The 54802-nt window shown below is 64.6% G+C and carries 59 protein-coding genes (2 of these 59 only partly in view); 25 read left to right on the forward strand and 34 right to left on the reverse strand.

Annotated features, from left to right (window positions below):
• Nucleotides 1-487 carry the end of a urocanate hydratase gene (hutU, locus tag XI04_RS00520; RefSeq protein WP_271610401.1) on the forward strand. 1184 nt of this gene lie to the left of the window's left edge, so 487 of the gene's 1671 nt are visible here — the last part of the coding sequence; the start codon falls outside the window, past its left edge; its stop codon occupies nucleotides 485-487.
• Nucleotides 488-654: 167 nt separating this feature from the next.
• On the opposite strand, the gene XI04_RS00525 is transcribed toward hutU, so the two are convergent.
• Entirely contained in the window at nucleotides 655-1275 is a 621-nt protein-coding gene (locus tag XI04_RS00525; RefSeq protein ID WP_161966382.1) for a TetR/AcrR family transcriptional regulator, read from the reverse strand.
• Between the two features lie 254 nt (nucleotides 1276-1529).
• Between XI04_RS00525 and XI04_RS00530 the strand changes: the two genes are divergently transcribed.
• From XI04_RS00530 to XI04_RS00565, 8 genes are read left to right on the forward strand one after another with little or no spacing between them, the layout of a single operon-like run.
• On the forward strand, nucleotides 1530-2390 hold the full coding sequence (locus XI04_RS00530; RefSeq protein WP_038949243.1) for an FAD binding domain-containing protein: 861 nt from the start codon (nucleotides 1530-1532) through the stop codon (nucleotides 2388-2390).
• Nucleotides 2387-2911 (forward strand): (2Fe-2S)-binding protein, encoded by a 525-nt coding sequence (locus tag XI04_RS00535; RefSeq protein WP_038949242.1) that lies wholly within the window; start codon nucleotides 2387-2389, stop codon nucleotides 2909-2911. Before XI04_RS00530 ends, XI04_RS00535 begins: the two co-directional genes overlap by 4 nt.
• Nucleotides 2908-5283: a xanthine dehydrogenase family protein molybdopterin-binding subunit gene (locus XI04_RS00540; RefSeq protein WP_038949241.1), complete on the forward strand. Its 2376-nt coding sequence runs from the start codon at nucleotides 2908-2910 to the stop codon at nucleotides 5281-5283. Before XI04_RS00535 ends, XI04_RS00540 begins: the two co-directional genes overlap by 4 nt.
• A gap of 23 nt (nucleotides 5284-5306) precedes the next feature.
• Entirely contained in the window at nucleotides 5307-6548 is a 1242-nt protein-coding gene (locus XI04_RS00545) for an ABC transporter substrate-binding protein (protein WP_038973422.1), read from the forward strand.
• Between the two features lie 11 nt (nucleotides 6549-6559).
• Nucleotides 6560-7435, forward strand: a complete 876-nt coding sequence (locus XI04_RS00550; RefSeq protein WP_028142726.1) for a branched-chain amino acid ABC transporter permease — start codon at nucleotides 6560-6562, stop codon at nucleotides 7433-7435.
• Nucleotides 7432-8430: a branched-chain amino acid ABC transporter permease gene (locus tag XI04_RS00555; protein ID WP_038949238.1), complete on the forward strand. Its 999-nt coding sequence runs from the start codon at nucleotides 7432-7434 to the stop codon at nucleotides 8428-8430. Before XI04_RS00550 ends, XI04_RS00555 begins: the two co-directional genes overlap by 4 nt.
• Nucleotides 8427-9182 carry an ABC transporter ATP-binding protein gene (locus XI04_RS00560; RefSeq protein ID WP_095427017.1) on the forward strand — a complete coding sequence of 252 codons (756 nt, stop codon included), beginning with the start codon at nucleotides 8427-8429 and terminating at the stop codon, nucleotides 9180-9182. The genes XI04_RS00555 and XI04_RS00560 overlap by 4 nt, the downstream gene beginning before the upstream one ends.
• A complete protein-coding gene (locus XI04_RS00565; RefSeq protein WP_212475563.1) occupies nucleotides 9175-9894 on the forward strand; it encodes an ABC transporter ATP-binding protein in 720 nt (239 codons plus the stop codon). Before XI04_RS00560 ends, XI04_RS00565 begins: the two co-directional genes overlap by 8 nt.
• A gap of 11 nt (nucleotides 9895-9905) precedes the next feature.
• Here the strand turns inward: XI04_RS00565 and XI04_RS00570 are convergent, their stop codons facing one another.
• The 3 genes from XI04_RS00570 to XI04_RS00580 form a co-directional block, all read right to left on the reverse strand.
• Nucleotides 9906-11909, reverse strand: coding sequence for a putative bifunctional diguanylate cyclase/phosphodiesterase (locus tag XI04_RS00570; RefSeq protein WP_271610402.1), 2004 nt, complete (start codon nucleotides 11907-11909; stop codon nucleotides 9906-9908).
• Between the two features lie 536 nt (nucleotides 11910-12445).
• The gene (locus XI04_RS00575) at nucleotides 12446-12718 is read right to left on the reverse strand and encodes a TonB-dependent receptor plug domain-containing protein (RefSeq protein ID WP_038949233.1); all 273 of its coding nucleotides are present in this window, start codon (nucleotides 12716-12718) and stop codon (nucleotides 12446-12448) included.
• Between the two features lie 64 nt (nucleotides 12719-12782).
• Nucleotides 12783-14027 carry a hypothetical protein gene (locus tag XI04_RS00580; protein ID WP_271610727.1) on the reverse strand — a complete coding sequence of 415 codons (1245 nt, stop codon included), beginning with the start codon at nucleotides 14025-14027 and terminating at the stop codon, nucleotides 12783-12785.
• A gap of 167 nt (nucleotides 14028-14194) precedes the next feature.
• On the opposite strand from XI04_RS00580, the gene XI04_RS00585 reads away from it, so the two are divergent.
• Nucleotides 14195-14659, forward strand: coding sequence for a hypothetical protein (locus tag XI04_RS00585; RefSeq protein ID WP_271610403.1), 465 nt, complete (start codon nucleotides 14195-14197; stop codon nucleotides 14657-14659).
• A 62-nt stretch (nucleotides 14660-14721) separates the two neighbouring features.
• On the opposite strand, the gene XI04_RS00590 is transcribed toward XI04_RS00585, so the two are convergent.
• A complete protein-coding gene (locus XI04_RS00590) occupies nucleotides 14722-15009 on the reverse strand; it encodes a hypothetical protein (protein WP_028142718.1) in 288 nt (95 codons plus the stop codon).
• Between the two features lie 162 nt (nucleotides 15010-15171).
• On the opposite strand from XI04_RS00590, the gene XI04_RS00595 reads away from it, so the two are divergent.
• Complete coding sequence (locus XI04_RS00595) at nucleotides 15172-15981, forward strand: extracellular solute-binding protein (protein ID WP_271610404.1); 810 nt, start codon at nucleotides 15172-15174, stop codon at nucleotides 15979-15981.
• On the opposite strand, the gene XI04_RS00600 is transcribed toward XI04_RS00595, so the two are convergent.
• The 3 genes from XI04_RS00600 to pstS form a co-directional block, all read right to left on the reverse strand.
• Nucleotides 15955-16653 (reverse strand): ABC transporter permease, encoded by a 699-nt coding sequence (locus XI04_RS00600; protein ID WP_028142716.1) that lies wholly within the window; start codon nucleotides 16651-16653, stop codon nucleotides 15955-15957. The genes XI04_RS00595 and XI04_RS00600 overlap by 27 nt on opposite strands.
• Nucleotides 16650-17021 (reverse strand): arsenate reductase (glutaredoxin), encoded by a 372-nt coding sequence (gene arsC, locus XI04_RS00605; protein ID WP_049801793.1) that lies wholly within the window; start codon nucleotides 17019-17021, stop codon nucleotides 16650-16652. The genes XI04_RS00600 and arsC overlap by 4 nt, the downstream gene beginning before the upstream one ends.
• A gap of 236 nt (nucleotides 17022-17257) precedes the next feature.
• Entirely contained in the window at nucleotides 17258-18313 is a 1056-nt protein-coding gene (pstS, locus tag XI04_RS00610) for a phosphate ABC transporter substrate-binding protein PstS (protein ID WP_038973414.1), read from the reverse strand.
• 358 nt (nucleotides 18314-18671) lie between these two features.
• On the opposite strand from pstS, the gene XI04_RS00615 reads away from it, so the two are divergent.
• The 4 genes from XI04_RS00615 (at nucleotide 18672) to XI04_RS00630 (ending at nucleotide 23026) form a co-directional block, all read left to right on the forward strand.
• The gene (locus XI04_RS00615) at nucleotides 18672-19523 is read left to right on the forward strand and encodes a 3-hydroxybutyryl-CoA dehydrogenase (RefSeq protein ID WP_095427042.1); all 852 of its coding nucleotides are present in this window, start codon (nucleotides 18672-18674) and stop codon (nucleotides 19521-19523) included.
• A gap of 276 nt (nucleotides 19524-19799) precedes the next feature.
• Nucleotides 19800-20264: a group III truncated hemoglobin gene (locus XI04_RS00620; RefSeq protein ID WP_038973413.1), complete on the forward strand. Its 465-nt coding sequence runs from the start codon at nucleotides 19800-19802 to the stop codon at nucleotides 20262-20264.
• A 263-nt stretch (nucleotides 20265-20527) separates the two neighbouring features.
• The gene (locus tag XI04_RS00625; RefSeq protein WP_028142713.1) at nucleotides 20528-21181 is read left to right on the forward strand and encodes a QcrA and Rieske domain-containing protein; all 654 of its coding nucleotides are present in this window, start codon (nucleotides 20528-20530) and stop codon (nucleotides 21179-21181) included.
• 117 nt (nucleotides 21182-21298) lie between these two features.
• Nucleotides 21299-23026, forward strand: a complete 1728-nt coding sequence (locus XI04_RS00630; RefSeq protein WP_028142712.1) for a methanol/ethanol family PQQ-dependent dehydrogenase — start codon at nucleotides 21299-21301, stop codon at nucleotides 23024-23026.
• 232 nt (nucleotides 23027-23258) lie between these two features.
• Here the strand turns inward: XI04_RS00630 and XI04_RS00635 are convergent, their stop codons facing one another.
• From XI04_RS00635 to xoxF5, 7 genes are all read right to left on the reverse strand, one after another.
• Entirely contained in the window at nucleotides 23259-23519 is a 261-nt protein-coding gene (locus XI04_RS00635; RefSeq protein WP_028142711.1) for a hypothetical protein, read from the reverse strand.
• A gap of 72 nt (nucleotides 23520-23591) precedes the next feature.
• On the reverse strand, nucleotides 23592-25904 hold the full coding sequence (locus XI04_RS00640) for a xanthine dehydrogenase family protein molybdopterin-binding subunit (RefSeq protein WP_271610405.1): 2313 nt from the start codon (nucleotides 25902-25904) through the stop codon (nucleotides 23592-23594).
• A gap of 1 nt (nucleotide 25905) precedes the next feature.
• Nucleotides 25906-26358: a (2Fe-2S)-binding protein gene (locus tag XI04_RS00645; RefSeq protein ID WP_212475573.1), complete on the reverse strand. Its 453-nt coding sequence runs from the start codon at nucleotides 26356-26358 to the stop codon at nucleotides 25906-25908.
• A 644-nt stretch (nucleotides 26359-27002) separates the two neighbouring features.
• Nucleotides 27003-27566, reverse strand: a complete 564-nt coding sequence (gfa, locus tag XI04_RS00650) for an S-(hydroxymethyl)glutathione synthase (RefSeq protein ID WP_212475575.1) — start codon at nucleotides 27564-27566, stop codon at nucleotides 27003-27005.
• Nucleotides 27567-27598: 32 nt separating this feature from the next.
• A complete protein-coding gene (locus XI04_RS00655; RefSeq protein ID WP_018320736.1) occupies nucleotides 27599-28708 on the reverse strand; it encodes an S-(hydroxymethyl)glutathione dehydrogenase/class III alcohol dehydrogenase in 1110 nt (369 codons plus the stop codon).
• Nucleotides 28709-28768: 60 nt separating this feature from the next.
• A complete protein-coding gene (locus XI04_RS00660) occupies nucleotides 28769-29257 on the reverse strand; it encodes a c-type cytochrome, methanol metabolism-related (protein ID WP_028142708.1) in 489 nt (162 codons plus the stop codon).
• A gap of 111 nt (nucleotides 29258-29368) precedes the next feature.
• Nucleotides 29369-31171, reverse strand: a complete 1803-nt coding sequence (gene xoxF5, locus XI04_RS00665; protein ID WP_028142707.1) for a lanthanide-dependent methanol dehydrogenase XoxF5 — start codon at nucleotides 31169-31171, stop codon at nucleotides 29369-29371.
• 511 nt (nucleotides 31172-31682) lie between these two features.
• Between xoxF5 and XI04_RS00670 the strand changes: the two genes are divergently transcribed.
• Nucleotides 31683-32651, forward strand: a complete 969-nt coding sequence (locus XI04_RS00670; RefSeq protein WP_018320733.1) for a helix-turn-helix domain-containing protein — start codon at nucleotides 31683-31685, stop codon at nucleotides 32649-32651.
• 88 nt (nucleotides 32652-32739) lie between these two features.
• Here XI04_RS00670 and XI04_RS00675 read toward each other — a convergent pair whose 3' ends face one another.
• The 5 genes from XI04_RS00675 to XI04_RS00695 all read right to left on the reverse strand — a co-directional run bounded on the left by XI04_RS00675 (nucleotide 32740) and on the right by XI04_RS00695 (nucleotide 37500).
• Entirely contained in the window at nucleotides 32740-33165 is a 426-nt protein-coding gene (locus tag XI04_RS00675; RefSeq protein WP_212475577.1) for a hypothetical protein, read from the reverse strand.
• Between the two features lie 120 nt (nucleotides 33166-33285).
• On the reverse strand, nucleotides 33286-34275 hold the full coding sequence (locus tag XI04_RS00680; protein ID WP_028142705.1) for a Bug family tripartite tricarboxylate transporter substrate binding protein: 990 nt from the start codon (nucleotides 34273-34275) through the stop codon (nucleotides 33286-33288).
• Between the two features lie 266 nt (nucleotides 34276-34541).
• Nucleotides 34542-35471: a substrate-binding periplasmic protein gene (locus XI04_RS00685; protein WP_212475579.1), complete on the reverse strand. Its 930-nt coding sequence runs from the start codon at nucleotides 35469-35471 to the stop codon at nucleotides 34542-34544.
• The gene (locus tag XI04_RS00690) at nucleotides 35468-35824 is read right to left on the reverse strand and encodes a c-type cytochrome (RefSeq protein WP_028142703.1); all 357 of its coding nucleotides are present in this window, start codon (nucleotides 35822-35824) and stop codon (nucleotides 35468-35470) included. The genes XI04_RS00685 and XI04_RS00690 overlap by 4 nt, the downstream gene beginning before the upstream one ends.
• Before the next feature lie 11 nt (nucleotides 35825-35835).
• On the reverse strand, nucleotides 35836-37500 hold the full coding sequence (locus tag XI04_RS00695; RefSeq protein ID WP_018320727.1) for a methanol/ethanol family PQQ-dependent dehydrogenase: 1665 nt from the start codon (nucleotides 37498-37500) through the stop codon (nucleotides 35836-35838).
• A 340-nt stretch (nucleotides 37501-37840) separates the two neighbouring features.
• Here XI04_RS00695 and XI04_RS00700 point away from each other — a divergent pair, with 340 nt between their 5' ends.
• The 5 genes from XI04_RS00700 to XI04_RS00720 all read left to right on the forward strand — a co-directional run bounded on the left by XI04_RS00700 (nucleotide 37841) and on the right by XI04_RS00720 (nucleotide 40493).
• The gene (locus tag XI04_RS00700; protein WP_028142702.1) at nucleotides 37841-38233 is read left to right on the forward strand and encodes an EF-hand domain-containing protein; all 393 of its coding nucleotides are present in this window, start codon (nucleotides 37841-37843) and stop codon (nucleotides 38231-38233) included.
• A 144-nt stretch (nucleotides 38234-38377) separates the two neighbouring features.
• Nucleotides 38378-38707, forward strand: coding sequence for a hypothetical protein (locus tag XI04_RS00705; RefSeq protein WP_244429147.1), 330 nt, complete (start codon nucleotides 38378-38380; stop codon nucleotides 38705-38707).
• A gap of 228 nt (nucleotides 38708-38935) precedes the next feature.
• On the forward strand, nucleotides 38936-39016 hold the full coding sequence (pqqA, locus tag XI04_RS00710; protein WP_012029362.1) for a pyrroloquinoline quinone precursor peptide PqqA: 81 nt from the start codon (nucleotides 38936-38938) through the stop codon (nucleotides 39014-39016).
• A gap of 271 nt (nucleotides 39017-39287) precedes the next feature.
• Nucleotides 39288-40130, forward strand: coding sequence for a hypothetical protein (locus tag XI04_RS00715; RefSeq protein ID WP_271610406.1), 843 nt, complete (start codon nucleotides 39288-39290; stop codon nucleotides 40128-40130).
• A gap of 153 nt (nucleotides 40131-40283) precedes the next feature.
• On the forward strand, nucleotides 40284-40493 hold the full coding sequence (locus XI04_RS00720; protein ID WP_018320724.1) for a hypothetical protein: 210 nt from the start codon (nucleotides 40284-40286) through the stop codon (nucleotides 40491-40493).
• A gap of 9 nt (nucleotides 40494-40502) precedes the next feature.
• On the opposite strand, the gene XI04_RS00725 is transcribed toward XI04_RS00720, so the two are convergent.
• Genes XI04_RS00725 through XI04_RS00745 form a run of 5 tightly spaced genes read right to left on the reverse strand, consistent with a single transcriptional unit; the run spans nucleotide 40503 to nucleotide 44169 of the window.
• The gene (locus XI04_RS00725; protein WP_028142699.1) at nucleotides 40503-40850 is read right to left on the reverse strand and encodes a hypothetical protein; all 348 of its coding nucleotides are present in this window, start codon (nucleotides 40848-40850) and stop codon (nucleotides 40503-40505) included.
• A 26-nt stretch (nucleotides 40851-40876) separates the two neighbouring features.
• The gene (locus XI04_RS00730) at nucleotides 40877-41680 is read right to left on the reverse strand and encodes a pentapeptide repeat-containing protein (RefSeq protein ID WP_028142698.1); all 804 of its coding nucleotides are present in this window, start codon (nucleotides 41678-41680) and stop codon (nucleotides 40877-40879) included.
• 48 nt (nucleotides 41681-41728) lie between these two features.
• Nucleotides 41729-42457 (reverse strand): ABC transporter ATP-binding protein, encoded by a 729-nt coding sequence (locus tag XI04_RS00735; protein WP_271610407.1) that lies wholly within the window; start codon nucleotides 42455-42457, stop codon nucleotides 41729-41731.
• Nucleotides 42447-43184, reverse strand: coding sequence for an ABC transporter permease (locus XI04_RS00740; protein WP_028142696.1), 738 nt, complete (start codon nucleotides 43182-43184; stop codon nucleotides 42447-42449). Before XI04_RS00740 ends, XI04_RS00735 begins: the two co-directional genes overlap by 11 nt.
• Before the next feature lies 1 nt (nucleotide 43185).
• Complete coding sequence (locus XI04_RS00745; RefSeq protein ID WP_038974486.1) at nucleotides 43186-44169, reverse strand: ABC transporter substrate-binding protein; 984 nt, start codon at nucleotides 44167-44169, stop codon at nucleotides 43186-43188.
• Between the two features lie 120 nt (nucleotides 44170-44289).
• On the opposite strand from XI04_RS00745, the gene XI04_RS00750 reads away from it, so the two are divergent.
• A complete protein-coding gene (locus tag XI04_RS00750; protein ID WP_271610408.1) occupies nucleotides 44290-44649 on the forward strand; it encodes a hypothetical protein in 360 nt (119 codons plus the stop codon).
• Nucleotides 44650-44832: 183 nt separating this feature from the next.
• Here XI04_RS00750 and XI04_RS00755 read toward each other — a convergent pair whose 3' ends face one another.
• A complete protein-coding gene (locus XI04_RS00755; protein WP_028142694.1) occupies nucleotides 44833-45651 on the reverse strand; it encodes a quinoprotein dehydrogenase-associated SoxYZ-like carrier in 819 nt (272 codons plus the stop codon).
• An 83-nt stretch (nucleotides 45652-45734) separates the two neighbouring features.
• The gene (locus tag XI04_RS00760; RefSeq protein WP_271610409.1) at nucleotides 45735-46661 is read right to left on the reverse strand and encodes a quinoprotein relay system zinc metallohydrolase 2; all 927 of its coding nucleotides are present in this window, start codon (nucleotides 46659-46661) and stop codon (nucleotides 45735-45737) included.
• A gap of 126 nt (nucleotides 46662-46787) precedes the next feature.
• Here XI04_RS00760 and XI04_RS00765 point away from each other — a divergent pair, with 126 nt between their 5' ends.
• Nucleotides 46788-47669, forward strand: coding sequence for a substrate-binding domain-containing protein (locus XI04_RS00765; protein WP_038973399.1), 882 nt, complete (start codon nucleotides 46788-46790; stop codon nucleotides 47667-47669).
• Nucleotides 47666-48223 (forward strand): PQQ-dependent catabolism-associated CXXCW motif protein, encoded by a 558-nt coding sequence (locus XI04_RS00770; protein ID WP_152102581.1) that lies wholly within the window; start codon nucleotides 47666-47668, stop codon nucleotides 48221-48223. Before XI04_RS00765 ends, XI04_RS00770 begins: the two co-directional genes overlap by 4 nt.
• A gap of 122 nt (nucleotides 48224-48345) precedes the next feature.
• On the opposite strand, the gene XI04_RS00775 is transcribed toward XI04_RS00770, so the two are convergent.
• The 6 genes from XI04_RS00775 to XI04_RS00800 form a co-directional block, all read right to left on the reverse strand.
• Nucleotides 48346-48645: a copper-binding protein gene (locus XI04_RS00775; protein WP_028142690.1), complete on the reverse strand. Its 300-nt coding sequence runs from the start codon at nucleotides 48643-48645 to the stop codon at nucleotides 48346-48348.
• A gap of 130 nt (nucleotides 48646-48775) precedes the next feature.
• Nucleotides 48776-49384, reverse strand: coding sequence for a hypothetical protein (locus XI04_RS00780; protein WP_028142689.1), 609 nt, complete (start codon nucleotides 49382-49384; stop codon nucleotides 48776-48778).
• Nucleotides 49381-50229 (reverse strand): ABC transporter permease, encoded by an 849-nt coding sequence (locus XI04_RS00785; RefSeq protein ID WP_028142688.1) that lies wholly within the window; start codon nucleotides 50227-50229, stop codon nucleotides 49381-49383. The genes XI04_RS00780 and XI04_RS00785 overlap by 4 nt, the downstream gene beginning before the upstream one ends.
• Nucleotides 50226-51032 (reverse strand): ABC transporter ATP-binding protein, encoded by an 807-nt coding sequence (locus XI04_RS00790; RefSeq protein WP_028142687.1) that lies wholly within the window; start codon nucleotides 51030-51032, stop codon nucleotides 50226-50228. The genes XI04_RS00785 and XI04_RS00790 overlap by 4 nt, the downstream gene beginning before the upstream one ends.
• On the reverse strand, nucleotides 51029-51997 hold the full coding sequence (locus XI04_RS00795) for a YVTN family beta-propeller repeat protein (protein WP_212475596.1): 969 nt from the start codon (nucleotides 51995-51997) through the stop codon (nucleotides 51029-51031). The genes XI04_RS00790 and XI04_RS00795 overlap by 4 nt, the downstream gene beginning before the upstream one ends.
• Nucleotides 51998-52005: 8 nt before the next feature.
• A complete protein-coding gene (locus XI04_RS00800) occupies nucleotides 52006-53187 on the reverse strand; it encodes an ABC transporter substrate-binding protein (RefSeq protein ID WP_271610410.1) in 1182 nt (393 codons plus the stop codon).
• Between the two features lie 60 nt (nucleotides 53188-53247).
• Here XI04_RS00800 and XI04_RS00805 point away from each other — a divergent pair, with 60 nt between their 5' ends.
• A complete protein-coding gene (locus XI04_RS00805; RefSeq protein WP_271610411.1) occupies nucleotides 53248-53820 on the forward strand; it encodes a DUF3280 domain-containing protein in 573 nt (190 codons plus the stop codon).
• Between the two features lie 173 nt (nucleotides 53821-53993).
• Here XI04_RS00805 and fghA read toward each other — a convergent pair whose 3' ends face one another.
• On the reverse strand, nucleotides 53994-54802 hold the 3' portion of the coding sequence (fghA, locus tag XI04_RS00810; RefSeq protein ID WP_028142683.1) for an S-formylglutathione hydrolase. 37 nt of this gene lie beyond the right edge of the window; 809 of the gene's 846 nt are visible here — the last part of the coding sequence; the start codon falls outside the window, past its right edge; it ends in the stop codon at nucleotides 53994-53996.

Here is a 54802-nt window from a genome sequence, read left to right on the forward strand (position 1 = left end):
GGCCAGGGAGCGCATCAAGTTCCAGGGTCTGCCGGCTCGGATCTGCTGGGTTGGCCTCGGTGACCGCCATCGCCTCGGCCTTGCCTTCAACGAGATGGTGGCGCGTGGCGAATTGAAGGCGCCGATCGTGATCGGCCGCGATCATCTCGACAGCGGCTCGGTGGCAAGCCCCAACCGCGAGACCGAAGCGATGAAGGACGGCTCGGACGCGGTGTCCGACTGGCCTCTGCTGAACGCGCTGCTCAATTGCGCCAGTGGCGCGACCTGGGTGTCGCTGCATCATGGCGGCGGCGTCGGCATCGGCTATTCCCAGCATGCCGGCATGGTGATCGTGGCCGACGGCACGCCGGAAGCGGCCAAGCGCATCGAGCGCGTGCTGTGGAACGATCCCGCCACCGGCGTCATGCGCCATGCCGACGCGGGTTACGAGACCGCGATCGACTGCGCCCGTGACAAGGGGCTCGATCTGCCGAGCCTTGCGAAGTAGCTAGCCGCGGGCTCGATCAACCTCTCCCGCTTGCGGGGGAGGTCGGCGCGGAGCGCCGGGTGGGGGCTCTCTCCAATCAGGGAGTCTCTCTGCGGAGGCACCCCCACCCCAGCCCTCCCCCGCAAGCGGGAGAGGGAGCGCACCTGCTTCGGGGCAGCGTCGCCGATTCAGCCGCTGACCAAGAGCCTCGGCATCGTCGTCTTCGCGCCGTCCATGAAGGTCTGGACGGCGTCACGGACGATGGCGTCGAGGTCAGGCGGGATCGGCGTCTCGTAGATGAATTTTCGGATGGCGAGATAGAAGATGCGGCCGTGCAGGCCCCAGAACAGCTCGGTCTCGCGCTCACCCAATGAGTGAGCTTTCGAGTCGGGCAGTTTGAGCTCGTGGCGCAGTTCGGCCGCCGCCGGTTCGATGATCTCGCGGCGGACGATGTCGAGATAGCGGCTGGTGATGCCGAATGACTTCATGCCGGAGAACACGAAGATCCGTACCCAATTGTATTCGAACACGCGTTCGACATAGTCGAGATAAAAGCGCGTGAGCCTTGCTTCGAGTGACAACGAACGGTCGCGGATCATCGGTCCCCAATCAGGCGACCAGCGGCTGAGATAGACCTCCTGGTAGACCCGCTCGATCAGCGCTTCCTTGCTCGGGAAGTGGCGGTAGATCGCCGAATGCGTGATGCCCATGCGCTTGGCGAGCTCGCGGGTCTGACCCTCGAAGCCGCGCTCGGCGAAGAAGCGGATGGCCTCGTCCACGATCGCGCGCTCGCGGTCGGCCGCGCGCATGTTGCGACGCTTTGGCGCGGACTTGCTGCCTGTCTCGGTCCGCTTGCGGACCGGTCGCCTCAAAGTTTTCTGCGCTTTTCGGGCCATCTCGTCGCTGAATCAACGTAACCCTGTCTTCATAACCCAACGTGCTTTTGTGACCAAATGGTCATTTCCTGTTGACCGATCTCGGGAGCCGTGTCAGGATTTTGAGACCAGATGGTTACAAATCTGGCATCCCGGCTGATGAGCCGATGGATATCGAGGAAACGGCAGTGAAGGCGCGGGCTTTCAGCTATTTTCGGGCTGCGACGATCGACCAGGCGCTGGATGCTCACGCACGCGCCGGGGACGATGCGCGTTTCATCGCCGGCGGCCAGAGCCTGGTGCCGGCGCTGTCGCTGCGGCTGCAGGCGCCGCGGCTACTGATCGACATTACGCATATCGACGAACTGTGCGGCGTCAGGCGTGAAGGTGACAGCTTGCGCATCGGTGCGCTGACGCGCCACTGCGAAATGCTGAGCGAGCCGCTGATCGCCGAGTTCGCGCCGCTGCTGCACGCTGCGGCACCGTTCGTCGCCCATCCCGCGATCCGCAACCGCGGCACGCTCGGCGGCAGCGTCGCACTGGCCGACCCCGCCTCCGAATTTCCGGCGATGACCTTGGCGCTGGATGCCGAGATCGAGATCGCCGGGCCCTCAGGCCGCCGGCGCGTCAAGGCCGACGACTTCTTCATCGACCTGTTCGAGACGGCGCTACAGCCCGGCGAGCTGATCACCGCGATCTACGTTCCGCTGTTCAGGGCGGATCAGCGCTTTGCGTTCGACGAGCTGGCGCGGCGGCGCGGGGATTACGCGCTGGTCGGTTGCGGCATCCTCGCGACCTGCACCGGGGAGCGCATTGACGACATCCGCATCTCCTTCTTCTCCGTCGGCAACACGCCGACACGGGCCAAAGGGGCGGAAACAATTTTGATCGGCGCGAGCCTGGATGCGGCATGCATCGCTTCCGCGCAAGGCGCGCTCGAAGGCGATCTCGCGCCGCCCGAGAGCGACGAGGTGCCGCCGGCGATGCGGCTGCATCTCGCCCGCGTATTGCTTGGCCGTCTGCTCGGACGTCTCGGTGAGGGAGCATGAGCGGCTTCGACGACAGCCTGCTGAACGAGGCGGACGAGACGGTGCGAGTCCGCCTCGTCGTCAACGGACGCAAGGTCGCCTGCGAGGTCGCGCCGCGCGAGACGCTGGTCGATTGCCTGCGCGACAGGCTCGAGCTGACGGGCACGCATGCCGGCTGCGAGATGGGCGCTTGCGGTGCCTGCCTGGTGCAGCTCGACGGCCGCGCCGTGCATTCCTGCCTGATGTTTGCGGTGCAGGCTGATGGCGGCAGGATCGACACGATCGAGGGGCTCAGCGAGAGCGGCCTGCTCGCCGATCTCCAGGCCGAATTTCATCGCCGCAATGCGCTGCAATGCGGCTTTTGCACGCCGGGCATGCTGATCAACGCCAACGAGCTGCTCTCGCAGACGGCGCAGCCGAGCCGCGACGAGATCCGCGACGCGCTGTCGGGCAATTACTGCCGCTGCACCGGCTATGAAGCGATCGTCGATGCCATCGACGCGGTGGCCAAAGCGCGCAGCGCACGCGGAGGCGCAGCATGAGCGCGCCGCTGACCTCGCTCGATCGGCCCAACTCCTATATCGGCCGTTCCGTGCCGCGGCCGAACGCCAAGCGGCTGTTGGCCGGGCGGGGACGTTATGTCAGCGACCTCCGTCTGCCGCGTATGCTCTTCGCCGCGTTCCTGCGTAGCCCGCATGCGCATGCGAAGATCGTCGCGATCAAGACCGAGCAGGCGCGTGCAATCGAAGGCGTGCATCTCGTCGCCACCGGCGCCGATCTCGCCAGGATCTGCACGCCCTGGACTGGCACGCTCGATCATTTCAAGGGCATGACCTCCGCACCGCAATTGCCGCTGCCGCTCGATCGCGTGGTCTGGGCCGGACAGGCGGTGGTCGCCGTCGTTGCCGAGAGCCGGACGATCGCCGAAGATGCGCTGGAGCTGATCGAGGTCGACTACGAGGACCTTCCCGTCGTCGTCGACATCGACGGCGCACGCGAGGCCGGCGGTCCGCTGGTCAATCCCGGCAGCGCCAACAACACCTGCTTCCGCAGCCAGCTCGACAACGGCGCTGTCGATGACGCCTTTGCGCATGCGGCCCATGTGGTGGAGGAGGAGTTCTCCTTCGGCCGCCATACCGCAGTGACGCTGGAGCCGCGTGCCATCGTTGCGGATTACGATCCGTCCGCGGGCACGCTCACCGTGCATCACGGCACGCAGACGCCGTACCAGTTCCAGGATCTCTACTCCCGCCACTACGGCATCCCGGAGGCGGGCGTCCGCGTCATCGCGACGGACATCGGCGGCTCCTTCGGGATGAAGCTGCATGTCTATCACGAGGACATGGCGGTGGTCGGTCTCTCGATCCTGCTCGGCCGTCCCGTGAAGTACGTTGCCGATCGCATGGAGTCCTTCGTCTCCGACATCCACGCGCGCGACCACCGCGTCCGCGCCCGCATGGCGCTCGATGCCAGGGGCGAGATCCTGGCGATGGACGTGCTGGATCTGACCGCGATCGGCGCGTTCTCGACCTATCCGCGCACCAGCGTGGTCGAGGGCAACCAGGTCATTCGCCTGATCGGCGCGCCCTATCGCTTCAAGAATTACCGCGCCACGCTGGAGGTGATCTTCCAGAACAAGGTGCAGACCAGCCAGTATCGCGCCGTCGGCCATCCCATCGCCTGCGCCGTCACCGAGCGGCTGGTCGACATGGCAGCAGGCAAGCTCGGCCTCGATCCCTTCGCCATCCGCGCGCGGAACGTGATCGCCGACGATGCCTATCCGCAGACCTCGCCGACCGGCTACCGCTTCGAGGCGCTGTCGCATCAGGCGTGCCTGAAGCGCCTGCACGAGATGATGGACTACGACGGCTTGCGTGCCGAGCAGGCGGATTTGCGCAAGCGCGGCGTCTATCGCGGCATCGGCATCGCCGCCTTCGTCGAGATCACCAATCCCAGCCCTGCGTTCTATGGCGTTGGCGGCGCGCGCATCTCCTCGCAGGACGGCGCCACTCTCAGCCTGACGCCGTCGGGCGAGGTCCGCTGCCTGATCTCGGTCACCGAGCAGGGGCAGGGCACCGAGGCGATCATCAGCCAGATCGTGGCCGACCAGCTCGGCCTTGCCCAGGAGCACGTCAAGGTCATCACCGGGGATACCGAGGTGACGCCGCATGGCGGGGCGACCTGGGCCTGCCGCGGCGCCGGCATCGGCGGCGAGACCGCGCTGCAGGCGACGCGCGCGCTCAAGCGCAACATCCTGGAGATCGCCGCGCTGATCCTCCAGGAGCAACCGTCGGCGCTCGACATCGTCGATGGCGAAATCGTCGACGCAGGCACGCGGAACCAACGGATGCCGATCTCCGAGATCGCACGCATTGCCTATTTCCGTTCCGATACGCTGCCGCCGGGCACGCAGGCGCAGCTCACGGTGAGCCATCATTTCGCGCCGCAGGGCTATCCCTTTGCCTTCACCAACGGCATCCAGGGCTGCTCGCTGGAGGTCGATGTCGAGACCGGTTTCATCAAGCTCCTGAAGCATTTTATCGTCGAGGATTGCGGACGCGTCATCAATCCGATGCTGGTCGACGAACAGCTCCGCGGCGGCATCGTGCAGGGGCTGGGTGCTGCGCTGTTCGAGGAATGCCGCTACAGCGACACCGGTCAGCTCATGAACGGCTCGCTCGCCGATTACCTCGTGCCGATGCCGATGGAGATGCCCGATATCGTCATCGCCCACGTCGAGACGCCGACCGCCGACACCGAGCTCGGCGCCAAGGGGGTCGGCGAGGCCGGCACGGCGGCGGCGTCGGCTTGCGTGCTCAATGCGGTCAACGACGCGCTCGCGCCGTTTGGTGCCACGATCAATTCGATCCCGATCACGCCTGCCAAAGTCCTGAAAGCCCTGAAGCGTTTCTAGAAAAAAGACAATTGGAGGAAATCATGCCCAAATCCGGTTCGACGTCGAAGATAACTCGCCGTACCGCACTCGCCGGCCTCTCGGCCGGCGCGGCGCTACTTGCCATGCCCCGGCTCGGCCGCGCCGCGGACGAGACGATCCGCATCGGCTTTCCGACGCCGCTGACCGGCCCGTTCGCGGCGGAAGCGCGCGATCAGGTCAAATGCGCCGAGCTCGCGGTGAAGCTCGTCAACGACAAGGGCGGCATCGGCGGCCGCAAGGTCGAGCTGCTGGTGCGCGACGACAAGCTCAACGCCGGTGAGGCCGCGACGCGTACGCTCGAGCTGATCGAGAAGGACAAGGTTCATGCCGTGGTCGGCGCGCTCTCCAGCGCCGTGCAGCTCGCGGTCAACGAGGTTACCCGCGCCCGCGGCGTGATCTACGTCTCGATCAGCCAGTCGGACACCATCAACGAAGCCAAGGATTTCAGCAAATACACCTTCCATGAAGCGCTGAACCCACACATGACGACAGCCGCGGTGGCGCGGCAGACGCTGAAGAAGGGTATGAAAGTCGCCCATCTCGTCGCCGATTATGCGTATGGCCATGAGATGCTGCGCGGCTTCAAGCGCGCGCAGGCGGCGATCGGTGCGGACAATGTCGGCGAGATCCTGCATCCGTTCGGTGCTGCCGACTATTCGACCTTCATGCCGCGCCTGATGTCGATGCGGCCGGACGTGCTCTGCATCTCCAATTTCGGCCGCGACCAGGCCAATGCGATCAAGCAGGCCGTGGATTTCGGCGTCAAGCAGCAGATGAAGATCGTCGTCCCCGTCATCCTGCACAACCAGCGGCTCGCGGTCGGCCCCGACGTGTTCGAGGGCGTCGTCGGCGGCGCCAACTATTATTGGGGCCTGGAGACGCAGAGCAAGTCGGCGGCCGCCTTCAATGCCGCGTTCAAGGCTGCCAATGGCGGCGCGATCCCGACCGACTACGGCGCCTATGGCTATTCCGGCGTCGGATCGTTGCTGGCTGCGATGCAGGCCGCCGGCGGCACCGACACCGATAAGGTGGTCGATGCGCTCGAGAAGCTGCAATATGATCTGACCAAGGGGCCGCAGCATTACCGCAAATGCGACCATCAGTCGGTTCAGTCGGTGCTGGTGCTGGAGTCCAAGAAGAAGTCCGCCATGGCGGGCGACAACGATCTGTTCGCCATTCTCGCCAACGACACCGGCTCGGACGACATGCTGCGCAGCTGCAGCGAGCTCGGCCACGCCACCTGAAGCCTGTGACGATGGACCTGTCGCTGATCATCATGCAGCTTCTCTCCGGGATCGCCCTTGGGGCGGTCCTGGTGATCACTGCGCTTGGACTGACGATCGTGTTCGGCATGCTCGGGGTGGTCAATTTCGCCCATGGCGCGCTGTTCATGATCGGGGCCTATGCCGGGCTGTATCTGGCCTCGCTCACCGGAAGCTTCTGGTGGGGGCTGCTGCTCGCGCCCATCCTGATCGGCGCTTTCGGCATGCTGATCGAGTTCGTGCTGATCCGCAGGCTGTATGGACGCTCGATCGACGATCCGCTGCTGCTCACCTTCGGCCTCAGCTACGTCCTGGTCGAGGGCGTGCGCATCGTGTTCGGCAGCGACGGCATTCCGTTTCCGACCCCGCCGCAGCTGATCGGCGTGCTCGATCTCGGCATCGGCTTCTTCCCCCGCTACCGCCTGTTCGTCATCGCGCTGGTGGCGGTGGTGCTGCTGGCGCTCTGGCTGACGCTGGAGAAGACCCGTGTCGGCCTGATCGTGCGCGCAGGTGCGCGCGATCCCACCATCATGCAGGTGCTCGGTGTCGACATCGGCCGGGTGTGGCTTGCGATCTTCGGGCTCGGCGTCGGTCTCGCCGCGCTGGGTGGCGTGCTCGCCGGGCCCATGCGCAGCGTCAATCCGGAGATGGGCTCGCTGGTACTGGCCGAAGCCTTTGTCGTCACGGTGATTGGCGGTCTCGGCTCGATCGTCGGCGCGGTCGTGGCCGGCCTCATGGTCGGCATTTCCATCAGCCTGGTGGCGCTGTTCGCGCCTGAAATGGCGACCATCGTCATGTTCGCGCTGATGGCGGTGGTGCTGCTGATCCGCCCGCAAGGCCTGTTCGGCGTGAGAGGGAGGACGGCGTGACGCACCCTTCGAGCGGCGAGGCTCTCGCCAAGCCTGCGCCGAGCGGGCTCGGCCGGCTTCTCGACCACCGCGTGCTGCTCTCCATCGCCGTGCTGGCGATATTGCCTTGGCTGCTGCCGTCCAAGGCGCTGGCCGTCAACGTCCTGATCTACGGTGTCGTGGTGATGGGCTACAATCTGCTGTTCGGCTACACCGGGCTGTTGTCGTTCGGGCAGGCCGCGTTCTTCGGGGCGGGTGCATACTTTACCGGCATTGCGATCGGCCGCTATGGCGTGCCGTGGTTTGCCGCGGTCGCGCTCGCCGTGGGTCTCAGCACCTGCCTGGCGGCCCTGATCGGCATTGTCTCGACGCGCACCCGCGGCATCTATTTCTCCATGGTGACGCTCGCTTTGGCGCAGCTCGTCTACTACGTCGCGCTCCAGGCGTCCTCCTTCACCGGCGGCGAGAACGGCCTGCGCGGCTTCACCGTCGACCGCATCAGCCTGTTCGGCCTCCAGGTCAATTTCCTCGACCCCATCAACAAATATTACGTGCTGATGGCCTTCGCGGCGCTGGCGATGTGGTTCCAGTCGCGCATCCTGAACTCGCCGTTCGGGGCCGTCATCGAGGCGATCCGCGAGAACGAGCAGCGCGCGCGGGCCTGCGGCTACGACGTAGAGCGCAGCAAGCTGGTCGTGTTCATGCTGTCGGGCGCGATCTCCTCGCTCGGCGGTTGCATGCTGGCGCTGCATCTGTCGATCGTGCCGCTCGACATCCTGCACTACCAGACCTCGGGCATGATCGTGATGATGGTGCTGCTCGGCGGCGCCCGCAGCTTTTTCGGACCCTTCGTCGGCGCGGCGAGCTTCCTGATCCTGGAGGATGTCATCTCGCTCTGGACGCCGCATTGGCAGATCTTCGTCGGCGCGATCTTCGTGCTGTTCGTGCTGTTCCTGCCCAAGGGCATCTGGGGCACGCTGCTGGATGCCCTTCGCATCGGAAAGGCGCGGCGATGAGCGGCGAACTGCTTCGCGCCGAGGGAATCGGCAAGCGCTTCGGCGGCTTTGTCGCGCTCGAGGATATTACCTTGTCCTTTGCGGCGGGGCAGCTCACCTCGATCATCGGGCCGAACGGTGCCGGCAAGAGCACGTTCTTCAACATCCTCTCAGGTGCACTGACGCCGACCTCCGGCAAGCTGCATTTCCGGGGGCGTGAGCTGAACGGCCTGCCGCAGCACCGCTTCGTGCACCAGGGCATTTCACGGTCCTACCAGATCACCAACATCTTTCCGGACCTGTCGGTGCACGAGAACGTCCGCGTCGCCGCCCAGGCGCTGACCGTGAGCTATGACATCTGGCGGAATCGCGCGCGGCTGACCGAATTGCATGCGCGTGCCGATGCGGCACTCGACGCGGTGGGGCTTCTCGGCAGGCGAAGCGAATTTGCAAAGTTCCTCTCGCACGGCCAGCAGCGCGCGCTGGAGATCGCGATCGCGCTGGTCTCCGAGCCCGAGTTGCTGCTGCTCGACGAGCCGACCGCCGGCATGGGTCCCGAAGAGACCAAGGACATGGTCGCGCTGCTGGAACGGCTCGCCGACAAGCGCACGGTACTGCTGGTGGAGCACAAGATGAAGATGGTGCTGGGCCTGTCCAAGCGCGTCGTGGTGCTGCACCACGGCCGCCTGCTCGCGGACGGCGCGCCGGACGAGATCAGGAGCAATCCGGAAGTCCGCCGGGTCTATCTCGGACAGAGTGAAGGTTATGGCTGAGACAGCGCTGCTCGAAATCGAAGATCTCCACGCCTGGTATGGCGCGAGCCACATCCTCCACGGCATCTCCCTGCACGTGAAGGAGGGCGAGGTGGTTGCCCTCGTCGGTCGCAACGGCGCCGGCAAGACCACGACCTTGCGAACCATGATGGGCCTCATGCCGAAGGCGACCGGCCGCGTGCGCTTTGCGGGCATGGAGCTCCTGCCGTTGCGCGCCCATCAGCGCTTCCACCTTGGCCTCGCTTACGTGCCCGAGGAGCGGCGCATCGTTCCCGGGCTGTCGGTGCGCGAGAACCTCCGGCTCGGTCTCGTCGCGGCCGGCAGCGGCATCGAGGAGCGGGCCGCGATCGACGAAATCGCCGCGACCTTTCCGCGCCTGAAGGAGCGCCTCGACCAGGAGGGCGTGACGCTCTCCGGTGGAGAGCAGCAGATGCTGGCGATCGCGCGCGCACTGATCGGCAAGCCCAAGATGATCCTGCTGGACGAGCCCTCGGAGGGCATCATGCCCGTCCTCGTCGAGGAGATGGGCGTGCTGTTCCGTCGCCTGCGCGACGAGGGCAAGACATTGCTGCTGGTCGAGCAGAACGTCGAATGGGCGCTGCGGCTGGCCGACCGCGCCGTGATCATCGACCAGGGCGAGGTCGTGCATGAGAGCAGCGCGGCGGCGCTGCTCGCGGACAAGGGCATCCAGGAACGCTACTGCGCGGTCTGACGTTTAGCCCGCTAGGCAACGGCCTTGGCGCCGTCGAGGCGCTGGCGTTCGTTCGCGAGATAGTCGCCGATCGCATCGGCTGACATGGGTCTTGCGAAATAATAGCCCTGGATGAAGTCGCAGCCGAGCCGGCGCAGGGTGTCGAGCTGGGCGCGGGTCTCGACGCCCTCGACGACGCAGGCGATCTCCATGTCGTCGCAGAGGCCCGTCAAAGACTTGATGATCTTGTGACTGACCGGATTCTCGTTGATGTCGGCGACGAAGCTGCGGTCGACCTTGATCTTGTCGAGCGGCAGCCGGTGCACGTGGCTCAACGAGGAATAGCCGGTGCCGAAATCGTCCAGCGAGATGCCGCAGCCCATCGCCTTCAGCGTCGAGATGGACTGCTGCGCGCGCACGAAATCGAAGGTGACGGCGGTCTCGGTGATCTCGAAGTCGATCCGACGCGGCGACAGGCCGCTCTTCTCGATGATGGAGATCAGCGGCAGGATGCCTTCGGCGGCACAGACGTCGTGGGCGGACAGGTTGAACGACAGGCGGATGTCGTCGGGCCAGGACTTGGCCGTCGCGAGCGCCCGCGCCAGCAGCGTCTGCGTCAGTGGGCGGATCAGGCCGATGCGCTCGGCCGCCGGAATGAAATCGGCGGGGGAAACCCAGCCGAGACGCGGGCTGTGCCAGCGCGCCAGCGTCTCGAAACCCGCAGTGTGCTCGCTCATGGCATCGACGATCGGCTGGAACACCAGCTCCATCTCGGCGCCAAAATCGGAGGTGCGCAGCAAATTCTCGATCACGCCGCGGCTGCGGATCTCGGCCTCGAGCTCGCCCGAGAAGATCACGGTGCGTCCGCGCAGTTGGCGCTTGGCATGATAGAGCGAATAGTCGGCGCATTCATAGAGAGCTTCCGACGTCGTCGCGGAGTCCGGAAACAGCGCAAAACCGATCGAGCAGGACAGGCCGGTGTGGGCGGTGTCGAGCTGGTATGGCAGCTTGACCTGCCCGCCGATACGTTCGCCGAGCCGTGCCAGATCGGCATCGTCGGGATCGCCACAGACGACGAGGCCAAACTCGTCGCCGCCGAGTCGGGCGAATTCCACGCGTTGCGGGCCGAAGCCCTCGCAGACCTCGCGGATGCGGCGACCCGCCTCGATCAGGACGCGGTCGCCGACGCTGTGGCCGTAATTGTCGTTGATCGGCTTGAAGCCGTCGAGGTCGATGATGCCGACCGCGACGCGAACGTTTCTGCGCTCGGCGTCGGCAAAGGCGCTCGTCAGTTCGGCGAAGAAGCGGCGGCGGTTCGGCAGCTCGGTGAGGGAATCGAGATTGGCGAGGCGGAAGTTCTCGTCCGAGAGTGCCTGGGTCGCCGCCTGCTGTGCCAGCAGCGACTTGCGGCTGGCGACGAGATCGGCGAAGTCCCGGTAGTAGATGGTCAGCACCGTCACCATCGCGCCGGTGACCAGCAAATTGTTGACGGCCATCGCCTCCAGCGTCGGCTCGCCCGTGGCGAAGTAGAACACGACGTAGGGCACGTCGACGACGAGAGTCACGATCAGCGCGGCCGAACGCAGATGCATCAGCGAGAAGATGCAGCCGATCACGGTCACCGCCATGTAGAAGGCCACCTGGCTCTTGGCAAAGGGATCGCCATAGGGATAGAGGGCGAACGACCAGACGGTGAAGCCCGCCGCGATCGGTGCCGCGATCCAGTTGGAGAGACGCAGATTGCCCAGGATGTCGGCGTCGCTGCGGACGACGTGGCGCTGCCGCAGCCACCAGAAGGTCCGATAGCCCGCCACCGCGATCAATACGCCGGGCACGATCATGCTGAGTGAGGCCGGCGCCAGCGGCACATAGGTATATGCGACCGCGATCGTGTTGGTGATCAGGATGAAGTAGAGCAGCGGGATCTGCTTGGAGAAGGCGTCGAACTGCGCGCGCGTCAGCTCGGGATTGTCGGCCGGCACGCGAAACAGCCGCATTGCGGCGGCGAAGTAAGACTTCAAATCGGCAACAGGCATTGAAATACGAGCCCCGGATCCTGAAAACGCGGCGATCTTGCATAGCGTGGGTAAAGGGCCCGTTAGATCGGGTCCTGCGCGAAAGACCAGCGCAGGTTGCGCGCTACCGCTGCATTTCCGGACGCGTGCAATGGTGAGGCTGTGTTAACGATACGGGGCTGCGGCAGCAGGCGTATCGCGGTGAAGTCCTGCAAAAACCGCCGTTACGCTCTGCTAACCATGCGCTTCGCCGCAACGTCTTGCCTCGAAGGATGGACACGGAGAGACCCTCCCAAATGCGATTGCGCTGCGCAGCGGGGGAGCCAAGGTCCTGGCGGAGAAGGGCTACCACTATCAGTACCTGTTCGTGCGCAACGCCAAGCACGTCGATCGGTCGACGATCGCACAGACGCTGCCGTCGGCGCTCGAGTGGATCTGGAAGGGCTATCCATCCCCTGAGCGAGGAGCAGCCCAAAGCGCGATGAGATTAGGTCTTTGGTTTATTGTTTGAGCATGATCTTCTCGGAAAACCGCTGCGCACTTTTCCGGATCATGCTCTAGCGTCCGATCGTGACCCCTGCGGTCGAGCGCATCGCATCCCGGAGGCTCCGCGCGTTCATGTCGTCGAGGACTTCTCGCGTCAGCACGGTGGTCTGCCCGGGCGTGTTGAGGATTGTCTCGCCGCGCGATGAGGAGAGCCGGTCGGCCTTGTAGGGCGCGGCGGGATCGGTGGCGGGCGTGTGGTGAGGCCGTTTGCCGGACGCCGCAAAGGCTCCTTGCGAGACGCAGAGGGCGGCGATCACGATCAGTCGCAACAGCTTCGCAGGCATGTGATCTCCCATGTCCGGGAAACCTCAGCCTAGCACGGCGTGACGACGCTTGCAGCGGAAAGGATCAGGCCAGAGCGGCCTGGCGTTCCCGCACCGGTTCGCGAACCCGGTCGAGCTTCCCTGGCTCGGCGAGCCGGGTGAAGCTGCGATGGCTCGCCTGCGCGGGGGCCTCGACGATGACGCCTTCGCAGACGATCTGTCCGCCGAGCATCTTGAATTCCAGCTTGTCGTAGCGCGGCATCGTCTCGCCGGGCGCAGGCGGCAGCAGCCCAACGCTGCCCTGGATGTTCAGCGTGGCTTCGCCGGTGCCGTGAAGGCGGGGATTCCACATCCTGATTCCGGTTTCCGCCCAGCGCTGCCGGATCAGCGCGGTGCGATCGGCAGGTTCCGTGGCCTTCGCGCGAAGTTTCGGCGCACTGCGAATCTCTTCACGTGGAGCCGCGAGAGCCGGAGCCGGCTCATCATGCGTGACCACGAGGGCGTCGGCGGAAGAGTCCTCCGCGGCGACAGGGGCAGGATCGCTTGCGACCGGCTCGGTTGCCACCGCAGTGCCGGAGGCGGAATCGCTGTCGATCTTGTCTTCAGCGACAGGCTCCGCCGGGACGTCGCGATCGGCAAGCGTGACATGGGTATCGTCTAGAACAGGCTCGACATCCACGACGGCAACGGTGGAGGGATCGTCGGCAACGACGAGCGCGGGGGCGTCAACCGAAGCGACATCAACCGGAGCGACATCAACCGAAGCGACCTGGAGATTGGACGAGGTCTCCTCGGCCACATCAGGCTCAACGCCGGCCGCGAACTCGGGAGGTGGATCGCTGCTGATGACGGGCTCGGCCGCTTTGGCCGGCTCGTCCTCGACGTCGATGGCCCCGACCGCTTCAATGGCGTCGGACTCGGGCTTCGTCGAAAGCTCCACAGGCGGATCATTGGCGATGACGGGTTCAGGAACATCGACTGGTTTGGGACCGTCGACCGTCTCGCCGGCGGCTTCGTCCGGGACCAAAACCTCTGCGACCAAGACCGGCTCGAATTCTGTCGGAGCCTGCTGCAGGGAATCGTCGCTGCCGGCGACATCGGCCGCTGCTTCCGCGATGACAGGGTGGGCGGTGCCGTTTTCGGCGACCGCGGCGTCGCTGCGCAGCGGATCAGTGCCGATGCCGGTGTCGAGAGCCGGAAGAGCTTCAGCGTTGTCGGCAACGATGACAGGCTGTTCGGCGACCACCGCCGCACCGTCGATGCTGCCGCCATGCGGCAAGGGCCGAAGCCGGGTGAACGCCCATTTCACCGCGGGGATGCGGCGCAACAACGATATCAGTCTCGAAAGCACTGGGAGTTGTCCAAGAGGTACTCGGCGTGAGGCAATCGCTGATTCGCCAGCAATGTGAAAAACTGCCCCGGCCGTCACACCCCTGTCAATGTAGACAGGACCAATGCAGAACATCCACGCATCCCGCGCGCGGGCGGCTGCATGATGTGTCAGGCATCATCGAGAAAGTGCGGTTGTCATCAGGCCGCCGTGCACCGGCTGCCAATGTGATCGCTCCCACAGAGCTGCGGCGCCGATCACGGATACGCTTCCTTCGAAAGCGAAGGAGAGAAGACGTGATCCGCAAGATATATCCGGCTGCGGTCCTCGCCGCATTGATCTGCGCACCTGCCTTGGCAAATGATCTCACGCCAAAGATCGCCGCTCATTTGATCCCGCCGAATGCGGAAATCCACATTTCCTGGACCAGCCCCGCATCCGACCCGCAGGGCCGTTCGATCGAGGTGGCCTGCGGCGAGGTCACGGTCCGCAATCCCAGAGGCTTCGACACCATGACGTTCGCCTATGTCATCGGCGACGACAAGCTTTGGCTGGCCAGGGAAATCGGATGGATGAAGGAACCGGAGCCACAGGGGATCCGCAGCGTGATGAGATATTGCCCCGGCCGTTGATCGACGCCGGTCGGCCTGCGGGAGGGGCCGATGATCCCCTCCGGGATTTTTCGATCTTTCGGCTACTTGCCGGCGCCGGCGCTGCCGCCGCCCGCGCTGCCTCCGGCCTGGCTGCCCATGTTATTCGTGTTGGTGCCGCCGGCCGATGGTTGCTGCGCGCCCTTGCTGTCGCTGGCCTCGTTCTGCATGTTCGACGACTTGCCGGTCGTCATTCCCTTGGTCGCGGGGCCGCGCGAGGAGGGGCCGACGTCGCCCTGACCGGAGGCGCCTGGAGCGGGTTGTGTCTGCGCGAAGGCACCACCAGCCGCGAGCGCCATGATGCACGCCGATGCCAAGATGATCTTTTTCATGGGATTCTCCTTGACGTTACATCCCCATACAATCCGCCCGCGCCAACGCCGTTCCTGCCGATTTGACGCCACCGCTTCAACTCTCTGCGGCCGAATGTCGGGGTTCCCGTCGCCATCGCCAGAGGTTATTCAGGATCCTCATTGTTTGTTGGGGGACGACGCATGAGGAAGATTGTCACCATCGGAGCGGCTCTGCTCTGGTCCACCATCGCGTTCGCGCAGGAGCGCACCATCACCGTGGCCTCGACCACCTCGACGGAACAGTCGGGCCTGTTCGGCCATCTGCTGCCGCTGTTCGAGAAGGCCGAGGGCATCAGCGTGAAGGTCGTTGCCGTCGGCACCGGCCAGGCGCTGGATATCGGGCGGCGCGGCGATGCCGACGTGGTGTTCGTCCACGACCGGGCTGCCGAGGACAAGTTCATGTCCGAAGGGCAGGGCGTGAAACGCTTCGACGTCATGTACAACGACTTCGTTGTCGTCGGGCCCAAGAGCGATCCCGCAAAGATCGCCGGAGGCAAGGATGTCACCGATGCGCTGCGCAAGGTCGCGGCAGCGAAGGCACAGTTCATCTCGCGCGGCGACAAGTCCGGCACGCACGCGGCCGAGCTCCGGCTGTGGAAGGAGGCGGGCGTCGACATCAGTGCCGGCAAGGACAGCTGGTATCGTGAGATCGGCCAGGGCATGGGCCCGGCGCTGAACATGGCGTCGTCGTCGAACGCTTATGTTCTGTCGGACCGCGGCACCTGGCTGTCCTTCAAGAATCGCGGCGAGCTCGCCATCCTGACCGAGGGCGACAAGCGGCTGTTCAACCAGTACGGCGTCATGCTGGTCGATCCGGCAAAGCATGCGAACGTGAAGGCGAAGGATGGGCAAGCCTTCATCGACTGGCTGGTCTCGCCGAAGGGGCAGGAGGCGATCGCCGGCTACAAGGTGGGCGGCGAGCAGCTATTTTTCCCCAACGCGTCCCACTAGCAGGAAGGCGACGGTCGACACCGCGACGCTGAGCGCGAGCAGGATCAGTCCGAGTCCGAGTGCCAGCGGCAGGTCGCCCTTGCTGGTCTCCAGCGCGATCGCGGTCGTCATCGTGCGCGTGAAGCCGCGGATGTTGCCGCCGACGATGATGATGGCGCCGACCTCGGCGATGGCGCGCCCGAAGGCGGCGAGAAAGGCCGTCAGCAGCGAGGTCCGGCCGAGCGCGAACAGCAGCGCCATGCAGCGGAAGACCGACAGCCCGTCGATCCGTGCGAGGTCGCCATATTCCGCCCACAGCAGGCTCGCAGGCCGGTGCACCAGCGCCACCACGATCGGGGTGGCGAGCAGCGTCTGCGCGATCACCATGGCGGCCGGCGTGAACAACAGTCCGGCCACCCCGAGCGGGCCGGACCGCGAGAGCAGAAGATAGAGCGCGAGCCCGACCACGACCGGCGGAAGGCCGAGCAGCGCGTTGGTCAGCACGATGATCACCTGCCGCCCGCGGAAACGCGTGATCGCGAGCAAGGCCCCGATCGGCGCGCCGATCAGCAGGGCAAGGATGCTCGCGGTCAGGCTGACGCGCACCGACAATGCGACGATGCCGAGCAGCTCGGCGTCGGCTTCGCCGATCAGCGAGAGCGCCGCGCCAATGGATCGTGCGAAGTCGTTCATCCGGCCTGACGCTGTTGCGCCGGCAGCAGATCGAGCACCAGTTCGGAGGGACGGCAGAGCCTGACGCCCTTCGGCGTCACGACGATCGGCCTGTTGATCAGGATCGGATGCGCCATCATCGTATCGAGCAGCTGATCGTCGGTCAGCGCGGGGTTGGCGAGCCCGAGCTCCGCATAGGGGGCAGCCTTCTCGCGGACTGCCTCGCGCACCGAAATTCCCATGCGTGCGATGAGCTGCTGCAGCAGGGCTCGCGATGGCGGTGTCTTCAGATACTCGACCACATGCGGCTCGATGCCGGCGTTCCGGATCGTCGCCAGCGTCGTGCGCGACGTGCCGCATTCGGGATTGTGGTAGATGATCACGTCCATTCGAAAGTCCCCGGGGCTCTGCAGCGGTTCGGCCGCTCTCATGGACCCCCGCGTATTCTCACCGTGGCGAGCCGGCAACAGGCCTCCTGCCGACTAGATCACGATTCACTGCGGAATTTCCAGAAGGATCGGCGTGGCTGGCCCGAACCGGAAGCGGCGAACCGCTCCCGACCCTGTCGGAAGCGGTTCATCGAGCGAGGTATCCGGGATCGGCTCGGCCGCCCGCGGTTGCAGCCTCAGCGTTTGACGGTGGCCGACGCCGAAATCCTGGGGGCAGCGTCGATGCTCTGCTGCCAATAGCGTTCGATCTGGTCGATCAAGGCAGGCGGCAGCGGGACGTAGTTGAGCGTCTGGGCCTCGGACTTTCCGTTTTCCAGCGACCAGCGGACGAAATCGATGGCGGCTGCCGATCGTTCCGGTGATTTCGGCGCCTTCGGCATCAGCACGAAGGTCGTCGCTGTGATCGGGTAGGCGTCGTCACCGGGCGCGTTGGTGAGCACGAGATGGAAATCCTTTTCCGCCTTCCAGTCCGCGCTTGATGCGGCCGCCTGGAAAGATGCGGCGTCGGGCACGACGTAATTGCCGGCGCTGTTCTGCACGATTCCGAAGGAAATCCGGTCGAGACGTTGCAGCGCGTAAGTGTATTCGAGATAGCCGATCGCGCCGGGAATGAGACCGACGAGCGAGGCGACACCATCATTGCCCCGGCCGCCGAGGCCAAGCGGCCACTCGACGGAGGTGCCTTCGCCCACGCTGGCTTTCCACTGCGGGCTGACCTTCGCGAGGTAGTTCGACCAGTTGAACGTCGTGCCGGAGCCGTCGATGCGATGGACCACCGTGATCGCAGCGTTCGGCAATCTGACGTCGGGGTTGATCTCGGCGATCGCGGGATCGTTCCAGGATTTGAGCCTGCCGAGATAGATGTCGGCGAGCACTTGCCCGGTAAAGCGGATCTGGCCGGGCTTGACGCCGTCGATATTGACCACGGGAACGACGCCTCCGATCACGATCGGGAATTGCATCAGGCCGAGCCTGTCCAACTCCCTGGGGTCGAGCGGCATGTCGCTGGCGCCGAAATCGACGGCTTCTTTCTTGATCAGGCCGAGGCCGATGCCGGAGCCGACGGCTTGATAGCTGACGACGTTTCCGGTCTTGGCCTTGTACGCGTCGGTCCATCTCGCCATCACGGGGGAAACGAAGGTTGAGCCGGCGCCTTTGGTTTCGGCTGCCATGCCTTGTGTGGCGACGAGCAGAGCGGTGAGGATGATTGATAGCCCGATGTGGTTCTTCATTTGCGCGACGCTAACAGGTGGGGCACGAAGCCGATGTGTTCGATCTCACAATTGCGTCGCGAGGCATTCGCGGCGGCCATTGCGCGCCGACTACACCACGCCGTCAGCTCCGCCGCGTCGTCCGATTGAGGGAGATCGCTGGCCCGGCCGGGCAGGGACGCAATTTGAGGCAAATTGCGCGCCAGGCGGCCAAATCGTGCCCTTTCGCGACCGGCAGCGGCTTTATTCCCGCCATGGATGCTTTAAGGAAGGGGCAGGATCAGGGTCGCAGGCGCCCGCCGGCGGTGCTAGAGCCTGATGCAGGAACAATGGGCCGGGCCGGGATTGGCTCGCCCGCAAGGATGAAGGATACGAGGCAATGATCCAGACGGTTGGCATCATCGGGGCAGGCACCATGGGGAATGGTATCGCGCAGGTCTGCGCGGCGGCCGGGCTCTCGGTCGTGATGGTCGACATTTCCGATGCGGCGGTGAACCGCGGGCTGTCGACCGTCGGCGGCAGCCTCGAGCGTCTGGTCAAGAAGGAGAAGATGTCGGCGGCCGATCGCGAGGCGGCGCTCAAGCGCATCACCGGCACCACCGACCGGGCGAAGCTTGCCGATTGCGATCTCGTCATCGAGGCCGCAACCGAGAACGAGGAGCTCAAGGTCAAGATCCTGAAGGATCTCTGCGCGACGTTGTCGCCGCGCACGCTGCTTGCGACCAACACCTCGTCGATCTCGATCACGAAGCTCGCTGCGGCGACCGATCGTCCCGACCGCTTCATCGGCATGCACTTCTTCAACCCGGTGCCGGTGATGGCGCTGCTGGAGCTGATCCGCGGCCTGCAGACCTCCGACGACACCCACGCCAAGGCCCTCGATTTCGCCAAGCGCGTCGGCAAGGTGGCGATCACCGCCAAGAACAGCCCGGGCTTTGCCGTCAATCGCATCCTGTGTCCGATGATCAACGAGGCGATCTTCGCGCTCCAGGAGGGGATCGCGACGGCGGAAGAGATCGACGCCGGCATGAAGCTCGGTTGCAACCATCCGATCGGGCCGCTGGCTCTGGCCGATCTGGTCGGGCTCGACACCATGCTTTCGGTGATGGAGGTCTTTTACAAGGGATTCAACGATCCTAAATACAGGCCGGCGCCGCTGCTCAAAGAGATGGTCGATGCAGGCCATCTCGGCCGCAAGACCGGGCAGGGCTTCTACATCTATAGCGCCTGATCAGGGCGCCGGCGGCGGGCCGTCAGTGTCCACCGCCGGATCCCGCAATTTGCGCTGCGACAAAGACGGACGTCGCGAATTGCGCCAGCATGGATGCGGGCGTTCCCTTCTCCCCTTGTGGGAGAAGGTGGCGCGAAGCGCCGGATGAGGGGTTGTTGCCGTAGACTCACTCGCTGAGGAGCACGCGGAGGCAGACCCCTCACCCGTCTCGCCGCTGTGCGGCGAGCCACCCTCTCCCACAGGGGGAGAGGGAAAGACGAAACGGACGAAGCAAAGATGTCGGATCGACTGAAGGCCGAGCGCGAGGCGGCGGCCGCGCGGCGGAACCTGTTGACCCAGGATGCGATCGAGCGCACCGGGATTACCGAAGAGATGATCGGGGAACTCGTCACCCGCTTCTATGGGCGCGTGCGCGAAGATGCACGGCTGGGGCCGGTGTTCGGGATCGTGCAGAATTGGGACGAGCATCTCGCCAAGCTCAGGGATTTCTGGTCCTCGGTCGTGCTGATGAGCGGCCGCTATCACGGCTCGCCGATGCGGGCGCATTTGCCGCTGAGCCTGGTGGGCGATCATTTCGACCGCTGGCTCGATCTGTTCGAGCAGACCGCGCGCGAGGTCTGCCCGCCGCCGGCGGCTGCACTCTTCATCGACAAGGCGCGCCGCATCGCCGACAGTTTTGAGATGGCATCGGCCACCGTCGCCGGTTCTATCGCCGCGCCGCGCCACGTGCTCAGGTCCTGATACGACCCGGCTGCCTGCAAAACATGCAGGGGCGTCGCGCTGCGTTTGCGCAGCGCGACGAATAGCGCGCCGCACCAATACCAACATCATCGGTCTGATCTGCAAAATCATCATGCCGCTCGCGCGGCGCGACGTTGAAATTGTGAAAACGCGCTTGAATGCGTTCATCGTCGCTCAATCAACGCGAGCAAAGCCATATTGATGCACTGCGGTGCCAATTCTTCGCCTTGTTTTCGGCAGAGTTCCAGCGCCTGCTTGTGGACATGTCCCGCGCATCCCTGACCGCCAATTCCACATCGTCCGAAAACTCCGGGGAGCCCGAAGCCGACGCTTGCGCCGACCAAACGCGGCGCACGGTCCTGCTCGGTGCGCTCGCCACCACCGCTTGCCTCGGTTGTTCCGGGCACGCGCGCGCAGATGAGGATCCGCCCGGCTCCGACGAACGGCCCCAGAAAGGCGATGTGCTCGTCTTCTCCGAAGGCGACAAGGAGGGAAAGCTGATCACCGCGGCCGACCTGCCGGCCGGCGGACCGCCGGTGCATGCCTGGCCGAAGGATCCCAAGACATCGGTGGTGCGCAGCGCCTCCCGGCTCAACGAGATCCTGATCATCAAGCTCGATCCCGCCGAGCTCGACGAGAAGACGGCCGCGCGTGCCGTCGACGGCATCATCGCCTATTCGGCGATCTGCTCGCATGCCGGTTGTCCCGTGACCGCCTGGGTGAAGAGCGATGTCGGCGACAAGGAGGTGTTCAAGTGCATGTGTCACAACTCCGAATACGATCCTCGTGCGGGCGCACAGGTCGTGTTCGGCCCGGCGCCGCGACGGCTCGCGGCGCTGCCGGTGGCGCTCGCTGACGGCTCGCTCAGCGTCGCCGGAAATTTCATCGGAAAGGTAGGTGGCGCGCAGCCAGGATGATGAACGCTGCGGGCCCGCGCCCGCGTCACGAGAGGCCGTATCCGCCGTTGGGCGGACGGCGGGACGAACGACAAGAATTCAACACAAGAATTCAAACGGATGAAAAGGGGAACGTCCATGACCAGGAAGCAATGGTACCTGTCCGGCTTCGTCGCCTTCACCTGCCTCGCCTCGACCGCCGCCGTGTCAGGTCCGATCGAGAATTACGCGCCGGTCACAGCGCAGCGGCTGGAAAATCCAGAGCCAAGCAACTGGATGCTCTATCGGCGCACCTATGACGGGCACGGCTATAGCCCGCTCGATCAGATCAACACCTCCAACGTGAAGAACCTCACGCCGGTCTGGACCTTTGCCACCGGCGTCGTCGAAGGTCACGAGGCGCCGCCGATCGTCAACAACGGCGTGATGTTCGTGGCGACCCCGATGGGGCAGGTGATCGCGCTCAACGCCAAGACCGGCGACGAATACTGGCGCTACAAGCGGCAGCTCCCCGACGATCTGTTCCAGCTGCACCCGACCAGCCGCGGCGTCGGCCTCTGGGAGGACAAGCTCTACCTCGCCACCACGGACGACCATGTCGTCGCGCTCGATGCCAAGACCGGCAAGGTGGTGTGGGACACCAAGGTGCAGGACTACAAGAAGGGCCAGTATATGACCCTGATGCCGCTGATCGTCGACGGCAAGGTCATTGTCGGCGGCTCCGGCGGCGAGTTCGGCGTGCGCGGCTATATCGCGGCCTATGATGCCAAGGACGGCAAGGAGCTGTGGCGGACCTTCACCATTCCAGGCGAAGGCGAGCCGGGCCATGACACCTGGCAGGGCGACGACTGGAAGAACGGCGGCGGCTCGGCCTGGATGACCGGCAATTACGACAAGGAGACCAAGACGATCTATTGGGGCGTCGGCAACGCCGCGCCATGGCCCGGCGAGACCCATCCCGGCGACAATCTCTACACCTCCTCGGTACTTGCGCTGGATCCGAGCACCGGCAAGATCAAGACCTATCACCAGTACCACCAGAACGATTCCTGGGACTGGGACGAGGTCGATGCGCCGATGCTGATCGACCTGCAGCGCGATGGCCGCAACATCAAGAGCCTGGTCCATCCGGGCCGCGATGCGATCTTCTGGGTGCTCGAGCGCACGCCGACCAAGATCAACTATGTCGCCGGCTGGCCGTTCGTCTCGACCGACGTCTGGAAGGGCATCGAGCCCGAGAGCGGCAAGCCGATCGTCGACCCCGCGCACAAGCCGGTGATCGGCAAGCGCGTCGAGTTCTGTCCGTCGCTGTGGGGCGGCAAGGACTGGCCGTCGGCGGCCTACAGCCAGAAGACCGGCCTCGTCTACGTGCCCGCCAACGAGAACTTCTGCGGCGGGTTCACCGGCGAGAAAGTCGCGCTCAAGCCGGGCGAGCTCTGGCTCGGCACCAAGCCGGAAGACATCGGCCTGAAGACGAAGCCGGGCGCGGATCATTTCGGCGAGCTGCAGGCCTGGGATCCCACCACGGGCAAGAAGGTGTGGCAACACAACTTCCCGAAGTCGCAGCTGTTCGGCTCGGTGACGGCGACCGCGGGCGATCTCATCTTCGTCGGCGGCACCAATGACCGCAACTTCCGAGCCTTCAACGCCAAGACCGGCGAGCTCCTGTGGGAGCAGAAGACCAACTCCGGCATCATGGGCATGCCGGTGTCCTATGAGATCGACGGCACCCAATACATCGCGATCCAGTCGGGATGGGGCGTCGACGCGCAACGCATCCAGGACGCGCTGGTGACCAACAACATCGGCATCGAAGCCAATGTGCCGCAAGGCGGCGTGATCTGGGTGTTCGCGCTGAAGAAGTAGCTCCGCGGCGGATCGAAAGAAGCGGAGCAGCAGGGGGGTGGCGAATGCGGCGGACGGCGACGTCCGCCGCATTTTTGCGTGTATGATGACGCGCCCTTGTCGCACACGATCGTCACGCCCGGGCTTGTCCCGGGCATCCACGTTCTCTGTGCCGTGGTAAAGGTCGTGGATGGCCGGGACAAGCCCGGCCATGACGGTGCGGCACGTCAGTATGCAACACCTCAAAGCAGCACTACTTCCCCAAACGCTCCACCTTGTCCTTTTCCTTCTGGTTCATCTCGCGAACCTTGGGATCCGGGTTGTGTTGTCCGGTGGTCTGGGTGGTCGAGGGAGGCGGGGCGTTGGCGTTGGGCAGCGAGTTCTGGTCCGGCGTGGTGGGGCGCGTCGCGGTAGCCGGTGGCGTCGTGTTGCTCTGGGCGAATGCGCCGGAGGCGGTCACAAGAAAGGCGCCCGACAGCAACGAGACTGCGAGCGCCTTTGAGATATTTGTCATCGATCTGCTCCTGTCAGATCGATGGAAACGGCGCGAGACCGCTTGTGTTCCGTCTCGCGCCTCTGTTCCGTCTCACGCCTCCAATTGCTTGCCGATCGGAAGCGAGCGGATGCGTTTTCCGGTCGCCGCGAAGATCGCATTGATCAGCGCCGGTGCGAATGGCGGAACACCGGGCTCGCCGACGCCGCTCGGCGGCGTGTCGGGTCCGGGCGGCACGATGTAGACGTTGGTCACCACGGGAGATTCGTCCATCCTGACGACCTGGAAGTCGTCAAAGTTCTTCTGCTGCACCTTGCCATCCTTGAAGGTGATCTCGCCGTATTTGGCGAGGCTCAGCCCCATGATCGCCGCGCCTTCGATCTGCGAGGCGATGCGCTCGGGGTTGACATAGGTGCCGCAATCGATCGCCGTGTCGACCCGTGGCACCGTCAGCTTGCCCTTGTCGTCGACGGCGACCTCGACGATGGTCGCGATGTAGCTGACGAAGCTGCGGTGCACTGCGATGCCAAGGCCGTGGCCCTTCGGTACCTTGCGTCCCCACTCACCCTTCTCGGCGACCAGTTCGACCACCTTGCGCAGGCGCGCGGTGTCGATCGGGTAGCTCTCCTGGGGCTCGCCGTAGTTCCAGAGGTCTTTCACCTCCGGTTTGACGATGCGCGGGCTTCCGATCAGCGCGAGCAGCGTCTCCTTCTGGTCGCGGCCGGTGGCTTGCGCGATCTCGCCGACCATTGATTGCACCGCGAAGGCGCGCGGGATGTTCGAGACCGAGCGGAACCAGCCGATGCGGGTGAACGCCGCGGCTTCCGGGTTCTCGCACGAGATGTTGGCGATCTCGAACGGCATGTCGACGAGGCCCATGCCGATCTCGAACGGGGCCTGGTGCACGGTCCCGGCAGCGAACGTCGAGGCGATGCTGGGGGCCACGCTGCGATGGCGCCAGGCAACAACCTTGCCGCTCTTGTCGAGGCCGGCCTCGATCCGCTCGACCGAGACGGTATGCAGGAAGCCGTTATGGATGTCGTCCTCGCGCGTCCACTGCACCTTCACCGGTGCGCCGAGCTCTTTCGAGAGCAGCGCGGCCTCGAGTGCAAAGTCGCATTTCGACTTGCGCCCGAATCCGCCGCCGAGCAGCGTGACGTTGACCGTGACGTTGGCCTCGGGAATGCCGAGCGTCTTGGCGACGTCCTCGCGGGTGCCGCCGGGGCTCTGCACCGGCGCCCAGATCTCGGCCTTGTCGCCCTTGACGTCGGCGACCGCCACCGGCGTCTCCATGCTGACATGAGCAAGATGCGGGACGTAGTACTCGCCGACGATCACCTTGTCGGCGCCCTTCAGGGCAGCGTCCGCATCGCCCTCCTTGCGCAGGACGAGGCCGGGCTTGCGCGAGGCCTCCTCGAGCTCCTTGCGGTACGCGACGGAGTCGTATTTGCCATTGGCGCCGTCGTCCCAGACCAGTTTCAACGCATCCCGGCCCTTGATCGCCGCGCCGGTGTTGCGCGCGATCACCGCGACGCCGCCGAGCGGCTGGAATTTGGACGGCCATGGCCAGCCTTGAACCTTCAGCACCTTCTCGACGCCGGCGACCTTCAGCGCCGCATCGGGATCGAACGAGACCAGCTTGCCGCCGGTTACCGGCGGGCGGGCGATCACGGCATATTTCATGCCCGGCAGCCGCACATCGGCGCCGTAAATCGCCTTGCCGGTGGTGATGTCGTGGAGATCGACGATGCCGACCTGGCCCTTGCCGAGATACCGGAAATCCCGGGGATCCTTCAGCTTGAGGCCTTCGATGGCAGGCACCGATTCCTTGGCGGCGTCGGCGGCGAGCTCGCCGAAACCGAGCTTGCGGCCGCTGGTGCTGTGGACGACCTCGTGATTGACAGCCTTGACCTCGGTCGCCGGCACGCCCCAGCGCTTCGCCGCGGCCTGCTCCAGCATGGTGCGGGCGGAGGCGCCGATCTGGCGCATCGGGATCAGGTAATGCCGCGTGCTGCGCGAGCCGTCGGTGTCCTGGTTGCCGAACTTGACCTCGTTGCCATGGGCCTGCTGCACCTTGACCCTGGACCAGTCGGCCTCCATCTCCTCGGCCACGATCAGCGGCAGGGAGGTGCGGACGCCGGTGCCCATTTCCGAACGGTGACCCACGATGGTCACGATGCCGTCGGGCGCGACCGAAACGAACACGCGCGGATCCACCACGACGCCGTGTGGCATCTTTCCGGCGCCGGTCTCGTAGGCCAATGCCTGGCGCGACATCACGGGTGCGGCGAGCACGAAGCCGCCGGTGATGCCGAGCCCTTTCAGGATGCTGCGGCGCGAGACCTTCTCGATCTTGATGTTCTTTTCGAAGCCACGGAGCTTGCCGGGATTGTCGATGAAATTCATGTCACACCCCCGTCGATGCGAGATGGACCGCGTTCTCGATGCGCTGGTAGCAGCCGCAGCGGCAGATGTTGCCCGACATCGACTGGCGGATCTGGTCGTGCGACGGCTTTGGATTGTCCATCAGAAGCGCGGCGGCCTGCATGATCTGACCGGCCTGGCAGAAGCCGCATTGCGGCACGTTGACCTGGCGCCAGGCCTTCTGCACCGGATGATCGCCGTTCGGATGCAGCCCTTCGATCGTGGTGACCTCGCGTCCGGCGACGTCGTTGACCGACGTGATACAGGCGCGCACGGCTTGCTTGTCGACGATGACGGTGCAGGCGCCGCACAGGGCCTGGCCGCAGCCGTACTTGCTGCCGGTCAGCCCGGCTTCGTCACGCAGGAACCAGAGTAGCGGGAGATCCGGGTCGCCGTCCCAGCTCTGTTCCTGGCCGTTGATCTTCACCTTGATCATGATCGTCCCTCGCTCTTCATAAGCATGCCAAATTCAAAACTCGTCGACGCCGGTCGGCGCCGGTTCGTGCCTAGTCGCGCCACAGCCCGCCGTCGTCCCGCGCGGGCAAATCCCGGAGGGAGGCAGGAACGCCGATGGCGATGTCTGGATGTGCTCGATACCTCCCGTTTTTGTTCTTAATTGATTGAACGTTGTGCGGCATCGTGACGGCGCGATCGTAGCAGAGGTCGCGCCGGCCCGGCGTTCACAGCCGGGTGTTCTCACCGGAAAAAGATTGCATCGACGGTTTGTCAAAAGCAGGGCGCGTCATCGCGCCGCGTGGACCGGGCGTTCGCAAACAGGGGTTGCGATGAAAAAAGCTTCGTCCGCCAGAAAGACTGCGCGGACGAAGCAAGGTGCCTCAGTCGAGGGAGGGAGAAACGCAGGGGCCGGGAACTTCAAGACGGAAGTTGGCGGCGCTGCGCAGTCATTCAGAGACCAGGACTGAGGGAGCCAATCACGCTCGCATACGCGTAGCTTGCAGGGGCGGCGGCATCGCCGCGACTGTCCCGGAGCCGGGCCCGTCCGGCTCGCTGGCACTGATCGAGGCCAGCGAGCGGATAGGGCATCGTGAACGTCCGACCGCCTTGCTCAGGCGGCCTTGTTCAGGCCGCTTTGGCTTTGGCGACGTGGGTCGCGATCGCGTCCATCAGCGCTGGTGACAGGCAATCATAGGGCTCGAGCCCGATTTCCTTCAGCCGCGAACGGATGCCCGCCATCTGCTCCGGCTTCACGCCCGCTTCGATCACCGAGGAGACGAAGGCGGCGAATTGCGGCGCCTGCGAGCCCTGCTCCTGGAACAGCTCGGGATGAATGAAGTCGAGACCGTAGAACGGGTGGCCCTTGTTCTCGATGCGGCCGTACATGTGGGTGCCGCACGCCTTGCAGGCGTAGCGCTGGATCACTGCGGAGGGATCGACGATCTGGAGCTTGTCACCGTTCTCGAGCACGGTGACGTTCTGGCGCGGCACCACGGCGACGACGGAGAACGTCGCGCCCTGCGGCTTCCAGCATTTGGTGCAGCCGCAGGCGTGATTGTGGGCGACGTCGCCCTTGATGCCGACCTTGACCTGATGGTCCGTGCATTTGCAGGCCAGCGTGCCGCCGGCAAAGCTGCCGCTGCCCTGTTTGAGGCCGTTGTCGATCGATGGATGGAGTGCAACAGTCATGGGTCGATCCTCCTTGGGGTGACGCTTTCGAGCTAGTAGACGACGACTGAACGGATGGATTTGCCCTCGTGCATGAGGTCGAAGCCCTTGTTGATCTCCTCGAGCTTGAGCACGTGGGTGATCATCGGATCGATCTGGATCTTTCCGTTCATGTACCAGTCGACGATCTTCGGCACGTCGGTGCGGCCGCGGGCGCCGCCGAAGGCCGTGCCGCGCCAGTTGCGCCCGGTGACGAGCTGGAACGGGCGGGTGGCAATCTCCTTGCCGGATTCGGCAACGCCGATGATGATCGAGGTGCCCCAGCCGCGATGGCAGGCTTCCAGTGCCTGGCGCATCACCGTGGTGTTGCCGGTGCAATCGAAAGTGTAGTCGGCGCCGCCATCGGTGAGGCCGACGAGGTGCTGGACGATGTCGCCGGTGATCTTCTTGGGGTTGACGAACTCGGTCATGCCGAACCTGCGGCCCCAATCCTCCTTGGAGTCGTTGATGTCGACGCCGATGATCTTGTCGGCGCCGGCCATCTTGGCGCCCTGGATCACGTTGAGGCCGATGCCGCCGAGGCCGAACACGACTACGTTGGAGCCCGGCGTGACCTTCGCGGTGTTGACGACGGCGCCGACGCCGGTGGTGACGCCGCAGCCGATGTAGCAGCTCTTGTCGAAGGGGGCGTCCTCGCGGATCTTGGCGACCGCGATCTCCGGCAGCACGGTGAAGTTCGAGAAGGTCGAGCAGCCCATGTAGTGGTAGACCGGCTTGCCCTTGTAGGAAAAGCGGCTGGTGCCGTCGGGCATCACGCCCTTGCCTTGCGTCGCGCGGATCGCGGTGCAGAGATTGGTCTTCTGGCTGAGGCAGCTTTTGCACTGCCGGCATTCCGGCGTGTAGAGCGGGATGACGTGGTCACCCGGCTTCACCGAGGTCACGCCAGGACCGATCTCGCGGATGATGCCTGCGCCCTCATGTCCCAGGACCGACGGGAAAATTCCCTCGCTGTCGAAGCCGTCGAGCGTGTAGGCGTCGGTATGGCAGATGCCCGTCGCCTTGATCTCGACCAGGACTTCGCCGGCCTTCGGTCCTTCCAGATCGAGCTCGACGATCTCGAGCGGCTTCTTGGCTTCGAAAGCGACGGCGGCACGTGTCTTCATTGGTAGCTCCTCAAATTCTCGCAAGATGCCAAGAGGTGGTCTCGGCAGCCTCGGCAACGTTCATTTATGGCCCATGCAGGCCTCTTCCGCCTTGGTGTAGGCCTCCGGTTTCTCCTCCTTCTTGGAGGGACGCTGCCGGCCCCATGCTTCGGTGGAGCGGGCGCGCAGATAGACGTACAGATCGTCCATGTAGCAGGCGACGTTCGGATTATCGCCGAAGGCGGGCATGACATTCTCCTGCGCGGTCGAGATGTTCTTGCGACCGGAGGCGACGACGCCGAGGAAGTCGCCATAGCTCATGGTCTTCACGGAATCCTTGAGCGCCGGCGCGTAGGTGGAGCCCATGCCGTCAGGCCCATGGCAGACGTGGCAGTCGGAGTGATAGCGGCGGTATCCGGAATAGGTGAACCAGTCCACGGTGCCGTCGGAAATCTTGTAGGTCGGAGTGCCGTCCTTATCGAGCCACTTTCCGTCGTCTTCCTTCTTCACGGCGGTCGGATCGCCCGGACCGTCCGCGACCGCAATTCCTCCGGACGCAACCAAGATCATCGCAGCAATGACAGAGCAGATTTTACGCAAGAGATTCATCCTCGAAGGAGCCCGGGGGAGACGAGCCGGCGCGTGGGGTTGATTCCACGCGCCGGAGCGATGCTGATGGGCCTAGTTCGGCAGCGCGAACACGGTCAGCGTACCGCCGAGTGCCGTGTAGTTGCTGAGAGCCGCGTAGCCACCGACCGCGCCGAGACCTGCGGTCGGATCGGTCAGGCCTGCCGCCAGACCGATGCCGGCCCAGCCGCCGACGCCGGAGAGCACTGCGACATACTGCTTGCCGCCGTTCTCATAGGTGGTGACGTTGCCGATGATGCCGGAGGGAGTCTTGAACTTGTAGAGCTCCTTGCCGGACTTGGCGTCGACCGCCTTCAGGTAGCCTTCGAGCGTGCCGTAGAACACCACGCCGCCGGCGGTTGCGAGCGCACCCGACCAGACCGAGAACTGCTCCTTGTTCGACCAGACGATCTTGCCGGTCTTGCCGTCCCAGGCGATGAAGTTGCCCATGTGGGTTTCACCCGCCGGCGGATACATCGAGAGCGTCGCGCCCACATAGGGCTGGCCCGCGGTGTAGCTCACCTTGAACGGCTCGTAGTCCATGCAGACGTGGTTGGTCGGAACGTAGAACAACTGCGTGTCCGGCGAGTAGGCTGCCGGCTGCTCGTCCTTGGTGCCGAGCGCGGCCGGGCAGATGCCCTTCACGTTGACGTCCTCGCCCGCCTTGTCGGTCGAAGCTGCGTCGAGCACCTTCGGACGGCCGTAGGTCGGCGAGTTCTTGTCCATGTCGACGCCGGAGGTCCAGTTCACCTTCGGATCGTACTTTTCGGCGACCAGCAGTTCGCCGTTGGTGCGGTCCATGGTGTAGGCGAGGCCGTTACGGTCGAAATGCGTCAGCAGCTTGCGCGGCTGGCCGTTGATCGACTGGTCCGAGAGGATCATCTCGTTGACGCCGTCATAGTCCCATTCGTCGTGGGGCGTCATCTGATAGACCCACTTGGCGACGCCGGTATCCGGGTTACGCGCCCAGATCGTCATCGACCATTTGTTGTCGCCGGGACGCTGCTTCGGATTCCAGGTCGAGGGGTTGCCCGATCCGTAGTAGACGAGGTTCAGCTCGGGATCGTAGGAGATCCAGCCCCAGGTGGCACCGCCGCCGATCTTCCACTGATCGCCCTGCCAGGTCTTCAGGCTGGAATCCTTGCCGATCGGCTTGCCGAGCGCGGTGGTCTTGTCGTCGACCAGGAGCTGGTTGTCCGGTCCTTCCGAATATCCGCGCCATGCCAGCTTGCCGGTCTTGATATCGTAAGCCGACATATGGGCCTGGACGCCGAACTCGCCGCCGGAGATGCCGATCAGCACCTTGTCCTTGACGACCATGGGGGCCGACGTGCCGGTCTCGCCCTTGCTCGGATCGCCATTCTTGACGGTCCATGCAACTTGACCGGTCTTGACATCGAGCGCGACGAGGGTGGTGTCGGCTTGATGCAGGAAGATCTTGCCGTCGCCGAAGGCCAGGCCGCGGTTGACCGTATCGCAGCACATCACCGGGATGACGTTCGGATCCTGCTTCGGCTCGTACTTCCAGACGATCTTGTTCTCGTTGGAAAGGTCAATGGCATAGACCTTGTTCGGGAACGGCGTGTGGACGTACATCATGTTGCCGATGATCAGCGGGCCGCCTTCATGGCCACGCAGCACGCCGGTCGAGAAGGTCCAGGCCACCTGGAGCTTGCCTACGTTCTGTGCGTTGATCTGGTTGAGCTTGGAATAGCGGGAATTGGCGTAGTCGCCGGTCGGCATCACCCAGTCTTTCGGGTTCTGCGACATCTTGACCAGCTCGTCATTGGCTGAGGCGCCCCCGACGGCGAGCGCCGCCGCGGAGCCAAGAAAGGTCGCCAGTAGCACCTTGCGCATAGTTATTCCTCCGTTGGTCTCGTTTATTGTTTCCGAAGCAATACTGATTCACCGGGCTTCTCGTCCGGCGTCTGCTCGTGCAGGGCGGTCACGATTGGGACCAGAAACGATGCTGTGCTGTTTCCTCCTCCTGATGAGAGCCACGGGTCCACGTGCAGGAGCGGCCCGTTCTTGTTGTTCCTGCCGCAATCCCTAACGACTTCGTCATCGGGAAACTTGCCCAAGAGAGAAGCCGGTTTGCTTCATAGCGCACGGACGCGAAGATTTTGATTTTGCAGTAGCGAATTCAGCGGCTTCCGCATCGCTTTTGCAGTGCCTTCAACGCTCAGGTTCCCCTTGACGGCGCTGCAACTAAGGCGGAGGATTAAGTTTCAAGGGTGGCAATGGAACGATGGCGCTCGTGCCAAAAGACCGCTCAAATTCGAGGTAAACGTCACGCAATCACGGCTGAGGGCTCCGGCAGCGCTGGTCGCGATTCGCGTCTCTCCGGATCAAACCAGTGGCTGGATTAATGTCCGACACCATTCACACGCTCTCGACGACCGGCATGACGCCGAAGCGCCAGATCCAGAGCTGGATCGACGGGCTGACGAGCCTGTGTGGGCATTTCGACGTCGATCCGCTGGAGGCGTCCTCGCTCGAGGGCCGCATCGACTACACCAGCGTCTCGCGCCTGAAGCTCTGCCAGATCGAAGTGAGTCAGCATCGCATTGCCCACACGCTGGCGCGCGCCAAGGCCAACGAGCATCCGTACATCAAGATTCACTTCCAGACTTACGGCGTGTCCTATTTCGAGCAAGAAGGCCGCCACATCGAGATCAACCCGGGCGACATCATCGCCTATGACGTCTCCTGCCCGCATTCGATCATCAGCCCGGCCTTCACCCGTCACGACGTCGTGATCGTGCCGAAGGCGCTGCTGCGCGACCGCGGATTCCCGTCGCAGCGGATGCCCGCCTGCAAGCTGTCGTCGAAGACAGGGACGGGGCGGATCGCCCACGATTTCGTTCATGCGACCTTCGACGAGGCGGCAAAGCTGTCGGCAAACAGCGCGGTCGGCGTCGCCGATTCGCTGATCGACCTGTTGCTGCTGCCGCTGCGCGAAGCCGACACGATGTTCGACCGTGTCGGGCCGGAAGCGATGTATGTGCGCGCGCAGTTCTTCATCCGCGAGCACCTGCGCGACCCGGATCTGTGCATCGACCAGATCTCGACCGAGCTCGGCTGCTCCAAGCGCTATCTGCATATGCTGTTCTCGGAGCGCGGCACCACGGTGAGCGACTACATCTGGCAGGCGCGCCTGCAGAACTGCCGCCAGGAGCTCGAGGCCCACGCCGGCAAGACCATCACCGACGTCGCGTTCTCCTGGGGCTTCTCCAGCTCATCGCATTTCAGCCGGGTGTTCCGGAAATATTTCGGCGTGGTGCCGTCCTCGATCCACAAGGCGCAGCAGGCCACCGCGAGTTCGGGCGAGCACTAAAGCGCGATGCGACTTTTCCGGATCATGCTTTAGGCGGGCGCCGAGGCAGCTCCGGCGGTTTCAGTGCCGCTCACGCAGCAATTGCCGATCAAGCAGCCGTCGAAATGTAGGGAATGCTGGCCAGCAGCGCGGCAAGCAGGACCGCGTTGCACAGCATCCCGCTCCAATGCAGCCGTCGCAGCCGACGGGGGGCCTCGGTGTCGCCGGCATCGCCGGCGCTGAGCTGATTGTCCATCCGCGCCATGAACCGACGGCGGCCGCTGATCGCCAGAGCTGCAAGCAGGCCGACGACCGTCGCGAAGACGAGCTGGCCAGCGAGCAGGAAGGCCACGGTCCCGATAATCCCGGCTGCGCCCATCACCAGGAAATGGGCATTGAACATTCCGCGCAGCAACAGTGCGACGGGCCGGACATCGAGCTTCACCAGCAGAAAGGCGGGCGAAGCCAGCGTGAAATAACCCATCGGAAAGAGCAGGATGATCATGGCGGCCACGGCGAGCGAATCCGGCGTCATGCGATCGGCCTTTCTAGCTCGTGCGGTTGCTATCCTTCGACAGCGACGCACAATCATAGCGGGAAAATGCCGTTCCGACACTAGGCTTTGGTCTACGGGCCGTGCACGCCGTGCCAGGCCTCAAGCCGGCTCGAGGCCGAGAGACTTCGCGCTCTCGATCCAGATCGGCAGTTCGCGCTGATACAGGGCGTTGCTCTCCTTGAAGCCGATTGCGGGTTCGAGCACGAAGGTCGTGAGAACTTCCTTCACTTTCGGATCGTTGTTGGCGGCAACGCAGAGCTCCGCCAGGCGGTCGACGACCGCTTGCGGCGTCGCCTTCGGCACGGCCCAACCGGAGAAGCCGCTCACGGTGAAGAATTTCGAGGTCGCGCCCTGCTCCGGAAGGGTCTTGATAGCAGGGATCGCGTCGACCTTCTTCGAATGCACCGCGAACACGGTGCCGCGGTCGCTTTGCAGGACCGACTGCGCCGCCGTGTAGCTGCCCATCGCGGCATCCAGCGTGCCTTCGAGCATCCCCGTCCACATCGGGGCCTCGCCGCGGTAATGGACCGGCTCGATGGACAGGCCATACTGCTTGTTGAGTTCGTTGATCGTCATGTGCGGGGCCGAGCCCGCGCTATAGGTGCCGAAATTCACCTTGCCGCTCTTGCGTGCGAACGCGACGAAATCCTCCAGCGTCTTGACGCCGGTCTTGGGGTTCGCGACCAGCAACAGGCCGGCGCCCGGAATGACGCTGACGAGCGCCAAATCCTTGTCCATGTCGTAGCCGGGATTCTTCATCACCACCCGGTTCATGATGTAGGTGGTCGAGATCGAGCACAGCATGGTGTGGCCGTCGGGCTCGGCGCGAGCGACCTCGGCCGTGCCGATCGCGCCGGAGGCGCCGGGCTTGTTCTCGACGACGACGGTCTTGCCGACCTGCTTTGAGATGAACTCACCGTAGGCGCGCGCGAGCAGGTCGGTCTGCCCGCCGGCGGGATAGCTGCAAATCATGCGAATCTGCCGCGACGGCCACGCGGCCTGCGCCGAGGCGCCGCGCATGACGAAGGGCATCGCAAGTGCGGTGGTACCGGCGGCGACGAAGTGGCGGCGATCGAATTTGGCGGTCATGATTCCCTCCTGATTTTGGCCGAACCTACTGCATCAGGCTGGCGCCGCCATGGCCGGCGAGCGAGACAGATTGGCGCATTCCGTCGGACAGAGTGGGGCATGGTGGGCGCGGCGTTGTGCCCCGGACGCAGCGCAGTGCTCCTTCAGCGGTGCGCTGCTGAGCCGGGTCCCATGCCTCGACCGCAAGCTATGCCGCATGGGTCCCGGCTCTGCGCCGCAACGCTGAGGGGCGTTGCAGCGCGTCCGGGACACCAGAGCCTTTCCAATCACCGCTGAATGATCTTCATCCAGACATCGCCCAGGATCGCAGGCTCGCGCGGTGGCAGGTAGGTGAGCCCAGCCTGCTTGCCGAATTCTGCGATCTTGCCTTCGGCCGCGAGCCCCGTCAGCGCCTTGTTGACGGCGTCGATCAGCGCGCCATCGCTGGCCAGTCCGACATAGCCGCGATTGGCGCCGATCGGATAATAGTATCCGGACGACGTGATCGCCGTGTCCGGATGCGCGGCGCGATGGGCGTCGAAGCGGCCGAGGTCGATCAGCGTCGCGTCATGGTCGCCGCGCTGGAGTGCGCCCAGCAGATCGTCGCGGCCGGGGACGAGATGGGTGATGTTGTCGATCAGCCGTCCCTTGTCGAAGGTCATCAGGATGGCGTCGCCGAGCGAGCCGCTTTCGATGACGAGACGAAGGCCTGCGAGATCGCCGATGTCGCCGATCTTGCGCCCGCTTGCCTTCGGCCCGAGCACGACCGTCATCGGCGAATAGACGTAAGGCTGGCTCGGCGCGAGCACGCCGAGTGCGACGCGGCGCCTCCGATCGTCGCGCGTGGCCCCGGCGAAGTCAGGCAAGCGCGCCGTCTTCATCCCGGGGGCGACGAGCGAATCCTGCGTCAGCGCGTAGCCGCCGACGAGCGAGCAGCGGCGATCCGAGAGCAACGCGTTGGCCTCGAGCTGGGGGCTCGAATCCTCGTCCAGCTTGCTCTCGAACCACTGGATCGTCAGCTTCCGTCCGAGCCGCTCAGCCATTGCCTGCGCAAGCAGCACGTCGAAGCCGGCATCCGGCTTGCCGCGGTGGTGCATCGAGAACGGCGGCCGGTCCTCGTCGAGACAGATCTTCAGGGGATCGTCGGCCGCAACAGCGACCGACGCCATCGTCGAAAGAACGGCCGCAATGCTCCATGCAGCACGCCGGCCCCTCATGGCTTCCTCCGGCTGGAGATGAAGGCCCAGAGGGAGCCGATCTCCTCGTCGTTGAGGATATCGCCCCACGGCGGCATCTTGTTGTTCTTGCCGTTCTTCACTGTGGTGATGAAGCGGGTCTTGTCGTCGGGGATGGCACGCAGGTCCGGCGTGATCGTGCCGGAGTTCATCAGATTGGGGCCATGGCAGTGCGAGCATTTCGAAGCATAGGTCGACTTGCCGTGGTCGATCTGTGCCTGCATGGGATTGCCGGTTGCGTCGTCCGCGGCGCGAACGGTCGCCGCAAGCGCGACCGTCAGCCCCGCGACGGCGGCGAGGACCGCCGCCGTCCTGTGAGATGGCTTTCTCAGCATCATGCCGTGGATTACTGCTTGACCGCAAAGACCCACAGCGAGCCGCCGGGCGGCACGTTGGCAAGCCGCTCGTCGCCGGAGAACAGCGAGTAGACGCCGCCATAGCCGCTGGTCACCGCGACATACTGCACGCCATCCTGCTGCCAGGTCACCGGCTGGCCCTCGATGCCGGACCCGGTCTGGAACTGCCAGAGCTTCTTGCCGGTGTCGGCATCGAAGGCCTCGAACTCGCCGGTTAGGGCACCCGAGAACACGACGCCGCCCGCGGTCGACAGCACGCCCGAGAAGCGTGGAATGTCGCTCGGCGCTTCCCATTTCGACTTGCCGGTCATGGGATCGATCGCCTTGAGATGACCGCGCGGCCCGTCGCCGTACTCCCAGAGGTCGGTCAGGTCCATCCCGAGATACCATTCACCCTGCTTGAAGGTGACGGGCTCCGTCTTGTACCTGCCACCGAAGGCGAGCGTGTTGGCATAGGCAAGGCCGGTCTGCGGGTTGAAGGACATCGGCTCCCAGTTCTTGCCGCCGAGGATCGACGGATAGACCGTGACCTTCTTGCCCTCGCGCGCGTCCTTAGACACGTCGGTCTCGATCGGACGTCCCGTCTTCATGTCGATGCCGGTCGCCCAGTTGACCTTCACGTAAGGATTGGCCGCGAGCAGCTTGCCGTTGGTGCGGTCGAGCACGTAGAAGAAGCCGTTGCGGTTGGCGTCCATCAGCACCTTGGTCGGCTTGCCCTCGACATTCATGTCGGCGAGGACCATCTCGGCCACGCTGTCATAGTCGAACGGGTTGTTCGGCGAGAACTGGTAGTGCCACTTGATCTTGCCGGTCTTGGGATCCATCGCCAGCACGGAGCAGGTGTAGAGATTGTCGCCGGGACGCACCGCCGAGTTGAACGGGCCGGGATTGCCGATGCCCCAATAGATCGTGTTCAGCTCGGGGTCATAAGACCCCGTGATCCAGGTCGAGCCGCCGCCGAGCTTCCAGGTATCGCCCTTCCAGGTATCGCCGCCGGGCTCTTCCGGCGAGGGGATCGAATGGGTGCGCCAGAGATGCTTGCCCGTCGCGGGATCCCAGCCGTCGATGAATCCCCTGGTGCCGAACTCGGCGCCGGAGATGCCGGTGATGACGACGCCGTCGGCAACCAGCGGCGCCACCGTCATCGAATAGCCTTCCTTGATGTCGGCCGCCTTCTGCCGCCACAGCTCCTTGCCGTTCTTGGCGTCGAGCGCGATCACGTTGGCGTCGAGCGTGGTGCGGAACACCTTGCCGTCATAGAGCGCCGCACCGCGGTTGATGATGCCGCAGCAGACGATGCGCGGCGTCTCGGCGGGATATTCGACCTTGGTCTTCCAGATCTGCTTGCCGGTCTTGGCGTCGACCGCCATGGTCGCGTTGTGCGAGGTCACGTAGATCACGCCCTGGTACACCAGCGGTTGCGATTCCTCGCTGCGATCGTCGTTGAAAGAGTAATTCCAGACCGGGACGAGGTTCTTGACGCTGTCCTTGTTGATCTGGTTCAGCGTCGAGAAGCGCTGCAGATTGTAGCCCATCCCGTAATTGAGAACGTTCGATGTATCAGTCGCGCCCTTGACCAGTTGCTCGGTGGTCTGTGCGCTTGCACAAGTCGATGCAAGCATGACGAGGCTCGCGGCCATCGCAAAGCGTTTCATCCGTTCCTCCCAATATGCGCGCCTTTTGACGCTGCGGGAGCAACACTCCGTCGGAAACCAAAACGCGTCAATACGAAAGTCGTAAGTGTCGTGTCGATATCGTTGAACAGGCGCCGGTCACCTTACGGAAACCTGACGGCCGTAGACTTCCACTTGCGTGGAGACGCTGAAAAAATTCCGCAACGCGAAGCAGCTTCGGCGTAGGTTGTCGGGGCGGAAGCCAGGTTCCCCGGGGTTGTCGCGCGCGCAAGTTGCAGTTACGGACTTGAACCTGGGACTGCTTGTGGATTTATGTCGTCGTGTCCCCGCCCGAACCGGGGCTCTTCATCTGGAGGTCTTGATGATTTCGCGTCGCTCAGTTGCACTTGCGCTCACCATTGCATTGTTGTCCGGTCCGGCGTGGTCGGCCTCCGGCAACGCGGTCAAGTTGTTCGACACCGACAATGACGGCACGCTCGATCTCGCCGAGGTGAAGAAGGCGGCCGCCGCAACGTTCGCAAAGCTCGATCCCGATCATGACGGCACGCTCGATGCGCGCGAATTGCGCGGACGGTTGACGGCGAAAGAGCTCGCCGCGGCCGATCCCGATCGTGACGGGACCCTGACGCTCGACGAATATCTGTCCGTGGTCGAGCAGCGCTTCAACGCGGCCAATCCCGACAAGGACGGAACGCTGGATGCGAAGGAGCTGAACTCGCGCGCCGGGCGCGCGCTGCTGCGATTGTTGCGGTGAGCGGTGCAATCGGAACAGTCGTGACGCGGTGGCGTTTGGGAGCATTTCCGCTCCGAAACTCGGAACATCAGGCTGCTCGGCCTGTTCTCTTCGCGACGTCCTGCTCGGCGCCGGGGCAGCGCCGCGGGAGAAGAGGAGATGCAGATGAACACGAAACGTTCCGTTCTTGCTGCCTGCGCGATCCTGGCGTTGAGCGCCGGAGTCGCGGTCGCCGGCCCGTGCAACACGGGCAGCGCCAGCACTGACAAGGATGCCGGTTCTGGTCCCGTGACGGTGGGCGCAGCGCAGTCGCCCTCGTCCAGTTCAGCGGGCGACACCAGCCAGCATCCGCCGACCAGCACGATGAACCGTGCAAGTGGCGAAACGCCGGCTTCATCCGAAGATGCGCAGCGGCAGATGCAGAGCCAGCCGACGGCGGCTCAGCGGGCCGAAGGTGCCAAGCCGGACGCCGCAATGGCCGACAAGGGCTGCTGACGGCGACGTGCCATTCGTGTCGATTCGACGTGCGGTGCGTCGCACAAGACGGTGTCTCGCAGGTCGTGCTTGACCAAGAGGGAACTGGCTTTGTCCGAGAGAGAAACGCAGCCGCGAAGAATCGACACGGACGCGCTCGGCAGGCGAATCGAGGCTTGAACTGCAACTGACGCAGCCCTAGGTTTTGCGCCGCGCGATGTCGCGCTCAATACCTTGGGGAGACCCCGAATGGCTTGGAAAGCTCCGAAGATCGTGGAAGTGCCGGTCGGCATGGAAATCAACATGTACGCCTGCGCTGCGCGCAAGTAAGACTGACGACCTGCCGCGGCTTTGACGGTGAACGCCGTCGAAGCCGTGGCAGTGTCGGATCCCGAGCCTGGCATCATTGTGCTTCTTGCCACCGACGCGATGATACGCCTGCGATGAAACGCCTGCGCAGGCTGCAATCATCTTCTTTCAAAATCTAGACCACGCTCTTGCTGCAGTGTGTTACGCTGATGGCCGGTCAGCGCTGCTGCCGCATCAAAGCGGCGCGCGCCTTCGGGGTACGGGGATGCGCGGCGGAGCTCGCAGATTTCTGATGGTGATTGCCTGCGCGGTCGCGCTGATACCGACGCATGGGCACGCCGAGGAGGGCTTCGATACCGAGCACATCTTCGGCTTCATGATCGGCACCGATGTCGGCAATCCCGGCGAGCGCGAATTCCAGAGCCAGACGACGGGGCGCTTCGGCAAGGGCGGCGGCACCTATCGCGCTCTTGAGAAAGAGGTCGAGATCGAGATCGTGCCGCTGCCGAACTTCCGCATCGAGGTCGGCGCCGCCGCCAGCTTGCACGATATCACCGGCGTCCCCGACATCGACGACCGCCGTCAGATCAACTTCCAGGGCGCCTCGCTCGACCTGCGTTATCGCCTGCTCGACCGCGAGCGCGCGCCGTTCGGCCTCACCATCGCCGCCGAGCTCCACGGCGACCGCATCGACGAGACCAGCGGCGCGAAGGGGCGGATGTACGGCACGGAATTCACCCTCGCCATCGACCGCGAGCTCATCCCGAACTTTGCCATCGGCGCCCTCAACCTGATCTATCAACCGGAATGGGCGCGCTTCGAGGTGGCGGGGCAGTCCGAGAAGAGTTCGACGATCGGTGCGGCGTTCGCCGGCCTGGTGCGCGCGCGGCCCAACATGCTGCTCGGCGGGGAGCTGCGCTACTTCCGGCAATATGAAGGCATCGGCCTCGGCGAGTTTTCAGGCCAGGCCCTGTTCGTCGGCCCGACCGCCTATTTCCAGCTCTCCGAGCGCTCGCGGCTGACCTTGAGCTGGAGCATGCAGGCCTGGGGCCGGCCGGCCGGAGCGGGCGGCAATCTCGACCTCGTCAATTTCGAGCGCCACCAGGCCCGGATGGTGTTCGGCGTCAATTTTTAGCAGAGAGCGTCGTCATGCCCGGGCTTTGCCTTGCCTGGGAGCCCGGGAAGAGCCAGTTCCCGCCCCATTTCTCGCCCGGATCTGAAACTTCCGCTTCCGTGGTACGTAACCTTTCGTGCTAATCTTGACCGCCACTTGCGAGAGGATCCCGGCATGAACCCGATTGACCTGGTGGTGACTGTGTGTGCGGTGCTCTCGCCTGCGACCTGCGAGGAACAGCATTTGATGTTCAACTATGGTGGGTCGCCGCGGCAATGCGCGATGGCCGCGCCCCCCTATATCGCGCAATGGGTCGGCGACCATCCGAAATGGCAGGCGGTGCGGTGGCGCTGCGAATATCCGCACCCGAACGACAAGGCGTGAGGCGTCTCGCTACTTGCTGCAGTCCTTCAGATCCTTGTCGGCGATCGAGAACACCGCATCCGCCCTGATCTCGATGTCGCGAACGACGCACTGCCGCGCACTGGGATAGCTGACCTTGGCGTCGTAGCGGCCCGGCTCGACGCCGGTGATGCGCAGCCGCTCGTCGTGGTCGACCTCCTTGTCCTTGTCGTTCAAGCACTGGTTCGGGCCCCAGTCGGTCTTGCCGGCGGGCGAGAGCTGGAAGCCGGAGATCGTCTCCGTCGTCAGGTTCCAGAGCCTAATGCCCTTGCCCTTGGCCTGCGCGGCGGCTTCGCCGGCAAGCGTCAACGACGCGATCAAAGCTAGAACCCAACGCATCAGCCAGTCCTCCCAAAGGCGGGCCATCATTCCCTGATCAGGCGCTCGCGGTTCTTTGCCTTGTCGAAATTTTTGGCGCGGTCAAGGCCGTTCAGTGCAATCAGCTTCGCCGAGACGAGATCGGCGCCGTCGAAATCGGCGTCGATGACGATCGCGCCCGTCAGATCGGCTCCGCCGAGTTGGGCGTTCTTCAGTGATGCGCCGCTCAGATCGGCGCTCCTGAGGACTGCGAATTCGAGGTCGACGCGCGACAAATCGGCGTTGCGCGCGTTCAGCCGTTCCAGATTGGCGGATCTCAGCACCGCGCGCATCAGCCCCATCGACTGGTTGCGCATATCGGCGCCCAGATTCGCGTCCGCGATCGAAGCGCCGACCAGGCTTGCGCCGGTGAGATCGGCAGCGATGCGCGCTCCTGACAGGTTCGCGCCGTCGAGACGCGCGCGGGCCATTTGCGAGGCGAACAGATTGGCGCCCTTCAGGCTTGCGCCGGTAAGATCCGCATCCAGCAGCCACGCCTGATCGAGGATTGCACGGTCAAGCCTGGCGTCTCGGAGTATTGTCTTGTTGAGCCGCGCGGCGCGGAAGACCGCGTTGGACAGGTCCAGCCCCGAGAGATCGAGGCCCGACAGGCGTTTGCCGGTGAAATCGGCAGGCTGCGCGGCGCTCGCTTTGGCCAGCACGGCCTCGACCTCTGGCCTGGTCATTTCGGACGAGACCATCGCGGGGGAGGTGAGGTCGACGTCGCGCATCATGTCCTGCGCGCCCGCCGTCATCGTGACGAGTGCAAGACCAAGCGTTGCCAGCGTTGAGAGGGCGACCGTCCGCGTCATCATCGACTCCGCCGCCGGCCCAGTCTAGCACGTCCGCCAGGCGACCGGCTATGAGACATCTCGCTCAGTGCGGTCGCCTTGAGTTCGTTGGGCGAGGCCGGCCTTGATCGCCGCAATCTCGGCTTCGCCGCGTCTGTCGCGCGGGATGCCGATAGGCACCTCGGCCACGATACGCGCGGGGCGCGGCGACAAGAAGAACAGGCGGTCGCCGAGCCGAACCGCGTCATCGAGACTGTGGGTGACAAGCAGCGCCATCACCGGACGGCTGGCCACCAGCGTCGCGATCTCGTCGCGCAAGCGGCCGGCGAGCGCGTCGTCGAGCGAGGCGAGGGGCTCGTCGAGCACGAGGAGATCGGGCTCGACTGCGAAAGCGCGGGCGAGCGCGACGCGCCGGGCAAGGCCGAGCGACAACTCGCCGGGAAAGTGGCTGCGATGCGCTTCCAGCTCCAGAATCCTGAACAGTTCGGACAGCTTCGCCTCGGTCACGTCGGGCGCCGCCAGCCGCACATTCTGCTCGACCGAACGCCACGGCAGCAGCCGCGGCTCCTGAAACACCATGCCGATCCGCGCCTGCGGTGGACGCGCAACGTGGCCCCTGAATTCGCTATCGAGCCCCAGGATGATGCGCAGCATCGTGCTCTTGCCGCAACCGGAGGGACCGATGAGCACGCCGACCTCGCCGGATTGAAGCGCGAATTTGAGCGGCGCCAGCACCTCGTGCATTCCGCCCGCGGCACTCCTGAACGTCTTGCCTGTGATCTCGACCTCAAGCCGCACGGGGGCGCCACCTGTTTGCGCGGGCTTCAAACGGCTGCACCAGCAAGGTCTCGATGACGAGCACGACCGCGGCAAAGGTCAGCGAATAGGCGAGCAGCCGCGGCGTGTCGAACAGCTGGAAAGCGACGCCGATCTCGAAGCCGACGCCGTTCGGACGTCCCAAGAGCTCGGCGACCAGCACGATCTTCCACACCAGCGACAGTCCGGAACGGGCCGAGGCTGCGATGTAAGGCGCAAGCTGCGGCAGCACGACATGGCGGAACGCGCGCCAGCGCGGCATCGCGAACACGCTCGCCATCTCGTCGAGCGAGCGGTCGAGCGCGCGGGTGCCCTCGCGCAGGGTGACGACCGCGGTCGGCAGCTTGTTGATGGCGATCGCCGCGATCGCGGCGGCCTCGGTCAGGCCGGCCCAGATATAGGCCAGCACGATCACGACCAGCGCGGGCAAATTGAGTAGCAGGATCAGCCAGGGATCGCCGAGCTTATCCGCGAGCCTGACCCGTCCCATCAGGTAGCCGATGGCGCTGCCGAGCGACATCGCCAGCACGAAGGCGAGGGTCACGCGCGCCAGCGTGGCGCCGAGATGCAGGAACAGCGCGCCAGATGAGGCTTCCGCGATCATCACCTCGAGCACGGCCGGCGGGGAGGGCAGCTTCGCGCCGCCGACGAACAGCGCGGCAATCCACCAGATCGCGAGAAACAGGGCGAACGACAGAAGACGCAGCACCTCAATCTCCGGGGACCGCGTGATAGAACGTGCCCGGATCGAGCTCGGCCGCCGGGCCGACGAGGTCGCGGCCGCCGATCTCGGCCAGCACGCGGTAGAGCACGCGCGCGTCTTTCTCCTCGTCGTCGATGCTCCGGCGCGGAATACCGTCGCGATAGCGGTCGCGATAGGTCTTGAGCATGGCTGCGTCGGACGTGCCGGTGAGCGGCGCGATCTTGTCCCAGGCTGCATCCGAGGTCACCAGAAGCTGCTTGGCCTTGCGCGTCATCGCGATGAATCGCGCCACGGCGTCGCGATGGCTCGCGGCCCAATTCTCGTCGAAGACATAGCCGACGGCGGAGACAGCGCCTTTGGCACCGAGCTTCGGCAGAATGTCCTCGATGCCGGCGAGGCGGCGAAATCCCTTGGCCTCGAGCTGGGCACAGAAATTCCAGAAATTGAGGCTCGCCTCCATCTCGCCGTCGAGCGCCTTGGCGGCGATCAGGGGCGGGGCGCCGTAGGCGATGGTCGCCTCCGACTTCAGGTCGATGCCGTCCTGCTTCATGCTCGCCTGGAGCAGCAGCCAGCTCTTGTCGATCGCCCCGCCGGCGACCGCGAGCTTGCGCCCCTTCAGGTCGGCGAGCGTCTTGATCGGAGAGGATGCGGGTACCATCACTGCGCCGAGCGCGCTGGAATAGGGATAGAAGGTGAGCTTGGCACCGAGCGCGCGCTCGCGCGACACCCACAGCCAGTCTGACAGGATGATGTCGGCGCTGCCTGCGCGCATCGCGATCTTGCCGGCCTCGGTGCTCGCGAGCTCGGTGACCTCGAGCGAAAGGCCCGCCTCCTTGTCGAGGCCGCTCGCGCGGATCGCGGCCAGCTCCCAGGAGAATGTTCCGGTTTTCTGCACCGCAAGGCGGATCGAATCCGCGGCGCGGCCGGGTGCGGCCAGCGATAGCGCCAGCGTCGTCGCGAGCGCCAATGTTCGACCAAGTGCCCTTATCACGCCAAGTGCCCTTATCACGCCAAGTGCTCTCATCACCTTGTGAGCCGTTTCCTCTGATAGAGTGCTTTTCAGGACAATACGCATAGCATAGCTTTGCTCGCAACCCGCGGGAGGATGCGCATGAAACTGGCCGGACAGCTACGACCGATTGTCGCCGCATTGACGGTGCTGGCGGCGACCTCGTGCGTGGCGCGGGCCGAGGAGGCCAATGATTATCCGACGTCGGCACGCGCGGAGTACGTCTATGGCTGCATGAAGGCCAATGGCGAGAGTCGGCAGTCGATCGAGCAATGTTCCTGCTCGATCGACGTGGTGGCCTCGATCGTCACCTATGAGCGCTACGTGACCGCCGAGACCGCGCTCAGCATGTCCCAGGTCCGCGGCAATCTCGGCGTCCAGTTCCGCACCTCCGAGCAGGCGAACACGGCAGTGAACGATTTGCGGCGGGCGCAGGCGGAAGCCGAGGTGAGGTGTTTTTAGCTATAGCCGCGGAAACGGTGCAATCCCTTCTCCCCTTGTGGGAGAAGGTGGCGCGGAGCGCCGGATGAGGGGTATCTCACCGCGCGCTCATCTGAGGAGAAAGACCCCTCACCCGGCTCGCCGCTATGCGGCGAGCCACCCTCTCCCACAAGGGGAGAGGGGAATTAGCATAAGCGGTGCTAGCTACGTCCCCGGCTTCTCCACATCCCACTCATTCCGGAACACGTGCCCATCCGTGTCCTTTGCTTCCGCGCGGAAACGCTTGGCGCCGTTGGAGACATAGGTGAAGCGCAGATTGGGATCTTCCGAGATCGAGATGCCGCCTTCCATCGACAGCACCGGGCTGTCGTCCTGCGTCAGCTTCAGCTGGTTGACGAAGAAGGCGGGAATGTAGAGCTGCGTGACCTGGTCCATCTGAAGGCCGGAATTGTTGGGATGGCCGATCATGATCTGCGCTTCGCGGATGCGGCTCGCGGGCGCTTCCTCGCGCGCGAATTGCCTGTAGCGCATCTGGCCGAGCCGGTTTTGCGCCTCCTCGGCGTTCTTTCCTGCCGGCGCCGAGCAGCCGCCGGAGGCTTTCACATAGACTTTCGAGACATAGAGCTGGCCATCGCTGAGCTCGGCCACCGCGTGCACATCGGTGTAATTGTTGACACGCACGCGCGTCGAGATCTCGGTGACATTGGCGTCGGAGCCGAGCTCGAACTTCGCCGCCATCGGCGCCGGGTTACGGTCGATCACGAGCGTGATCGAACGGATACGGCGACTGTCTGCGGGCGACAGCTTGCTGCGCAGGGTCACCGGCACGATCGCCGCGTCCTCTGCGCGATACGGCATCTCGATGCCGATCACGCCGCTGCCGTCGTTCATCGCACGGCTATTGAAGATGTCCTGCACCAGGCCCGGCCAGGGATCGTCGGCCTCTTCAGCCTGCGCCGGCACGGCGAAGGCGATGCCGAGCAGTGCAGCGATCAAGGGCAGGTGGCGTGTCCATCGGGTCATGGTCATGATCCTCCGAGTCAGCGAAGCTGATCTCGTTCCGGAGTCAGCGAAGCTGATCTCCTGCGCCTATCGTAGCGCGCCTGCTACTCCCATTCAATTTCCGAAAATGCTGCAGTTGCGTTCCGGGCGTTGTAATCGCCGAACAACTCCCAGCGCGGCCGCTCCTGTGCAGCCGCCTTGTCGGCGGCGGCTCGGATCGGCTCGCCATTCTTGTTCAGCGTGCGCACGTCGGACAACAGCGTTGACAGGTAGCGCCGCTCATCGGCCAGCGCGGCAGGCCAGTCGCTCAGGGGGCCGTGACCGGGAACGACGCGTTGCGCCGGGATGGTCTCCAATTGCTTCAACGTGTCGAGCCAGCCGCGGATGCTGCCGTCCATGACCGGAATGTGGCGGAGAAAGACCAGGTCGCCCGCGAACAAGGTTTTTGTCGACTCGTCGTACACGGTGACGTCGCTGTCGCTGTGCCCGGTCCGCCAGGCGCGCAAGATGAGGCGGCGCGACCCGAGATCGAGCGTCATCGTGTCCGAAACCAAGAGGGTCGGGGCAATGATCTTCACGGGATCGATCAACGCGCTGCCCATGATGCGGCGAAAATTGTCGAGATAGTAGGGGCCGCGCGTCGCGAGCGCCTGCGGCAGCTTGCTGTGACCGACGAAGCTGGTGCCACCGGCGGCGAAGGCCGCGTTGCCGAAGACATGGTCGGGATGGCCGTGGGTGTTGATGACATAGCGAATCGGCTTGGGCGTGCGAGCCCGCACGGCGGCCAGCAGGGCCTCGCCTTCGCGGAGGCTGCCGCCGGTGTCGATGACGGCCACCGCATCATCGCCGACGATGAAGCCGACATTGGCAATGTCACCCTCGTTCTCGCGGGTCATCAGGGCAATGGCCCCGGAGTGTACGAAGATTCCCGCTGCGACTTCGCTCACAGGCAATTCGGCCGCCCCGGCCCGTGCTAGCGTTACGATCCCCAGCAGGGACAAGGCTGCGATCACTCGAGCGATGCGAGACACTTTTCCGCCTCAGTTCAAAGGGTTGCTGCATTGCACTGCAACAAAGCAAAGCCAGCGAAGTCTGGCAAAACATGGCGCGTCATGCGTTGCATGGATAGCATTCAAACAAAACGAGGAGGAAGCGCGATGACGGAGGCCGGACGACATCGTCGCTGGTTGTTTTCACTGGGGGTCCTGGTTGCGTCCTGTGCGTTCGGCGATGTCGCCATCGCGCAGACCAATGACAGCGGCGACCTCTCGTTCGAGCTGGTCGACCCGAACGTGCTGCGCGTCTGCGCCGATCCGCGCAATCTGCCGTTCTCGAACGAGAAGGGCGAGGGGTTCGAGAACAAGCTGGCCGAGCTGTTTGCCGACAAGCTCAAGAAGAAACTCGACTACGTCTTCTTCCCGCAGGCCACCGGCTTCGTGCGGATGACGCTGGGCGCGCATCGCTGCGATGTCATCATGGGTTTTCCGCAAGGCGATGACGTCGTGCAGGGCACCAATCCCTATTACCGCACGTCGTACGCGCTGGTCGCCAAGGCCGGCAGCGGGCTCGAGGAGGTCGATACGCTCGAGGACCCGAAGCTGAAGGGCAAGCATGTCGGCATCGTCGCCGGAACGCCGCCGGCGACCAACATGGCCATTGCCGGCCTGATGAGCGATGCAAAACCCTATCCGCTGATGATCGACACGCGCTACGACAATTCGGCGCAGGCGATGATCGACGACCTCGCCGCCGGCAAGATCGACGCCGGGGTGCTGTGGGGACCCATGGCCGGCTATTATGCGAAGAAGATCGGCTCGCTTCACGTCACGCCGCTGGTGAAGGAAACCACGGGGCCGAAGCTGGTCTATCGCATCGGCATGGGCGTGCGTCCCGCCGACCAGAACTGGAAGCGACAGCTCAACAAGCTGATCCAGGAGAACCAGGGCGAGATCAACAAGATCCTGGTCGACTTCGGTATACCGCTGCTCGACGAGAGCAATCGGCCGCTCAGCGCGGAGACGGCCAAGAAGTCGCAATGAGGCGGCCTCTTGCCGCTGCGCTCGTCGTTGCCGCGTTGGCGGTGCCGGCATCCGCGCAGCAGCAGGAGCCGTTCGAGCCCGAGGGTTATCGCGCCGACAATTATCGCGCACCGGTGCCGGCGACGCTTGCGGGCGCGCGCGTGCTCAACACGGTGGAAGCCGAAGCGATCTGGCGCGCCAAGAGCGGCGCGTTCGTCGACGTGCTGCCGCGCCCGCCGAAGCCGAAGAACCTTCCCGCAGGCACGGTATGGCGTGATGCGCCGCGCAAGAACATTCCGGGCAGCATCTGGCTGCCGGATACCGGCTACGGCAGTTTGCCGCCGGCCATGGACGATTATCTCCAGCGCGGCCTCGCACAGGCCTCGCGTGGCGACAAGGCCGCGCTGCTGGTGATCTATTGCCTCGCCGATTGCTGGATGTCCTGGAACGCCGCCAAGCGCGCGCTGGCGTATGGCTACTCCAACATCGCCTGGTACCCCGATGGCACCGACGGCTGGGAGCGCGCCAAGCTTCCGACAGAGGAGGTGCAACCGGAGCCGCGGCCGGAGCAGTAGACGTCGTCATGCCCGGGCTTGTCCCGGGCATCCACGTTCTTCACGCTGCGTGGCCAAGCGTGGATGGCCGGGACAAGCCCGGCCACGACGGCGGTGCGAACGGGGAGAGGCGAAGCAAGCGCCTACTGCTTCTGCAGCTTCGTCAGCGTGCCCGTGCCGTTGTTGTCGGTCGCAGAATAGTTCACCCTGTCGCCGGCATGAACGGCCTCCAGCATCGCGGCGTCCTTGGTTTTGTACTCCTGGAGCGCGCCGGCGCCGCCAGCGCTACCACCGACGGTGCCCTTCTGCGTCTGCTGGATCGAGATCGTGCCGTTGAGCCGATCGATCCGCATGACCATTCCGGTCATGTCGTCGGCAAGAGCGCTGGTTGCAAGCATGCTGAGGGCCGCAGCGCCCGCAAAGATGAATCTGGTGGTTCCCATCGAGGCCTCCCGACGTCTTGGAGTTCACTTCGACAAGCCATCCTAGATCGATTTGGTTCCGGCAGATAGCCGGGCAAAGGTTAACCGGGCCGATCCGGGAACCTTGTCGTGGCCTCCAGCGAGGCGGGCGCTATTCCATTTCCTGCTGGATCACGCGGCCAAGTGCGAACAGGCGCTGGTCGATCGTGGTGGGAACCTCGCAGACGAATCGCACGACCTTGTTGCGGTCCTCGAAAATGCGGGTCTTCCAGATCAGTTCGTTGCTGAGCGTTTCGACCTTGGCCTCGTCGCGCGGCGTCGCGCCCTGCAGCGCCTGAAGGGCGATCGCCTCCTCGCGAATCTTGTCGGCGGCCTCGCGCTGCTTGCGGCTGACGCGTTCGAGCCCGGCCATCACCTGGGAGCGCTGGGCATTGAGCGTGTCGAACAGGCCGGCGAACAGGAGCTTCGCCTTCGCGGTCTTGTCAGTGGCGGAGGCGGCCAGAAATTCCTTCACGGACTTTTCGGCCTCATCGAGCGGCGTTTTGCGCGCCGATAGTTTTGCGACCAGTGCGCTGACCTTGGCGTCGTCTTTCCATGTGTTCTGGACGTCGTCGAGCGCCGGGCCGGCCCAGACGGCGGCAAGCGAAATCTCCGGCACCTTGGCCTGGGTGCAGGGCCAGTCGGGATAGCGTGGATCGGCCGCGCGCGCGGCCGTGCCCGACAGCGCCAGCGCCACAACAGCCATCGCCAGAACCTTCATCCTTCGCCTCCTGCGGGCCCCCGTCGCGCCAGCCCACGCGAGGGATCATAGGCCAGAATCGCGCCGATCATGAAGACGATTGTGCAAGCCGCGACCACTGCCAGCGAGATCCAGTTGATTTGCCCGTAGAGCGCAAAACGGATCAGCTCGACCGCATGGGTGAACGGATTGGCCTCGCAGAGGTAGTACAGATAGGGGCTGCCCTCCTGCACCCGCCACAGCGGGTAGAGCGCGGACGAGGCGAAGAACATCGGGAAAATGACGAAGTTCATGACGCCTGCGAAGTTCTCGAGTTGCTTGATGCCGGAGGAGATCAGCATACCGAGCGAGCCCAGCATCAGCCCGGACAGGATCAGCGCCGGCAGCACGGTCAGATAGCCTGACGACGGCGGGGTGATGTCCCAGAACCAGGCGATCAGCAGGAACGCATAGACCTGGAGCAGCGACACCGCCGTGCCCGCCAGCAGCTTGCAGAACAGCAGGAACCCGCGCGGCAGCGGGCTCACCAGCAGCGTGCGCATGTTGCCCATCTCGCGGTCGTAGACCATCGAGAGCGAGGATTGCATGCCGTTGAAGAGCTGGATCATCGCCATCAGCCCGGGCGCGATATAGACCTCGTAGAGGATGTAGGTCTCGTAGGGCGGGATGATGGAGATGCCGAGCACCTGACGGAAGCCGGCGGCGAAGATGAACAGCCACACCAGGGGCCGCACCAGCGCCGAGACGAAGCGTTCGCGCTGATGCAGGAAGCGCAACCCCTCGCGCCAGACGATGCCGGTAAGGCAGGTGAGGTACTCCTGGACCGAGAAGCCGCGCGGCACCTCGCGCGTGGTGATGCTGCTCATGCGCCGCCTCCCGGCATGGTTTGCGCGCCGGTCAGGCGCATGAAGGCGGTGTTGACGTCCTGCGCGCCGGCCTCGGTGACGACGCGGCTCATCGGCCCCTGCGCCAGCACCTTGCCCTGGTGCAGCACCACGAGGTCGTCACTCGGCATGATCTCGTCGAACAGATGCGTGGCCCAGAGCACGCCGATGCCTTGCTCCGTCACGAGTTGGCGGACCTGGCTGATGATGTCGGCGCGCGCCTTGACATCCAGGCCGACGGTCGGCTCGTCCAGCAACAGCAGTCGCGGCCGGTGCAGCAGCGCCCGCGCGATCTCCAGCCGCCGCATCTGGCCACCGGAGAGATCGCGCACCTTGCTGCCGGCGCGGTCAGCGAGCCCGATGCGGCCGAGCAGCTCGGCGCTGCGTGCGGCGGCCTCGCTCCGGCTGATGCCGTGGAGGGCTGCGTGATAGAGCAGGTTCTGGGTCAGCGACAGGTCGAGATCGAGCGTACGTGGCTGGAACACGACGCCGAGCAGCCGCAGCGCCTCGCCGGGGCTCTTGCTGATGTCGTGGCCGAAAATGCCGACCCGGCCGCTCTGGATGCCGAACAGGCGCGTGATCAGCGAGAACAGCGTGCTCTTGCCGGCGCCGTTGAGGCCGAGCAGGGCGGTAAAGCTCGCCGGCTGCACGTTGAAGGAGACGTTGATCAACGCACGCCGCTGCCCATAGGCATGACTGACGCCGTCGATCGACAGCGCCGGCACCGCCGCCGCTTCTAGCTTCGGCGCCTCCTGTGGCCCGGGAATCGGAGCGGGGCTGGTCATGGCGCGATCGTGATGCCCCAGGGCAGTTCGCCCACCTGAATCGTCTTGATCACCTTTTGCGCGGCGACGTCGATGACGGAAACGTCGTTCGACACGCCGTTGGTGGTGAGCAGATATTTTTCGTCGGGCGTGAACGCCATGTGCCAGACCCGCTGCCCGACCAACAGGTATTTCGTCACCTTGCGCGAGGCGACGTCGACCACGGCGATGCGGTTGGCGGGGCCGAGCGCGATGAAGGCGGTCTTGTCGTCCTTGGTCATGCCGATGCCGACCGGCTGGATCGCCTCTTTCCTCAGGCCCGGGATCTCGAAATTGACCTTGCCGATCACCTCGTGCTTCTTCGGGTCGATCACCGAGACGGTGCCGCCGATCTCGGAGGAGACCCACACTTCGGAAGCATCGTGCTTGAACTCGGCAAAGCGCGGCCGCGCATCGACCAGCACGTTGGCGACGATCTGGCGCGACGCCGTGTCGATGAAATGCGCCATGTTGGTCGTTTCCGACGTGTTGATCAGCGTCTTGCCGTCGGGACTGATGGTCATGCCCTCGGGCTCGACGCCGACCTGGATGTCGCCGAGCCTGGCGCGCTTCTCGAGGTCGATCACGGTCACCGTATTGTCGTTCTCGTTGGCGACGTAGAGGATCTTGCCGGCGGCATCCTGCGCGAACAATTCCGGATCGGGTCCGGAGGGCAGGCTGTCCACCACGGCTTGCGTCTTGGCGTCGATCACCTGGATGGTGTCGTCGTCGCCGACGGCGACCATCACGAATTTGCCGTCGCGCGTGAAATCGATGCCGCGCGGGCGCTGGCCGACCTTGATGGTCTTGGTCACGGTCCAGCTCTCGGTGTCGATCACCGTGACCGTATTGCTCTTCTCGTTCGAGACATAGGCGATGAACGCATGCGCAGGTGCCGCCGCCAGCGCCAGTCCGGACAGAAGCCCCACACGCCACATGCGCAACATTTGCGTTCTCACTTCAGCTTGCATTTGCTCTCCGGACGATCGTAGCCGAGCGTGTCGAGCTCGGAGACCTGGTGCAGGAAACCCTCCTGCGGCGACACCGACACCACCATGCGGCCGTCGACCAGCAGGATCGGCTGGCGCAATTGCAGATTCCAGTCGCGCAGGGTCAGCCGCGTGCCCTTGAAGGCGGCCACCGAAAAATCCGGGCCCTTGATGAAATCAGTCACCTTCTTGACGTCGCCCGAATTGGTGCGCGAGGTGGCTTCGCCGATCATGCGGGCCGCGGTCCAGGCCTGCATGTCGAGCGCGGTCATGCGCCGCGCGTTCAGCTTGACGAAGCGGTTCTGCATCTGGATCGCGCCCCACTGGTCCTGCGATGCGTCCCAGCTGCGCGGCACCAGGCCGGCCGAGCCCGCAACGGGGCGGGGATCCCAGGTGCGATAGGGCAAATACGCGCCGAACACCTCGCTCTCGTCGGCGGCGACCAGGACGTCGTAAGCAGGCGCGCCTTGCGTGAACACCGGCATCTGGCGCTGGATCAGCGTCACGCCGCTATCGGTGCGGCGCGCGCCGCCCTTGTCCTCGAACGTCTTCTCCTGAACGATCTTGGCGCCGAACCGCGTGGCGGTGCGCCGGACTGCATCGGCGAACAGCTTATCTTCATCATGCGAGCCGACCACGAGCAGCCAGCGCGACCACTTTTTCCAAACCAGATATTGCCCGAGCGCATCCGCCAGCATTGCGCGCGTCGGTGCGGTGTGGATCACGTTGGCGCGGCAATCGGCCTCGCGCAGCCGCTCGTCGATCGCCCCCGCGTTGAACAGCAGCGTGCCGCGGTCGCGCAAGGCGTCCGAGACTTTCAGCAGCGCATCGGCGGGCAGGTCGGCGATGATGAAGCCGTTCTTCTCCGCGAGCGCGGTCGCGGCCTGGACGACGTCCTCGCCTTCCTTGATGCGGCGCTCTTCCAGCGCGAACCGCTGGCCCAGGAATTTGCCGGTGGTATTGTTGTCCTCGATCGCGAGCCGCGCGCCGGCGAGGCCGTCATTCTCCGCAGGCTGCTCGACCAGCGACAGTGTGGATCTGGTGCCGGCGACGCCGAGATAGCCGACGCCGATCAGGGCAGGCTCCGCCGCGAGCGCGCTCGTCGCAGCAAGACCTAAGCCAATCAGGCCGGCCAACCATCGGATCATGTTTCCTCCAAGCGTTCTCCCCCGCTTGACCGCCGGTAGAGAATTGTCTCTGCTTCAAGCATGACCAATTTGTCAGGGCATGCAACCCCGCATTTCGTCCCCGCGCGTGCGAGGCCTGGAATCACGATCATGCGAGCATTGATGATGATCGCCGCTTTGCTGTTGACGCCTTCGCTCGCGCGCGCCGATCCACCCAAGCTTGCCGTGTTCGATTTCGAGCTGATCGACACCAGCCTGCCCGGGGAGTTCTACGGCTCCAGGCCCGAAGAGGCGCGGCTCGTGCTCATCAGCGAGCAGCTGCGCAAGGAATTGACGGAGTCCGGCAGGTTCCAGGTGCTCGACATCGCGCCGGTCAGGGATGCCGCCCGTCACGCCAACTTACAGGCCTGCGGCGGCTGCGATCTCAAGTTCGCGGGCGAATTGGGCGCTGACCTCGAGATCACCGGCATGGTGCAGAAGGTCTCGAACCTGATCATCAATCTCAACATCTATTTGCGCGACGTGAAGACCGGCAACATGATCGCCGCCGCGAGCGCCGACATGCGCGGCAACACGGATGAAGCCTGGACCCGCACGATGAGCTACCTGATCCGCAACCGGCTATTGGCGCCGAATTACGGCAAGCGGGAGTAGGATATTCTCTCAGCGAGTCTGGAATCGTAGGGTGGGCAAAGGCGCACTTGCGCCGTGCCCACGATCAATCAATGATTCGAGAGAAATCGTGGGCACGCTTCGCTTTGCCCACCCTACGATACTGCGCTCGCGGAGAGATACCCCTCATCGCAAGGGGAGAAGGAAGAAAGACATCACCCCTTCAGCTTCTCCGCATGCCAGTGCAGATGATCGCCCATGAAGGTCGAGATGAAATAATAGCTGTGGTCGTAGCCCGCCTGACGCCGCAGCGTCAGCGGGATGCCCGCCTTGCTGCAGGCGGCTTCGAGCAGCTCGGGCTTCAGCTGTTCTTTGAGGAAATTGTCGGCCTCGCCGACGTCGACCAGGAAGCCCGAAAACTTCGCGCCATCCTCGATCAGCGCCACCGTGTCGTGGCCGCGCCAGGCGTCCTTGTTCGGCCCGAGATAGCCGGTCAGCGCCTTGGTGCCCCAGGGCACGAGCGAGGGCGCCACGATCGGCGCGAAGGCGCTCGCGGCGCGATAGCGGTGCGGGTTGCGCAGCGCCACCGTCAGCGCGCCGTGGCCGCCCATCGAATGGCCCATGATCGATTGCCGTTTGGCGTCGACGGGAAAATTTCCCGCGATGAGCTTGGGCAATTCGTCCGTGACATAGCTCCACATCCGATAATTGCGCGCGAACGGCTCCTGCGTGGCGTCGACATAGAAGCCGGCCCCTAAGCCGAAATCATAGGCATTGTTGGCGTCGCCCGGCACGTCGGCGCCGCGCGGTGAGGTGTCGGGCGCGACGAAGATCAGGCCGAGCTCGGCGCAGGCCTTGCGGAATTCGCCCTTCTCGGTGACGTTGGCATGGGTGCAGGTGAGCCCGGACAGATACCAGACCACGGGCAGCTTGGCGCCGTCGGCATGCGGGGGAACATAGACCGAGAACACCATGTCGGTTCCGGTCGCCTGGCTGGCATGGCGATACACGCCCTGCACGCCGC

The organism is Bradyrhizobium sp. CCBAU 11430, assembly GCF_028128855.1.
GTDB classification, from domain to species: domain Bacteria; phylum Pseudomonadota; class Alphaproteobacteria; order Rhizobiales; family Xanthobacteraceae; genus Bradyrhizobium; species Bradyrhizobium ottawaense.

Coding starts and splice junctions, on each gene's coding strand:
- XI04_RS00525 (WP_161966382.1), bottom strand. CDS start 1,275: ATGCGCGCGGCCGACCGCGAGCGCGCGATCGTGGACGAGGCCATCCGC.
- XI04_RS00535 (WP_038949242.1), top strand. CDS start 2,387: ATGAGCGGCTTCGACGACAGCCTGCTGAACGAGGCGGACGAGACGGTG.
- XI04_RS00540 (WP_038949241.1), top strand. CDS start 2,908: ATGAGCGCGCCGCTGACCTCGCTCGATCGGCCCAACTCCTATATCGGC.
- XI04_RS00545 (WP_038973422.1), top strand. CDS start 5,307: ATGCCCAAATCCGGTTCGACGTCGAAGATAACTCGCCGTACCGCACTC.
- XI04_RS00550 (WP_028142726.1), top strand. CDS start 6,560: ATGGACCTGTCGCTGATCATCATGCAGCTTCTCTCCGGGATCGCCCTT.
- XI04_RS00560 (WP_095427017.1), top strand. CDS start 8,427: ATGAGCGGCGAACTGCTTCGCGCCGAGGGAATCGGCAAGCGCTTCGGC.
- XI04_RS00565 (WP_212475563.1), top strand. CDS start 9,175: ATGGCTGAGACAGCGCTGCTCGAAATCGAAGATCTCCACGCCTGGTAT.
- XI04_RS00570 (WP_271610402.1), bottom strand. CDS start 11,909: ATGCCTGTTGCCGATTTGAAGTCTTACTTCGCCGCCGCAATGCGGCTG.
- XI04_RS00575 (WP_038949233.1), bottom strand. CDS start 12,718: ATGCCTGCGAAGCTGTTGCGACTGATCGTGATCGCCGCCCTCTGCGTC.
- XI04_RS00590 (WP_028142718.1), bottom strand. CDS start 15,009: ATGAAAAAGATCATCTTGGCATCGGCGTGCATCATGGCGCTCGCGGCT.
- XI04_RS00595 (WP_271610404.1), top strand. CDS start 15,172: ATGAGGAAGATTGTCACCATCGGAGCGGCTCTGCTCTGGTCCACCATC.
- XI04_RS00600 (WP_028142716.1), bottom strand. CDS start 16,653: ATGAACGACTTCGCACGATCCATTGGCGCGGCGCTCTCGCTGATCGGC.
- arsC (WP_049801793.1), bottom strand. CDS start 17,021: ATGGACGTGATCATCTACCACAATCCCGAATGCGGCACGTCGCGCACG.
- pstS (WP_038973414.1), bottom strand. CDS start 18,313: ATGAAGAACCACATCGGGCTATCAATCATCCTCACCGCTCTGCTCGTC.
- XI04_RS00615 (WP_095427042.1), top strand. CDS start 18,672: ATGATCCAGACGGTTGGCATCATCGGGGCAGGCACCATGGGGAATGGT.
- XI04_RS00620 (WP_038973413.1), top strand. CDS start 19,800: ATGTCGGATCGACTGAAGGCCGAGCGCGAGGCGGCGGCCGCGCGGCGG.
- XI04_RS00625 (WP_028142713.1), top strand. CDS start 20,528: ATGTCCCGCGCATCCCTGACCGCCAATTCCACATCGTCCGAAAACTCC.
- XI04_RS00630 (WP_028142712.1), top strand. CDS start 21,299: ATGACCAGGAAGCAATGGTACCTGTCCGGCTTCGTCGCCTTCACCTGC.
- XI04_RS00635 (WP_028142711.1), bottom strand. CDS start 23,519: ATGACAAATATCTCAAAGGCGCTCGCAGTCTCGTTGCTGTCGGGCGCC.
- XI04_RS00640 (WP_271610405.1), bottom strand. CDS start 25,904: ATGAATTTCATCGACAATCCCGGCAAGCTCCGTGGCTTCGAAAAGAAC.
- XI04_RS00645 (WP_212475573.1), bottom strand. CDS start 26,358: ATGATCAAGGTGAAGATCAACGGCCAGGAACAGAGCTGGGACGGCGAC.
- gfa (WP_212475575.1), bottom strand. CDS start 27,566: ATGACTGTTGCACTCCATCCATCGATCGACAACGGCCTCAAACAGGGC.
- XI04_RS00655 (WP_018320736.1), bottom strand. CDS start 28,708: ATGAAGACACGTGCCGCCGTCGCTTTCGAAGCCAAGAAGCCGCTCGAG.
- XI04_RS00660 (WP_028142708.1), bottom strand. CDS start 29,257: ATGATCTTGGTTGCGTCCGGAGGAATTGCGGTCGCGGACGGTCCGGGC.
- xoxF5 (WP_028142707.1), bottom strand. CDS start 31,171: ATGCGCAAGGTGCTACTGGCGACCTTTCTTGGCTCCGCGGCGGCGCTC.
- XI04_RS00670 (WP_018320733.1), top strand. CDS start 31,683: ATGTCCGACACCATTCACACGCTCTCGACGACCGGCATGACGCCGAAG.
- XI04_RS00675 (WP_212475577.1), bottom strand. CDS start 33,165: ATGACGCCGGATTCGCTCGCCGTGGCCGCCATGATCATCCTGCTCTTT.
- XI04_RS00680 (WP_028142705.1), bottom strand. CDS start 34,275: ATGACCGCCAAATTCGATCGCCGCCACTTCGTCGCCGCCGGTACCACC.
- XI04_RS00685 (WP_212475579.1), bottom strand. CDS start 35,471: ATGAGGGGCCGGCGTGCTGCATGGAGCATTGCGGCCGTTCTTTCGACG.
- XI04_RS00690 (WP_028142703.1), bottom strand. CDS start 35,824: ATGCTGAGAAAGCCATCTCACAGGACGGCGGCGGTCCTCGCCGCCGTC.
- XI04_RS00695 (WP_018320727.1), bottom strand. CDS start 37,500: ATGAAACGCTTTGCGATGGCCGCGAGCCTCGTCATGCTTGCATCGACT.
- XI04_RS00700 (WP_028142702.1), top strand. CDS start 37,841: ATGATTTCGCGTCGCTCAGTTGCACTTGCGCTCACCATTGCATTGTTG.
- XI04_RS00705 (WP_244429147.1), top strand. CDS start 38,378: ATGAACACGAAACGTTCCGTTCTTGCTGCCTGCGCGATCCTGGCGTTG.
- pqqA (WP_012029362.1), top strand. CDS start 38,936: ATGGCTTGGAAAGCTCCGAAGATCGTGGAAGTGCCGGTCGGCATGGAA.
- XI04_RS00715 (WP_271610406.1), top strand. CDS start 39,288: ATGGTGATTGCCTGCGCGGTCGCGCTGATACCGACGCATGGGCACGCC.
- XI04_RS00720 (WP_018320724.1), top strand. CDS start 40,284: ATGAACCCGATTGACCTGGTGGTGACTGTGTGTGCGGTGCTCTCGCCT.
- XI04_RS00725 (WP_028142699.1), bottom strand. CDS start 40,850: ATGCGTTGGGTTCTAGCTTTGATCGCGTCGTTGACGCTTGCCGGCGAA.
- XI04_RS00730 (WP_028142698.1), bottom strand. CDS start 41,680: ATGACGCGGACGGTCGCCCTCTCAACGCTGGCAACGCTTGGTCTTGCA.
- XI04_RS00750 (WP_271610408.1), top strand. CDS start 44,290: ATGAAACTGGCCGGACAGCTACGACCGATTGTCGCCGCATTGACGGTG.
- XI04_RS00755 (WP_028142694.1), bottom strand. CDS start 45,651: ATGACCCGATGGACACGCCACCTGCCCTTGATCGCTGCACTGCTCGGC.
- XI04_RS00765 (WP_038973399.1), top strand. CDS start 46,788: ATGACGGAGGCCGGACGACATCGTCGCTGGTTGTTTTCACTGGGGGTC.
- XI04_RS00770 (WP_152102581.1), top strand. CDS start 47,666: ATGAGGCGGCCTCTTGCCGCTGCGCTCGTCGTTGCCGCGTTGGCGGTG.
- XI04_RS00775 (WP_028142690.1), bottom strand. CDS start 48,645: ATGGGAACCACCAGATTCATCTTTGCGGGCGCTGCGGCCCTCAGCATG.
- XI04_RS00780 (WP_028142689.1), bottom strand. CDS start 49,384: ATGAAGGTTCTGGCGATGGCTGTTGTGGCGCTGGCGCTGTCGGGCACG.
- XI04_RS00785 (WP_028142688.1), bottom strand. CDS start 50,229: ATGAGCAGCATCACCACGCGCGAGGTGCCGCGCGGCTTCTCGGTCCAG.
- XI04_RS00790 (WP_028142687.1), bottom strand. CDS start 51,032: ATGACCAGCCCCGCTCCGATTCCCGGGCCACAGGAGGCGCCGAAGCTA.
- XI04_RS00795 (WP_212475596.1), bottom strand. CDS start 51,997: ATGTTGCGCATGTGGCGTGTGGGGCTTCTGTCCGGACTGGCGCTGGCG.
- XI04_RS00800 (WP_271610410.1), bottom strand. CDS start 53,187: ATGATCCGATGGTTGGCCGGCCTGATTGGCTTAGGTCTTGCTGCGACG.
- XI04_RS00805 (WP_271610411.1), top strand. CDS start 53,248: ATGACCAATTTGTCAGGGCATGCAACCCCGCATTTCGTCCCCGCGCGT.